This window comes from Enterobacter cloacae complex sp. GYL001 (genome assembly GCF_049237125.1).
Taxonomy (GTDB): Bacteria; Pseudomonadota; Gammaproteobacteria; order Enterobacterales; family Enterobacteriaceae; genus Enterobacter; species Enterobacter hormaechei_C.
Genome location: NZ_JBMKGW010000009.1, coordinates 113339 through 168456, shown reverse-complemented (window position 1 = coordinate 168456; position 55118 = coordinate 113339). Strand labels below are relative to the sequence as shown.

The following is a 55118-nucleotide window of genomic DNA, read 5'->3' as shown; positions in this document are numbered from 1 at the left end:
TGAAAACCTGTTTTTTCCAGCAGTCGCCTTGAGGCGATATTTCCCGCCGTCACGGTGGCGGTGAGCCGACGGATATTACCCTGAGTCAGCGCGAAATCACACACAGCCCGCAGAGATTCAAAGCCGTAACCTTTCCCCTGCGCAGAGGGCGCAAAGAGAAAACCGACTTCAGCACAATCTGCTTCCCGGTGCACATAGCCGGTTACGCCCAGCGGCGTCTGGCTGGCCGTCTCACGCACCACAAGGCAGAGCCAGTGCGAGCTGCCCGGCGTCCACGGCAACAGACGAGACTCAAAGGCTTCCCGAATGTCCGCCTCGCTACGCGCAGGGGCGACAAAACGCATCACCTCAGGATTTTGCTGTAGCGACAGAAAAAAGGGCCAGTCTTGCTCTTGCAGCGGCGAGCAGGTGAGACGCGCGGTGGTTAAGGCGGGCATGACGATCCTCCGGAGGCATTGCAAATGATTATAAGGTTGTCACTTTATTTCAACAGAAAGTCAGGTATGTTTAACCTCATATAAATAAAAAGAAAAACGACTTTTAATGCCGCTTTAGCGGTACTCATTGTCTCTCAAGGAAAACAATGATGATTAGCTCATCGCATCATACCCGCGAACAGTTTGAACACTGTCTGGCAGCGATCCGTCAGGCGTCTGTTGAAATTTTACTTCTGTTGAATGTACATGTTTCTGAAGGAAAAGATCCACGCTGGTTTCTGGAGCAACTGGATAGCGCCCGCCTGGGGCTGGGCGGGTGGGGCGCCGTAGCCAGGAAGCTGAATCTGAATGATGCGGAAATGACGGCCTTTACGCTGCAATTACGCTTGCTTCAGCAGCGTGTTCCCCAGTATGAAAGCGGGCAGGATGTCAGCGAAAATCAGCTGATTGCGGCGATGCGCTTCGTCACCTCCCTTGAATATCTGCGTCTGCAACAGCCCCTCCTGACCTACGAAACCGGGAGGGTGCCAGAGAAGGAGAGCCAGCTTCAGGCGCAGAAACAGGTGCGTGCCATTGAGCTGATGATTAAAGGGCTGATACAGCAGGCGTGGCCCGATCCGGTACGGCTGAATAATCATCTTAAGACCTTGTTTAACGCTGAACGCGTGCGTCGCTGGCTGAAAAACGGTGAGATTAATGATGTTCTGAGCGGCATGTTGTTCAGCGAACTGGCCCAGCTGCTGGTGGATAAAAAAGAATTTAGCCGCTACTACGCGCCGCTGTTTAACGCTCCGGACATGCTGACGCTGCTGGTAGAGCCCCGCAAAACCCTGCAAACCTTCCTCGAAGATATTCGACAAATCCGCAACAGCATCACCGTGCAGCAGCCGTTAAGCGGGGCGCAAATCCAGCTGCTCGACTGCTATTACACGCAGATCACCCGCTCCGTTCAGCGCGCGTTTGAGGAAGGGCGGACACGCGTTAACCCGGCGGCGCTGATGGCGGTGGACGAAAGCGAGCTGCACGCGTTCTGGGAAAAGGCGCAAAAAATGGACCGCACCACAGGCGGCGATCTTTTTGAAGTGCGCGACAGTATAGAAAAACCGACTCAGCGCGCCGCGCGTACGCCAGAGCAGCGCGAACAGCTGATTTCCGGCGTGCTGTGGGGAGCGGTTGGCGTGATGGTTATCGCGATTGTCGTGGGGGGATTCTGGCTGGTGACCAGCAGTAAACCGCAGCCGGCTGTGGCCAGTACGGCATCTCCCGCGCAGGTGCAGGAGATGCGCGAAACGCCTTCCTCACGCGAGACGTTAACCCGCATGGGTGTTACCTGGGATGAGAATAATTTCCGCTCGGCCATCAATCGCAATGACACCCGCGTGGCGCTCCTGTTTTTGCAGGGCGGGATGGACTGGAAAATGTCATGGACGGAGGAGGCGTTGTCGGCAGGCTACGACGATGTACTGGAAGTAATGTTGCGCTACCGCCTGCAAATGACAGAGCAAAAGCCCTGCCGACGCTTTATTAATACGCTTAGCCATGCGATGGCGAACGGCGAATCGCTGACGCCTATGCGTAAGCAGTACCTGAAAGCATTCTGTACCGTCCCCGCGGTGGTGAAACGCCAGCAGCACGACGCCGATATGGCAACGCGCCGCGCGAAGACGCAGCCCGATGCCAGCACAAAAAAATGGCAGTCCATCCAGACTGCCATTTATGAGGTGATCCGCTGATTATTTTTCCCCCTCACCCTGCCACTCAGGGGAGAGGGGCAGGGTGAGGGGTGAGGCTCAGGGCTCCCCATACAGCCCAATCAACCGCCGCACCACGCCATTCGTCCAGCCGAAGCCATCCTGCAACGGATACTCACCCCCGCCACCTTCGCGTGGCGTGCTGCTGGCGATGTGGTACTTCTCAATCAGCTTATGATGGGTTTTGTAGTAATGGTTCACCGTGTGCAGCCAGCTCCAGGCGATCTCATCTCCCAGCGAGTCGTTGCCGTACTGCTTGAACCCCTGGATCGCCATCCACTGGAGCGGCGCCCAGCCGTTCGGCTTATCCCACTGCTCCCCGGTTTCATATTCGGTGGCGAGAATACCGCCCGGCGTGAGCAGACGGGCTTTAACGGCATCGGACAGCCGTTCAGCCTGCTCATGCGTCGCCATGCCCACATAGAGCGGCACAATGCTGGCCGCAGAGAACAGCGCCAGGGCTTCACGCCGCCAGTCGTAATCACGATAACAGCCGTTCTCTTCGTCCCACAGATAGCGGTTCACCGCCGCGCGCCGGTCGCTGGCTTTCTGGCGGAACAGATCAGCCGTCTCTTTATCCCCTTTCGACGCGGAGATATTGGCGATAGCGCTCTCCAGTTTGAACAGGAATGCGTTCAAATCAATGGGGATAAATTGTGTCGTGCGGATGCTGGCCAGCCGCGCAGGATCGCGCAGCCAGCGGGATGAGTAATCCCATCCTGAGGCTGCCCCGGCGCGCAGGTCGCGATACACCTCGTTCGGCGGACGACCGGAATGACGGGCGGTTTCCACGTCCTCAATCCACGATTCATCTCGCGGCGTGTCGCGATCGTCCCAGTAGCGGTTGAGCAATGAGCCATCCGGCATGCGTACCGCACTGCGATAGGCCTGATTGAGCAGCAGCGATTCCGCCCCGTCCATCCAGAAGGCGTACTCCATCTTAAGATGCTCAAGATAGCGCTTCGCCCCGCGCACGCCGTCCTCTTCAAACAGCTCCACCATCAGGGCAAAAACGGGCGGCTGTGAGCGGCTGAGATAGTAGGTACGGTTGCCGTTCGGGATATGGCCGTAGCGCTCAATCAGCCAGGCGAAGTTATCGGCCATACATTTCAGCAGATCGTTACGACCGCTTTCAGCAAGCCCCAGCATGGAGAAGTAAGAGTCCCAGTAGTAGGTCTCACTGAATCGCCCGCCGGGCACAATATAGGCCTGCGGCAGCGCCAGCAGCGACGACCACGGGATGTGATCCTGCGGTTCGCGCGTCAGCACCGGCCACAGATTATCAATATGTTCTTTCAGGGACAGGCCGGGGTCAGAGACGTACTCTTTGCTGTAGTCCTCCGGCAGCCAGAAGTGATTCTCCACAAAGCGCGCCAGGTCAAAATCACGGTGACGACGCACCTTGCGATAGCGGATCAAAATATCCAGCGGATCCATCTTCGGCGCGCAGTCGGGAAAGGTTTTGCTGTCCGCAAACAGCCGCGACGACTGGACGTGTTCAAACAGTTCAAGGTAGCGGTCTGCGGGCGTAAGGGCATCGGACGCCGGCAGCCCTTCAATCATTTCCGGTTCCGGCTCTGCCTCGATCATCTCATCCAGTTTTAACTCACAGGGATCGGTTTCGTAGCGCAGCTCTTCTGCAATCTCGAACTCGATATCCTCGGCAGTCTGTAGTTTCTGGTTGAACATGGTGTTCAGGACCTCCGGTTTTTGTCGTAACCAATACGGGTTTTTCCCGGCTATCTTTAAAGCGTAGACATTCGCTTCGGTTAATGCGGTGCGAAGTGTGCGGTAGATCACGCTTTCAAAATGGATTTAAACACGCTGAAAATCAAATATCCCTTTGATTATGAAATTATTAAATCAGAATCTTTGGAAACAGAGCAGGAATAAAATTCAGAGCATTCGGTATTCTGCATATAAGCCCGGATTAATGTGCCTGACGCGCATCGCCCTGAAGGCTGTTGGCGGTTTGATTGGCTTTCTGGCTGGCGCCTTCGCTTTTATCCATCGCTTTGCTGGCCGCTTTTTCCGCATGGGCGGCGCTGTACGCAGCCAGATGGGAAATCACGATGGCGTAAATGCTCATTAACGACACCCACAGAATGCTGTTTTTCCACCACAGCAGGGTAGGAATCGTCAGTATCGCCCATACCAGCGCGAGAACAAGGTGCATTTTGGCCATCAGTTTTGCGGTGATCTTTACGTGCATTTTCATATCTCTAATCTTTTTCCGTAGTAACAGGCGAACGCGTAGCGCTTTCTAAGATTAGTTAATTCCACCGCGGGTAGCGGGTTATTTTGTTACCGTTTGTACAGCCGTTGGGTTTACCTGCCCAGAGCATAAAAAAACCGGCCAGCTGGCCGGTTTTGTTGCGGATCAGACCGATCAGCGCATGGTCACAAACTCTTCCGCCGCAGTCGGGTGGATCGCCACGGTGTTATCGAAGTCTTTCTTCGTTGCGCCCATCTTCAGCGCCACCGCGAAGCCTTGCAGGATCTCGTCCATGCCGAAGCCAATGCCGTGGATGCCGACGATCTTCTCTTCCGGGCCCACGCAGACCAGCTTCATGCGGCATGGCTGACGGTGCGAGGTGACCGCGGTATACATCGCGGTAAACGCCGATTTATACACTTTCACCTGGTCATCGCCGTACTGCTCACGCGCCTGCGGCTCGGTTAAGCCGACGGTACCGATTGGCGGGTGGCTGAAGACCACGGTCGGGATGTTGCTGTAGTCCAGATGTTCGTCCGGCTTGTTATTAAACAGACGCTCGGAAAGACGACGCCCCGCCGCCACGGCAACCGGCGTCAGCTCTACGGCGCCGGTGTTATCACCGACGGCATAAATGCCCGGTACGCTGGTGTTCTGGAACTTATCAACGACAATGTAGCCTTTTTCATTGGTTTCCACCCCGGTTGCGGCCAGGTTGAAGTTGTCGGTGGCCGGTTCACGACCAATCGCCCAGATCAGGCAATCAACGGTCTGGCTGCGACCATCTTCCAGCTCCAAAGTCAGGCTACCGTCCGCATTTTTCACCACCGCTTTTGGCACGGCGTTGGTGTGCAGGGTTGGGCCTTCGGCGTTCATCACCTCGACCAGCGTGTCGACGATCAGCGGGTCAAAGCTGCGCAGCGGCGCGTGTTTGCGCACGAACAGGTGCGCTTCCGCTCCCAGGCCGTTAATCACGCCGGCCAGCTCAACCGCGATGTAACCTGCGCCCACAATGGCAACGCGTTCTGGCAGAGCAGGCAGCTCGAAGAAACCGTCGGAGTCGATACCGTATTCCGCGCCCGGAATGTTCGGGTGGCTCGGACGGCCGCCGGTGGCGATCAGGATGTGATCGGCGGTGATCGTCTCGCCATTCACTTCGATCGTCTTCGCATCCACGAAACGGGCGAAGCCGCGGATCACGTCGACGTTATTCTTGCCCAGTACGTTATCGTACGAGGTGTGAATACGGTCGATGTAGGCGGTACGGCTGGCGATCAGTTTATCCCAGTCGAAGTGGTTGATGGTGGTGTCAAAGCCGTAGTCCGGGCCATACATATGGATAGCTTCACGGATTTGCGCGGCATGCCACATCACTTTCTTCGGTACACAACCCACGTTCACGCAGGTGCCGCCGAGTTCTTTGGCTTCAATCAGCGCACACTTCTGGCCGTACATGGCTGCACGGTTGATGGAGGCGATGCCGCCGCTGCCGCCGCCGATTGCGATGTAGTCATAATGCTTAGTCATAGCGTTGTCCTTAATCGTGAATTGCCGCGATTGTATACCTGAAATCAATAGTTTCCACCGATGGCTGCGATTACTCCGGTACGATCCAGCTCACGGTGGCGTGACCCGTACCGGCTGGCACCAGCGTTTTGTGCAGCCACGGCAGCACGTTGTTCATCTGCGCTTCGAGCTTCCACGGCGGGTTAATGACGATCATGCCGGACGCGGTCATGCCGCGCTGGTCGCTGTCAGGGCGCACCGCCAGCTCAATTTGCAGGATTTTACGAATGCCGGTCGCTTCGAGGTCTTTGATCATGCGTTTAATTTGCGCGCGCAGCACTACCGGATACCACAGGGCATAGGTGCCGGTCGCAAAGCGTTTGTAACCTTCGTTAATGCCGGTCACCACCGCCTGATAGTCGGTTTTGATTTCGTACGGCGGGTCGATCAGCACCAGGCCGCGACGGGAAACCGGCGGCAGTTTGGCTTTCAGCTGCTGGTAGCCATCGGCTTTGTCCACGCGGGCGCGGTTATCTTTCTGAAACTCAGAACGCAGCAGCGGGAAGTCGCTCGGGTGCAGCTCGGTCAGCTGAAGGCTGTCCTGCTCACGCAGCAGCTGGCGGGCAATCAGTGGTGAACCCGGGTAGTAACGCAGTTGGCCGTTGCGGTTGAAGTGATTCACCACGCCAATGTACGGCTCCAGCTCGGCAGGCAGATCGTCCTGCTGCCAGATACGCGCAATCCCTTCCAGATATTCACCGGTACGCTCGGCATGCTCGCCGCTCAGCTGATAACGGCCCGCGCCCGCGTGGGTGTCCAGATAAAGGAACGGTTTATCCTTTTCTTTAAGCGATTCGATGATCAGGCTCTGAACGGTATGTTTGAGGACGTCGGCGTGGTTGCCTGCGTGGAAGCTGTGGCGATAACTGAGCATGGGTAATGATATTCCGCTGAATTGACGATTTGCCACAGTTTACAGCAGAACGGCACAGATTACCCGCAGGCCCGGTAAGCGCGGCTATTGAAATCCTCTACACTTAACCCCATTACTGAACAATATGCACAGCGCCGGATGCGCGCTTCATTCATCTCTTTCAACAGGACAGCGTTTATGACCAATCCATTACTGACGCCTTTTTCGTTGCCACCGTTTTCTAAAATCCTCCCTGAGCATGTGGTTCCGGCCGTTACCCAGTCGCTGAACAACTGCCGTGCGGCGGTAGAAAACGTGGTCGCGCAGGGCGCGCCGTACACCTGGGAAAATCTGTGTCAGCCGCTGGCCGAAGTGGACGACGTGCTGGGGCGTATCTTCTCCCCGGTGAGTCACCTGAACTCGGTGAAAAACAGCCCGGAGCTGCGTGAGGCCTACGAACAGACCCTGCCGCTGCTCTCTGAGTACAGCACCTGGGTCGGTCAGCATGAGGGGCTCTACAAAGCCTACCGCGACCTGCGCGACGGCGACCACTATGCCGAACTGAACACGGCGCAGAAAAAATCGGTCGATAACGCCCTGCGTGATTTCGAACTGTCCGGGATTGGCCTGCCAAAAGAAAAACAGGTTCGCTACGGCGAAATCGCCGCGCGCCTGTCCGAGCTGGGCAACCAGTACAGCAACAACGTCCTCGACGCCACCATGGGCTGGACGAAGCTGATTACCGATGAATCTGAACTGGCGGGTATGCCGGAAAGCGCGCTGGCGGCGGCAAAAGCCCAGGCCGAAGCGAAAGAGCAGGAAGGCTTCCTGTTAACGCTGGATATCCCAAGCTATCTGCCGGTGATGACCTACTGCGACAACCAGGCCCTGCGCGAAGAGATGTACCGCGCCTACAGCACCCGCGCCTCCGATCAGGGGCCGAATGCCGGTAAGTGGGACAACAGCCCGGTGATGGCGGAGATCCTCGCTCTGCGCCACGAGCTGGCACAGCTGCTGGGCTTCGGCAGCTACGCGGATAAATCCCTCGCCACCAAAATGGCTGAGAACCCACAGCAGGTGCTCGACTTCCTGACCGATCTGGCGAAACGCGCCCGTCCTCAGGGTGAAAAAGAACTGGCTCAGCTGCGCGCCTTTGCGAAAGCGGAGTTCGGCGTGGACGAGCTTCAGCCGTGGGATATCGCGTACTACAGCGAAAAACAGAAACAGCATCTCTACAGCATCAGCGACGAACAGCTGCGTCCGTACTTCCCGGAAAACAAAGCCGTTAACGGCCTGTTCGAGGTGGTGAAACGCATCTACGGCATTACCGCGAAAGAGCGTACCGACATCGACGTCTGGCATCCGGACGTGCGCTTCTTCGAGCTGTATGACGAGAAAAACGAGCTGCGCGGCAGCTTCTATCTGGATCTTTACGCGCGAGAAAACAAACGTGGCGGGGCGTGGATGGACGACTGCGTGGGCCAGATGCGTAAAGCGGATGGTTCCCTGCAAAAACCGGTCGCCTACCTGACCTGTAACTTCAACCGCCCGGTGAGCGGCAAACCTGCGCTGTTTACCCACGATGAAGTGATCACCCTGTTCCACGAGTTCGGTCACGGCCTGCACCACATGCTGACCCGCATCGAAACCGCTGGCGTCGCCGGTATCAGCGGTGTGCCATGGGATGCGGTCGAGCTGCCAAGCCAGTTTATGGAAAACTGGTGCTGGGAGCCGGACGCGCTGGCATTTATCTCCGGCCATTACGAAACGGGCGAACCGCTGCCGAAAGAACTGCTGGATAAAATGCTGGCGGCGAAAAACTACCAGGCGGCGATGTTCATCCTGCGTCAGCTGGAGTTCGGCCTGTTCGACTTCCGCCTGCACGCCGAGTTCAGCCCGGAGCAGGGGGCGAAAATCCTCGAAACCCTGGCTGAGATTAAAAAGCAGGTCGCGGTTATTCCAGGCCCGACCTGGGGACGCTTCCCGCACGCGTTCAGCCATATCTTCGCAGGCGGGTACGCCGCAGGCTACTACAGCTACCTGTGGGCCGACGTGCTGGCGGCAGATGCCTTCTCGCGCTTCGAAGAAGAGGGGATTTTCAACCGCGAAACCGGTCAGTCGTTCCTTGATAACATCCTGACGCGCGGCGGTTCAGAAGAGCCTATGGAGCTGTTCAAACGCTTCCGTGGCCGCGAGCCGCAGCTGGATGCGATGCTGGAGCATTACGGAATCAAAGGCTGATTGCTACGTGAAGATCTGCTTAGTAGATGAAACAGGCGCCGGGGACGGCGCCTTATCTGTTCTGGCGGCCCGCTGGGGGCTGGAACATGATGAAGACAACCTGATGGCGCTGGTGATGACGCCGGAACATCTGGAGCTGCGCAAGCTCGATGAGCCAAAGCTTGGCGGGATTTTTGTCGATTTTGTCGGCGGCGCGATGGCGCACCGGCGTAAGTTTGGCGGCGGTCGCGGTGAAGCGGTGGCCAAAGCGGTCGGCATTAAAGGCAGCTATCTGCCGGACGTGGTGGATGCCACGGCGGGGCTGGGGCGCGATGCCTTTGTGCTGGCGTCTGTCGGCTGTCGGGTGCGGATGCTGGAGCGTAATCCGGTTGTCGCCGCGCTGCTCGACGACGGGCTGACGCGGGGCTACACGGACCCGGAAATCGGCCCGTGGTTGCAGGAACGTTTGCAACTTATTCATGCCTCCAGCCTGACGGCGCTGACCGATATCACCCCGCGCCCGCAGGTAGTCTATCTCGACCCCATGTTCCCGCATAAGCAGAAAAGCGCGCTGGTTAAGAAAGAGATGCGGGTGTTTCAGTCTCTGGTGGGGCCAGATTTAGATGCCGATGGCCTGCTGGAGCCGGCTCGTCAGCTGGCGACGAAGCGGGTGGTGGTGAAGCGGCCGGACTATGCGCCGCCGCTGGCGGACGTTGCGACCACTAACGCGGTGACCACGAAAGGGCATCGGTTTGATATTTATTCGGGAACGCCAGAATAAAAAAGCCGGGTGGCGGCTTCGCCTTACCCGGCCTACATTCAGTGCCGCTTGTAGGCCCGGTAAGCGTTAGCGCCACCGGGCTTTTTTGCACTTACTCGTCTTCTTCGTCACGCAGTGGAACAATCAGCATATCCACGTGTACGGTGTTAATCAGCTGGCGCGCGGAAGACATCAGCTTGCTCCAGAAGTCCTGGTGATGACCGCATACCACCAGGTCCATATCGTATTTCTTAATCGCATCAACCAGCACCTGGCCCAGATCGCCACTACCGCTTAAGGTTTCAGTGATTGGATAGCCCGCGTTGGTAGAAAGCTCGCTCAGCGCGTGGTGAGTCTCTTCGGAGATGCGTTTCTGCATATCGCCGAGATTCACGTCGATCAGACCGGTGTAGAGGTCGGAGTAATTCACATCAACGTGAATCAGCGAAACTTTCGCGTTGTAGGGACGTGCCATGGATACTGCTTTATCAACCAGCACTTTACTCTCCGGGGAGAGGTCTACCGCGATGAGAATGTGTTTGTAAGCCATAGTGTTACTCCTTCCTTAAGTTATCGATGACTAAATGGGAAAGCCGTCGTCTGATGCTTTCATTACGGCCCAGTTAAACATATTTTTCAAGCTTTGGTGTTGATAACGATTAACCTTGTGGCAAAAAAATTAACGGATCTCCTACACTATTTAATGAGCCGTTCGGATATTAAAACGCGAACCGGATCGACTTTTGGTCATTCTTTCACTGAACTGTCTGTCAGGGCATTGGGGTGCGGTAGCTCAGGAGCCTTGCTTCGTGGGCGGACGCCGGGGAGGATGTATGATTAGCACCGTCGCATTGTTTTGGGCGTTATGCGTGGTTTGCATAGTGAATATGGCGCGCTACTTCTCATCGTTACGTGCGCTGTTAGTGGTACTTCGTGGTTGCGATCCGTTGCTTTATCAGTATGTGGACGGTGGAGGGTTCTTCACCTCGCACGGACAGCCCAGCAAGCAGATGCGTCTGGTGGGGTATATCTACTACCAACGCTACCGCGATCACCACGATGAAGAGTTTATCCGTCGCTGCGAGCGCCTGCGTCGTCAGTTCATTTTGACCAGCGCCCTGTGTGGCCTGGTTGTGGTGAGTATGATTGCGCTGATGATTTGGCACTGAGCATAAAAAAAGCGGGCCAGTTTCCTGACCCGCTTTTTTGTCGCCTTCAGCCAATTAAATCAGCTTCAGCGAAATCCAGTACAGACCGCCAGACAGCAGGATGGACGCCGGGAGGGTGAACACCCAGGCCATCAGGATGTTGGTCACGGTTTTACGCTGCAAACCGCCGCCGTCAACAATCATGGTACCTGCCACGGACGAAGAGAGTACGTGGGTGGTTGAGACTGGCATACCGGTGTAGCTCGCCAGACCGATAGATACCGCTGCCGTCATCTGCGCGGACATACCCTGCGCATAGGTCATGCCTTTCTTACCGATCTTCTCACCGATGGTGGTCGCCACACGACGCCAGCCAATCATCGTACCGATACCCAGCGCCAGTGCGACCGCCATGATGATCCAGATTGGCGCGTACTCAATGGTGTTGAGCATATCGCCTTTCAGTTTCTTCAGCAGACGTTGGTCGTCAGCATTAACCTCTGGCAGCTTCGCGACTTTATCGGTCACGTCGGAGATACAGAGCATGATGCGACGCAGTTGACCACGCTGTTCAACAGCCAGTTTGTCATAGCTTTCGATATCGGCCAGCATGCCTTTCGCACGTTCCAGCGCGTTAATCGCGTTTGCCGGATGGCAATGGAACTCGCCCGGTGCCGTCGTTGCGCCTGACTCCGGAGAAGGAATCAGCTGGTCCACGCCGGTCGCTTTCTTCAGCAAATCAGGATGCTGCTGGAAGTAAGTCTCAACGTTGTTTACCGCATCACGGGTACGGGTGATTTCGTAACCGGAGGCGTTCATGTTAACCACGAAGCCCGCCGGTGCGACGCCAATTAGAACCAGCATCACCAGGCCGATACCTTTCTGACCATCGTTCGCGCCATGAGAGAAGGCGACGCCAATAGCGGAAATGATCAGCGCGATACGCGTCCAGAACGGCGGCTTTTTCTTGCCGTCTTTCTTCTCACGCTCTGCTGGCGTCAGATGGATACGCGCACGTTTTTTCGTGTTGCTCCAGTAGCGACGCAGGATGAAAATCAAGCCACCCGCCACCACCAGACCGACGATAGGGGAGATGATCAGAGAGCCGAAAATACCGAGAACTTTCGGGATATTCAGCGCATCAACGACGGAGGTCCCGGTCATCAGGGCATTGGTTAACCCGATACCGATAATCGCGCCGATGAGGGTGTGAGAGCTGGATGCCGGCAGGCCGAAATACCAGGTACCGAGGTTCCAGATAATCGCAGCAAGCAGCATTGAGAACACCATGGCCAGGCCATGACCGGAACTCACGTTAAGCAGCAGATCCGTTGGCAGCATATGCACAATGGCATACGCAACGCTCAGTCCGCCCAGGAGGACACCAAAAAAGTTAAATACCGCCGCCATCACGACCGCAAGCTGCGATCGCATTGCGCGAGTGTAGATAACCGTTGCTACTGCGTTTGCAGTGTCGTGGAAGCCGTTGATCGCTTCGTAAAACAGCACAAAAACCAGAGCAAGCAATAATAAAAGCCCGGTATGTAAATCCAGGCCGGCAAACAAATGTAGCATAGGACGTTACGCCATTTTGAGGACATGAACGCGGCGCATTATCCAGGACAAATGCGCAACGGGCAAAGTGAAATATAGACTTTTTTTGACATACCACCTGATTTGAGAAATGTGCCTGAAAGGATAATCTTTAAATATCAATGAAATGGCTTTGTAATATCTTTTTACGCTGGTGCGACCACTGAGGAAACTTTACAATCCGCGGCAGTTAACGAAGAGGATTTTGACGTGGAAAGGTTTGATGCCGTAGTAATTGGCGCCGGTGCGGCGGGTATGTTTTGTGCGGCGATGGCCGGACAAGCGGGTCGTCGCGTGCTGCTGCTGGATAACGGAAAAAAGCCTGGCCGCAAGATCCTGATGTCTGGCGGCGGGCGATGCAACTTTACTAATCTTTATGTCGAGCCTGCGGCCTATTTGAGCCAGAACCGTCATTTTTGCAAATCTGCGCTGGCGCGCTACACCCAGTGGGATTTTATCGAGCTGGTGGGTAAACACGGTATCGCGTGGCATGAGAAGACGCTGGGGCAGCTGTTCTGCGACGACTCCGCGCAGCAAATTGTCGATATGCTGGTGGCCGAGTGCGAAAAAGGCGGCGTAGTTATGCGCCTGCGCACCGAAGTGCTGGACGTCGCCCGTGACGAGGAGGGCTACACGCTGCAACTCAACGGTGAAACCGTCAGCGCCGATAACCTGGTGATCGCCAGCGGCGGCCTCTCGATGCCGGGTCTGGGCGCCTCACCGTTCGGCTATAAAATCGCCGAGCAGTTTGGCCTGAAGGTACTGCCCACCCGCGCCGGGCTGGTACCGTTCACGCTGCATAAGCCCCTGCTGGAACAGCTTCAGACGCTCTCCGGCGTGTCTGTGCCGTCGGTCATTACGGCCGAAGACGGCACGGTGTTCCGCGAAAATCTGCTCTTTACCCATCGCGGACTCTCGGGCCCGGCGGTATTGCAGATCTCCAGCTACTGGCAGCCGGGGGAGTTTGTCTCCGTAAATCTGGTGCCGGACTGCGATCTGGACGCCTTCCTTAACGAGCAACGCGCTGCGCACCCGAATCAAAGCCTGAAAAATACCCTGGCGATGCAGCTGCCGAAGCGTCTCGTGGAGTGCTTGCAGGTGTTAGGGCAAATTCCGGATGTTGCGCTCAAGCAGCTCAACAGCCGCGAGCAGGAAACGCTGGTGGAGACGCTGACGAACTGGCGCGTACAGCCAAACGGCACCGAAGGCTACCGCACGGCGGAAGTGACGCTGGGCGGCGTGGATACAAACGAACTCTCATCCCGCACGATGGAAGCCCGCAACGTGCCGGGTCTTTATTTCATTGGTGAAGTGATGGACGTGACCGGCTGGCTCGGCGGGTATAACTTCCAGTGGGCGTGGGCCAGTGCCTGGGCATGCGCGCAGGCACTCGCTGAAAAGAACGGTTAATATTTATTTTTTTAGCGTGCTGCGTCCTTATCGGGTCCACGCTTTTTATTGTGTGCATGGTGTTTTGTCTTCTTAAAAGGGTTGTCTATGTCTGCTGCTCATCTCGGTTTCCCGACGGAAACCGTTGTTGTCTTCGTGGTGATGGCCGTTGGGGCGATGTTTATCGACCTCTTCATGCACCGTCACGATAAACCGATCTCGCTGAAAAGCGCGGTCATGTGGTCCATCTTCTGGGTCATGATGGCGATGGCCTTCGCCGGATTCTTATACGTGCACCACGGCGCGGAGATGGCCAGTCTGTTCCTGACCGGCTATGCGCTGGAAGAGGTGCTCTCCGTCGACAACCTGTTTGTGATGATGGCGATCTTCGCCTGGTTTGGCGTGCCGGATAGATATCGTCACCGCGTGCTCTACTGGGGCGTGCTCGGGGCGATTGTGTTCCGTGGTATTTTTGTTGCCATTGGCACCAGCCTGCTGAGCCTGGGGCCGTATGTTGAGGTCATTTTTGCGCTGGTCGTCGGCTGGACGGCGGTGATGATGCTGAAACGCAATGAAGAGAGCGATGAAGTAGAAGATTACTCCAACCATCTGGCGTACCGCCTGGTGAAACGCTTCTACCCGGTGTGGCCAAAAATCAGCAGCCATGCGTTTATCCTGACCCAGAAAGAGGTGGATGCCGAACTGGAGAAACCTGAAAACAAGGATGTGATGGTAGGCCGCGTGAAGAAGGCGAAGCGCTACGCGACGCCGCTGCTGCTCTGCGTCGCGGTGGTGGAGCTGTCCGACGTGATGTTCGCCTTCGATTCCGTACCCGCAATCATCGCCGTCAGCCGTGAGCCGCTGATTATCTACAGCGCAATGATGTTCGCGATCCTCGGCCTGCGTACCCTCTACTTCGTGCTGGAAGCGCTGAAGCAGTATCTGGTGCATCTGGAGAAAGCGGTGGTGTTACTGCTGTTCTTCGTGGCGTTCAAGCTGGGGCTGAATGCGACCGACCACTTCTGGCATCACGGTTATAACATCGGCGCCACGGCAAGCCTGTTTGTGGTGCTGGGGGTACTGGCGCTGGGGATTATTGCGAGCGTGATGTTCCCGGGAAAACGTGAGGCCTGATGTACCGCTTTTCTCCCTCTCCCTGTGGGAGAGGGCCGGGGTGAGGGCACCGGGCCGCACCTAACCCTTAATTGGTGAATTTCGGCGCTTGCTCGGATGATGAAAATGCCGCCAGTGCGGATCCTGCGCCGCCGCCAGCAACTCGTGGTCGCCACGCGTGTCGCCCCAGGCGCGCAGGTGATACGCGTTCAAATCCCCATACACCTTCTCCAGCCTCGCCACCTTCTGGGCACAACGGCAGTTGTGGCCGGTGATCCGCCCGGTCAGCTTGCCGTCTTTCACTTCCAGCTGCGTGCCAATCAGCTTAATGCCGAGCTTATCGGCCCACGGCTGCAATACCAGCGCCGGGGAAGCAGAGCAAATCGTCACTTCCGCACCGGAATTGACCTCGTTGGCGACGGCCAGCACACCTTCCGGGCGCATCAGCTTGTTCCAGTATTTTTCACAGAAGGCTTCCGCCTGCTGACGTAACCAGTGCTCATCCACCCCCGTCAGGAAGGTTTTGATCAACACCTCTTTCAGCTCATCTCGCGTCAGCTTGCGGCGCACACAGTGCAGCGTAGGCAGGGCCATGCGCACCAGTCGGCCAGCAAAGTAGCGCTTGCCAAAGGCAAAGCGCAGGAACGGGATAAAACTGTCGTGGTGCGTCAACGTACCATCAAAGTCAAAGACAGAGAGCACGCTGGACTTCGCCACGGCTTCGTCGGCAATCATATTGGTCATAAATACGTCTTAGCTGAAATACACATTCTGTTCACTAGTTTACCTGCTTTACCTTCACAGTCCTTATATCAGGTCGCATTTTTTCCTGAACCTGTGGCCTGACGGGTCAAACAATGTCATCCACCACGCCGCCGTCAACGCGCAGCGCCGCGCCGGAAGTCGCGGAGGCCTGCATGGAACAGACATATACCACCATATTTGCCACTTCTTCCACCGTGGCGGCGCGCTGGATCACCGAGCTGGGGCGATTCGCCATCACGAACTCTTTCGCCAGCTGTTCCAGCGATTTACCGGTTCTTTCGATCTCGTCTTTCATCATCGCGGCAAAACCGTCCGACATTGTCGGGCCCGGCAGCACGCTGTTCACCGTCACGCCACTGCCTGCCACGAACTTCGCCAGACCGCGCGCCAGCGAGAGCTGGGCGGTTTTTGTCACGCCATAGTGGATCATATCCGCAGGAATATTGCAGGCCGATTCTGACGAGATAAACACTACCCGACCCCAGCCCTTTTGTACCATGCCGGGCAGCAGGGCACGAGAGAGGCGCACGCCGGACATCACGTTGGTCTGCCAGTAGCGTTCCCAGGTCTCGTCGTCGGTGGAATAAAAATCCTGCTGGCCATAGATCCCGGCGTTATTCACCAGAATATCGACGTGCGTGGCGACCCTGAGCAGTTCGTCAACGCCCTCCTGCGAGCTCAGATCGGCGATGGCGGCACGGACCTGTACGCCCGGCACCACCTGCTGTAGCGCCTGAATGCCTTTGTTCACCGAGTCGACGCTGCGCCCGTTCACGATCACTTCCGCACCGCTCTCCGCCAGCCCGCGGGCGATGGCAAACCCAATACCGCCGGTGGACGCGGTCACCAGCGCCACTTTCCCCGTTAAATCAATTTTCATCATTCGCTCCTTGTCATCTTATGGTTCAAAACTTAAAGCGTAGCAGTTGACGATGACGGCTCCTGTTTAAAAAGGCGCAACAGCGTCTCAACCTGCTCGTCCAGCGGGCTGAGGGAGCGTTTGACGATGAGGTGCAGCGGCGTGGCGCGACGTACGCCGTGGCTGAGCGGCAGCGTTTTAAGGATGCCCTGCTGGAGCGGGGTCTGAATGCGTTCTTCCGGTAACCAGCCGTATCCAACCTGATACATCACCGCTTCGATCGCGGCATCGATGGTGGAGAAGGTCCACGACTCCCCGGTGGGGTGAGCGGTGGGCTGGCTGTCTGCGATCTGAATGCGCGGCCACGGTCGTAGCATCTCGTCGTTAAGCGGTGTATCCAGCGCAAACAGCGGGTGAGCGTGATGCGCGACGGCAACAAAATCGATATTCATCAGCCATTCGCCCAGGCCGGTAATGTCCTGGCGGCGGGTTAAGACCATCACGTCGGCTTCATCATTGAGCGCATCCGCGCGGCTGTTTTCCAGCACCTCGGTAAGCCGCACCTGCGTTTGCGGGTACAGCTGCTGAAACTGGCGCAAAATCGCGAACAGCCGGCTGCGCGGAAAAATACTGTCTACCATCAGGTCGATACGGGTTCGCATCCCGCTGCGCAGGGTCGCAGCGCGCGTTTCAACATAGGCGAAGGCTTTCAGCAGCGGTTTAACCTGATTCAGCAACAGCTCACCCGCCGGTGTCAGCACGGCACGCCGTCCCTCTGTCATCAGGAGCGCCACGCCCAGCCGCTCCTGCAACAGCGACAGGTTATAGCTGACCGAGGACTGGCTGCGGTGGGTCTCTTCCGCCGCCTTAGCGAAGCTGCCAGCCTCGATGACTCTCTCCAGCAAGGCCCACTGTTCGAGCGTCGTCTTGTGCATAATTAATCTAAATTTTGGATGAATTTGATTCAAACATAGCGTTATTTATTCATTTTTTGAAGGGGTACGATCGTCTCATCAAAACAAAGGAGACATCGTATGAGCACCTTCGATAAACATGATTTAAGCGGCTTCGTCGGCAAACATCTGGTATATACCTACGATAATGGCTGGAATTACGAAATTTACGTTAAAAACGAAAACACCCTGGACTACCGTATTCACAGCGGTCTGGTGGGCAACCGTTGGGTGAAAGATCAGCAGGCCTACATTGTTCGCGTTGGGGAGAGCATCTATAAAATTTCCTGGACGGAGCCAACCGGTACCGACGTGAGCCTGATCGTGAACCTGGGCGACAGCCTGTTCCACGGCACCATCTTCTTCCCGCGCTGGGTCATGAATAATCCGGAAAAAACCGTCTGCTTCCAGAACGATCACATTCCACTGATGAATAGCTACCGTGATGCCGGGCCAGCGTATCCAACCGAAGTGATTGATGAATTTGCCACCATCACCTTCGTGCGCGACTGCGGTGCGAATGACGATAGCGTTATTGCGTGCGCGGCCAGCGAGTTGCCAAAAAACTTTCCTGATAATTTAAAATAAGCGCGACAATTAACTAAAAAGAAAAGTTCCCGACTCATTTCATATTTATTGGAAATGGTCGGGGATTTTTTTATTTGTTGATGTTTGGTTTAGATAATTGACTTTAATACGGTGAGCGGAATCACATAATAAATAATCCATAATTACTTAACCTATTGTTTAATAATGAATTTATATCAATTCATTCCTCCTTTTTATCACCATCTTAATTTTTTCCTAAGAAATGAACGTTACCTTGAGATGAGTTTATGGTTCGTTGAAATAAACGCATCGGCATTTGGTTAATATCAAAAAGTTGCCATGCATAACTCAAGGAAATTAATAATGCGTGATTTTTTGCCTTTTTCCCGGCCCTCAATGGGCGCGGAGGAAATCGCCGCGGTACAGGAGGTAGTAACCTCCGGCTGGATCACCACCGGGCCGAAAAATCAGATGCTTGAAGAGGCGTTCTGTACGCTTACGGGAAACCGTCATGCGATTGCCGTCTCCTCTGCCACGGCGGGGATGCACGTCACCCTGATGGCGATGGGGATTGGTCCCGGCGATGAGGTGATTACGCCCTCCCTGACCTGGGTATCGACGCTGAATATGATCGTGCTGCTGGGTGCCATACCGGTGATGATCGACGTCGACAGAGACACGCTGATGGTGACGCCTGAAGCGGTCGACGCCGCCGTTACGCCTCGCACCAAAGCCATTGTGCCGGTTCATTATGCGGGTGCGCCGTGCGATATTGACGCCATCCGCGCCGTCGGTGAACGTCACGGTATTCCTGTCATTGAAGACGCGGCCCATGCCGCCGGAACGTACTACCACAGCCGTCATGTAGGCTGGCGGGGCACCGCAATATTCTCCTTCCACGCCATCAAAAACATGACCTGCGCCGAAGGTGGGCTGGTGGTGACGGATGACGAGCAGCTGGCGCAAAACATCCGTAGCCTGAAGTTCCACGGTCTGGGCGTTGATGCCTATGACCGCCAGACCCATGGCCGCGCGCCGCAGGCCGAGGTCATCACCCCGGGTTTTAAATACAACCTCGCGGATATCAACGCCGCGCTGGCGCTGGTGCAGCTCGGCAAGCTGGGCGAAGCCAACAGGCGCCGTCGCGACATTGCCGACCGCTACCTGCTTGAACTCTCGGATACCCCTTTCCAGCCGCTGCGCATTCCGTCCTGGCCGCATCTGCACGCCTGGCACCTGTTTATCATTCGCGTGGATGAGGCCCGGTGCGGCCTCTCGCGTGATGCCCTGATGGCCGCGCTGAAGGAGCAGGGCATCGGTACGGGCCTGCATTTCCGTGCGGCACATACGCAAAAATACTACCGCGAGCGTTTCCCTGATGTGTCGCTTCCGAACTCTGAATGGAACAGCGCGCGTATTTGTTCTCTCCCTCTTTTCCCGGACATGACCCATGACGACACAACCCGCGTCATTACCGCGCTCCATCAGCTTGCAGGACATTGATATGTTCAGTGCGCCGCCTGTACAAAAAGTTTCCGTGGTGATCCCGGTCTATAACGAGCAGGAGAGCCTGCCGGAACTCATCCGCCGCACGACTGCCGCCTGCGAGACGCTCGGCAAAGCTTATGAAATTCTGCTGGTTGACGACGGCAGCAGCGACGACTCCGCGCGGATGCTGACCGACGCCGCGCAAGCGGAGGGCAGCCACATTGTTGCCGTACTGCTCAACCGTAACTACGGCCAGCACTCGGCAATCATGGCCGGGTTCAGCCACGTTACGGGCGATCTGGTGATTACCCTGGATGCTGATCTGCAAAACCCGCCGGAAGAGATCCCGCGTCTGGTCGCCAAAGCCGACGAAGGCTACGACGTGGTCGGCACCGTGCGGCAAAACCGCCAGGACAGCCTGTTCCGTAAGCTGGCGTCTCGCACCATCAACCGTCTGATCCAGCGCACCACCGGTAAAGCGATGGGCGACTACGGCTGCATGCTGCGCGCCTATCGCCGCCACATCGTCGACGCCATGCTGCACTGCCACGAGCGCAGCACCTTCATTCCGATTCTGGCGAACACCTTTGCCCGTAAAGCGACGGAGATCCCGGTGCTGCACGCCGAGCGCGAGCACGGGGAGTCAAAATACAGCTTCATGCGTCTCATCAACCTGATGTACGACCTGATCACCTGCCTGACCACCACGCCACTGCGCCTGTTGAGCGTGTTCGGCAGCGTTATCGCGCTGGCCGGGTTTGCGCTTTCCGTTCTGCTGGTCGTTCTGCGGCTGGTCTTTGGTCCCCAGTGGGCGGCGGAAGGGGTCTTTATGCTGTTTGCCGTGCTGTTCACGTTCATTGGCGCCCAGTTCATCGGTATGGGTCTGCTGGGTGAGTACATTGGCCGTATTTACAACGATGTTCGCGCGCGTCCGCGCTATTTTATTCAACGTGTTGTCCGTCAGGAGCACCTGGCATCTCAAGAGGAAAACCACCCATGAAAACCGTCGTCTTTGCCTATCACGATATGGGTTGCACGGGCACGCAAGCCTTGCTGGACGCAGGCTTCGACATTACCGCCATCTTCACCCATCCGGATGTTGCCGGGGAAAACCACTTCTTCGGCTCGGTGGCGCGTATTGCGGCTGAACACGGTATTCCGGTTTACGCCCCGGACGATGTGAACCATCCGCTGTGGGTGGATCGTATTCAGAAGCTTGCGCCGGACGTGATTTTCTCTTTCTACTACCGCAATCTGCTTTGCGACGACATCCTGAGCGTGGCGACAAAAGGCGCATTTAACCTGCACGGCTCGCTGCTGCCTGCCTACCGTGGCCGTGCGCCGCTGAACTGGGCGCTGGTTAACGGTGAAATGGAAACCGGCGTAACGCTGCACAAAATGGTACGCCGTGCCGATGCGGGCGGTATCGTGGCACAGCTGAAAGTGGGCATTGGCGCTGATGAAACGGCGCTGGAGCTGCACCACAAGCTCTGCATCGCCGCGCAAAGCCTGCTTCGCGACGCGCTGCCGACGATCCGTCAGGGGACTTTTACCGAAACCGCGCAGGACGAAAGCAAGGCAAGCAGTTTTGGTCGCCGCACGCCGGAGGACGGGCGACTGGACTGGGCGAAACCGGCGCGTCAGCTGCATAACCTGGTGCGCGCCGTGACCGACCCGTGGCCGGGCGCGTACAGCTTCGCCGGGGTCAGTAAATTTATCGTCTGGAAATCCCGCATGCGTGAGGACATTCCGGCGGCAAAACCGGGCACCGTCATCTCCGTCTCTCCGCTGATTGTGAGCTGCGGCGAGCAGGCGCTGGAGATCGTCACCGGACAAACGGATAACGGGCTGTACGTGCAGGGGGCGCAGCTGGCGCAGTCTCTTGGGCTGGTGGCGGGGGCGCTGATCACCAGCGCGCCGGTGGTGGCGATCAAACGCCGCACGCGCGTCTTAATCCTCGGCGTGAACGGGTTTATCGGTAACCATCTGACCGAACGGCTGCTGGAAGACGACAATTACGAGATCTACGGTCTCGATATCGGATCCGATGCGATCGGTCGATTCCTCACTAATCCCCGTTTCCACTTCGTTGAAGGGGACATCAGCATCCATTCCGAATGGATCGAGTACCACATCAAAAAATGTGACGTGGTGCTGCCGCTGGTGGCGATTGCCACCCCGATTGAATACACCCGTAACCCGCTGCGCGTGTTCGAACTCGATTTCGAAGAGAACCTGAAGATTATCCGCGACTGCGTGAAATACGATAAGCGCATCATCTTCCCGTCGACGTCGGAAGTGTACGGCATGTGTACCGACAATAACTTCGATGAAGACACCTCCAGTCTGGTGGTCGGGCCGATTAACAAGCAGCGCTGGATCTACTCCGTCTCCAAACAGCTGCTGGACCGCGTGATCTGGGCATACGGTGAGAAAGAGGGGCTACGCTTTACCCTGTTCCGCCCGTTTAACTGGATGGGGCCGCGCCTGGACAACCTGAACGCCGCGCGTATCGGCAGCTCCCGCGCTATCACCCAGCTGATCCTCAACCTGGTGGAAGGTTCGCCCATTAAGCTGATTGAAGGTGGCAAACAGAAACGTTGCTTCACCGATATCAGCGACGGTATTGAAGCGCTGTTCCGCATCATCGAAAACAAAGACGGCCGCTGTAACGGAGAGATCATCAACATCGGTAACCCGGACAACGAAGCGAGCATCCGCGAGCTGGCGGAAATGCTGCTGGCAAGCTTTGAACGTCACCCGCTGCGCAGCCAGTTCCCGCCGTTTGCCGGTTTCCGCGAAGTGGAGAGCAGCAGCTACTACGGCAAGGGTTATCAGGACGTTGAGCACCGCAAGCCGAGCATCCGCAATGCGAAGCGCTGCCTGAACTGGACGCCGACGGTGAAGATGGAGCAGACCATTGATGAAACGCTCGACTTCTTCCTGCGCACCGTGGAGCTGTCGGAACAGGCATCATGAAAAAGGTCGGTTTACGCATTGACGTCGACACCTTTCGCGGCACGCGTGAGGGTGTGCCGCGGCTGCTGGAACTGCTGAGCAAGCACGACGTGCGCGCGACGCTTTTCTTCAGCGTCGGGCCAGACAACATGGGGCGTCATCTGTGGCGCCTGGTTAAACCGGCCTTTCTGTACAAAATGCTGCGCTCGCGCGCGGCATCGCTCTACGGCTGGGATATCCTGCTGGCCGGAACCGCATGGCCCGGCAGGCGCATCGGCGCGGAAAATGAAGCGATCATCTGCAAGGCCGCGCAGCATCATGAAGTGGGGCTGCACGCCTGGGATCACCATGCCTGGCAGGCCTGGGCGGGCGTGTGGGATATCCCCCGCCTGGCGCGTGAGGTTGAGCGCGGCGTGCTGGAGCTGGAAGCCATTACCGGCCAGCCTGTGCGCTGTTCCGCCGTGGCGGGATGGCGGGCCGACCAGCGCGTGGTGAAGGCCAAAGAACACTTTGCCTTTCGCTACAACAGCGATTGCCGGGGCACCGGACCGTTTTTACCGCTGCTGGGGGAAAACCGAACCGGCACGGTGCAGATTCCGGTCACTCTTCCGACTTGGGATGAAGTGGTCGGGCGCGAGGTGAGTGCCGACAGGTTTAACCGTTACATTCTGGATGCGATGCACCGCGATGCCGGTACGCCGGTTTATACCATCCATGCCGAAGTGGAAGGCATTGCGTATCAGCAGGATTTCGACGCGTTGCTTGCGCTGGCGGCGCAGGAGGGCATTCAGTTCTGCCCGTTAAGCCAGCTGTTGCCGGAGGATCCTGGCACGCTGCCCCTGGGAAAAATCGTCCGTCGTGAAATGGCTGGCCGGGAAGGCTGGCTTGGCTATCAACAAACCGTGAGCCCGGCACTATGAAAACAGCCCGCTATGGCCTGACGCTTCTCGCCCTGTTTGTCGTTTACTACCTCCTTCCGGTCAACCTTCGCCTGTTATGGCAGCCAGATGAGACGCGCTATGCGGAAATCAGCCGCGAAATGCTGGCCTCCGGCGATTGGGTGGTCCCGCATTTCCTCGGGCTGCGTTACTTTGAAAAACCCATTGCCGGTTACTGGGTGAACAGCATCGGGCAATGGCTATTTGGACACACCAATTTTGCCGTTCGCGCGGGGGCGATATTCTGCACCGGGCTGACGGCGCTGCTGGTGATCTGGCTGGCCTGGCGTCTCTGGCAGGATAAGCGGGTGGCGATCTTCTCCGGCCTGATCTTCTTAACCCTGTTCCTGGTCTATGGCATCGGCACCTACGCCGTGCTGGATCCCATTATCACCCTCTGGCTGGTGGCGGCTATGTGCAGCTTCTGGCTGGCTTCGCAGGCGAAAATGATAGCCGGAAAAGCGGGGGGCTACATTCTGCTGGGGCTGGCCTGCGGCATGGGCGTCATGACCAAAGGCTTCCTGGCGCTGGCGGTACCGGTGATTGGCGTGCTGCCGTGGGTGATTGCGCAACGACGCTGGAAGGAGGTGCTGGTTTTCGGCTGGCTGGCGATCCTCAGCTGCGTACTTATCGTCCTGCCCTGGGGGCTGGCAATCGCTCAGCGTGAACCCGATTTCTGGCGTTACTTCTTCTGGGTGGAGCATATCCAGCGCTTTGCCCGGAGCGATGCCCAGCATAAAGCGCCGTTCTGGTACTATCTGCCGTTCCTCATCGCGGGAAGTCTGCCGTGGCTGGCGATGCTGCCGGGCTCGCTGCGCCTGGGATGGCGAGACAGAGAAAACGAGAGGGCGGGGCTTTATCTGCTGGGCTGGATCGTGATGCCGCTGCTGTTCTTCAGCATCGCCAAAGGCAAGCTGCCGACCTATATCCTGCCGTGCTTTGCGCCGCTGGCGATCCTGATGGCGCGCTACGCCTGCACCGTCGCTGAAAAAGCGTTACGTATCAACGGTGGGATCAACATCGTGTTTGGTGTGCTTGGTGTGGTGGCAGCGCTGGTGGTATCGCCATGGGGGCTTGCCAAACATCCGGTCTGGACACCGGTCGAATTGTACAAAGTCTTCTGTGCCGTGGTGGCGTTTCTGGTCTGGGCCTCGGTGGGCTGGTTTACCCTTAAAAATCCGCAGCGCTGGTGGCTGGCGGCGCTTTGCCCTGCCGGGCTGGCCCTGCTGGTGGGTTTTGCGATCCCGGACCGGGTAGTGGATTCCAAACAGCCGCAGTCGCTGGTGGATTCCGTTCGCGAGCCATTACAGATGAGTAAATTCGTCCTGGCGAACAACGTTGGTATAGCCTCCGGGCTGGCGTGGGAGCTTCAGCGTAATGACATCATTTTGTATGGGCAGAGCGGTGAGCTGAAATACGGCCTGGATTATCCGGACGCTAAGGGGCGTTTTGTGAGCAAAGATGATATCGCGCACTGGCTTGAAGCGCATCGTCAGCAGGGACCGGTGTCGCTGGTGATCCTGCTGTCGAAAAACGACGACCTGGCCCGCGCCGGGCTGCCAAAACCGGACAACCTGACGATTCAGGGGCGTCTGGCTTACCTGCAATATCTGCCGCAGTGATGGCCTGGATCTGGCTGGTGCTGGCAAGCCTGTTGAGCTGCGCAGGTCAACTGTGCCAGAAACAGGCGACCCGGGCAGGCGGCGGTCAGCAGGTCGCCCTGTGGCTTGGGCTGGCCCTGCTGATGCTGGGTGGCGGGATGGTTGCCTGGCTGGTGGTATTGCAGCATCTGCCCGTCGGGGTGGCGTACCCCATGCTGAGCCTTAACTTTGTCTGGGTAACGCTGGCGGCAAAAATCGTCTGGCATGAGCCTGTCCCGCTACGTCACTGGCTGGGCGTCGGGTTGATTATCGTCGGGGTTATTTTGCTGGGAGGAAGCCTGTGAACGGTGCGTGTTGGGCGTTATGCAGCGTAGTGTTAGTCAGCGTGGCGCAGCTGCTGCTGCGTCATGCGATGGTGACGCTGCCCCCGATGAGCGACGCTTTCTGGGCAGCCCTCTGGCATATAGCCCCCGGTACGGGCGCGCTGATGCTGGGGCTGACAGGCTATTGCGCCTCAATGGGCTGCTGGTATCTGGCATTGCATCGTATGGCGCTCAGCAAAGCGTATGCCTTGCTGAGCCTCAGTTACATCCTGGTGTGGAGTGCTGCAATTTTACTGCCCGGCTGGGGAGAATACTTTTCCTGGCGCGGGCTGGCGGGCGTCGGCTTGATTATTCTCGGCGTGCTGGTCATTTTTATGCCGCAGAAATACCGGAGTAAGTAACCGCTTCCGCCGTTAAGGTGAAAGGCGTAGGGGTACAGACCGCCAGGCTCAGCGAGCCGAAGCGTAGCTGACTGACCGGGAGGGGCTGGGCGGTGCTGTCAATACTGACAATCTGCCACGCGCTGCCGCCACGCTGTTTGACGATCGCCTCTTTGCGCGTCCAGATGCGCCAGAATGCGGAAAGCTGCTCTTCCGGCGCTTCACGTTCCAGCTCGTCATGTTCGGTGAGGCTGAAAACGGCATTCGCCAGCGCCTGCCAGTTTTCCCGCGGGCGGATCACTTCGATATCGCAGCCCACTTCACCTTCATCGCTCATCAGCAGGGCAATGTCGTCCCCGCTGTGGCTCAGGTTAAACCACAGAGGATGGCCGTTAGCGAAGGCCGGTTTTCCCTGCTCGCCGTAAATTATCTCGGGAAGCGGTGAGGGGGATAAGGTTCTGGCGAGCAGCGTCCGGCCTGCAAGCCAGGAAGCGTGTCGTGCACCCTGAGGTGCCATGTCTGCGAGCGTTGACGCCAGCGGGTCCGCGCTAAGGGTGGAGATCTTTCCCAGTACAAACTGGTACATAGTTACGCCCAGCGTTTAATGATTATCGAGGTATTGATGCCGCCAAAGGCAAAGTTATTGCTCTGAATAAATTCGCAATCAATCGGGCGGGTTTCCCCCATAATATAATCTAAAGCGCCGCATTGCTCATCCGGTTGTCTTAAATTGAGCGTTGGCGTGAACCAGCCCTCCCGCATCATGTGCAGACTCAGCAAGGCTTCCAGCGCGCCGCAGGCGCCCAGGGTATGGCCGAAATAACTCTTTAAGGATGAAATGGGCACGCTGTCGCCGAAAATGGCGGCGGTCGCCTGACTCTCGGCGATGTCCCCGCGATCGGTTGCCGTGCCGTGGGCAGAAATATAACCAATCTCCTGAGGGCCAAGGCCCGCCATCGCCAGCGACTGCGCCATACACACCTGCATGGTTTCACGCTGGGGCTGGGTGATGTGCGCCGCATCGCAGTTAGTGGCAAAGCCCACGATCTCGCCATAGATTGTCGCCCCGCGCGCTCTGGCGTGATCCAGCGCTTCCAGCACCAGCGTGCCCGCCCCTTCGCCAATCACCAGGCCATCGCGCTGAACGTCAAACGGCGACGGCGTGGTTTTTGGCGCGTCGTTACGCTGGCTGGTGGCAAACAGGGTATCGAAAACCGCCGCTTCCGACGGGCACAGCTCTTCCGCGCCGCCTGCCACCATCACCGTCTGGTAGCCGTGACGAATCGCTTCCCAGGCGTAGCCAATCGCCTGGCTGCCAGAGGTACAGGCGCTCGAGGTGGGGATCACCCGTCCGCGCAGGCCAAAGAACAGCCCGGTATTCACCGCCGTGGTGTGCGGCATCATCTGCACGTAGGTGGTGCCGGTGATGTTGTGGGTGTGCTTTTCGGTGAGCATAGAGGCAAACTCGCTGACCGGCCCGGTGCTGCCGGTCGACGAGCCGTAGGCGATGCCGGTCTGACCGTTGGTCAGCACCGCGTCGTCGATCAGTCCCGCCTGCTCCAGCGCCAGCTCGGTGGCGCGGGTAGAGAGCAGCGACACCCGGCCCATGGCGCGAATGCGCTTACGGGTATAGTGAGCGGGGAGAGTGAAATCTTCAATCGGCGCGGCGAGCAGGGTTTGCAGGCCGTCATACGCCTGCCACTCCGTCATGGTACGCACCGCATTTTCATACTCGCGCAGACGGCGCGAGATGGTCGGCCAGTCCTCGCCGAACGCGGTGACGCCGCCCATGCCCGTAATCACTACCCGGCGGGTCATAGCATGCCTCCGTTAATCGAAATCACCTGACGCGTCACATAGCCTGCTTTATCCGACATCAGGTAACTCGCCAGCCCGGCGACCTCCTCGGCCTGGCCCATACGCTGCATCGGGATCATCGACATCGCCGCGTGCAGTGCGGCTTCGTCCATCTCGATCATGCCGGTATCGATCAGCCCCGGCGCGATGCAGTTGACGGTGATTTTGCGTTTTGCCAGCTCGGTGGCGAGCGCTTTGGTGGCGCCGATGATCCCGGCTTTCGCCGCGCTGTAGTTCACCTGCCCACGGTTGCCCATAATGCCTGACACCGACGACAGGGTGATGATCCGCCCGCCCTTGCGGGTGCCGATCATCGGCATAATGCAGGGATGAATGACGTTATAAAAACTGTCGAGATTGGTGTGGATCACGCTGTCCCAGTCATCGTCGCTGAGCGCCGGAAAAGCACCGTCGCGGGTAATACCGGCGTTACTGACCACGCCATACCACGCGCCGTGGTCAGCGATCTCCTGTTCCAGCACCGTGCGGCACTGCTCGCGGTTGCTCACGTCGAAGGTGAGTAAACGGCCCGCGCCGCCTGCCTGGACAATCGCTTCCAGCGTCTCCTGCGCGCCCGCTTCATCACGATGGTAATGCACGCCGACGGTGAAACCGTCCGCCGCAAGCTGAAGGGCGATAGCGCGGCCAATGCCTTTGCTGGCGCCGGTGACCAGTACGGATCTCATGATGGTGTTCCCTGGTTGAAAAGTGTGGTTAATTCTTCCTCGCTCGGCTGGAAGGTGTTCACGCGGCCCGTGGCGAGGGAGACACTATCCGCATGAATGGTGCACTCGAAGCTGCCAAAGCGTTCATCCTGCATCAGACGTTCGATGGTGATGATCAGCGTGCTGCCTGCGGCAAAATGCCCTGCGTCGCACACCAGCTCGCGCGCGCCCAGCACCATGCCCAGCGCACAGTGCGGCAGCCCTTTTTGCATCCGGTGCCATTCAGACCAGACGCCCACGGTCTGGGCCATCAGCTCCAGTGCAAACCAGCCAGGCAGGTTGCCGTCCGCGTCCAGGAACGGAGCCAGAACGCCCCGATCGTTCACCGTCACGCTGCAAACGGCGCGGTCATCGGTGAGGTTTTCCACGCTCTCAAGCAGCAGCATCGGCGTGTCGTGAGGAAGATAATCCCCGGGAGGTAAGTAGCGCATCATACCCTCCCCAGCAGAAGGCTGGCGTTGTTGCCGCCAAACGCGAAGGAGTTTGACAGGATCGCCGGTTTATTCAGCGGTGCGCTCTGGTGCAGCAGGCCGAAGGCGGGCAGGGTGTCGTCTGGCGCGTAGCGGGAAAAATCCTGCGGCGGCAGCGGCAGGTCTCGGGTCAGGATCAGCCAGCTCAGGGCGGCCTCGGTGATCCCCGCTGCGCCCAGCGTGTGGCCGGTAAGATGTTTCGTGGAGCTGCACGGCACGCGGTCGCCAAAGAGATCGTGGATCACCTGCGCCTCAATGCGATCGTTCAGCGGCGTGGCGGTGCCGTGCAGGTTGATATAACCGACGTCCGCCGCCGTCATACCCGCCTCGTTCAGCGCCTGGTTGATGGCGCGGATCGCCCCTTCGCCCTGCGGATGCGGGGCGGAAATATGGTACGCATCGCTGGATTCCCCCGCGCCCAGGAGCGCAACCTCGCCCGGCTCGCGGGTCAGCACCATCAGTGCCGCCGCTTCGCCAATGGTGATCCCCCGACGGTGGCGGCCAAACGGTTCGCACAGGGTTGGGGAGAAGGACTCCAGGCTGTTGAAGCCGTTGACCGGCATGCGGCTCAGGCTGTCGGCCCCGCCGACGATGGCGACGTCCACCAGCCCGGCGTCAATCAGGCGACGACCGCTGACGATCGCCCGCGCGCTGGAGGAGCAGGCGGTTGAGATGGTATACGCCGGGCCGTCCAGCGCAAGCCAGCGGGCGAGAAAGCGCGACGGATCGCCCAGCTCCTGCTGCGGATATTGCCACTGCGGGCTGCTCTCGCCGTTCTGCGCGCGGCGCACGTACTCATCACCCTCGTCCAGCCCGGAGGTGCTGGTGCCCAGCACAACCGCCACGCGGTCGCGCCCCACGCGCGCAATGGCCGCATCGACGGCGGGCCGGATTTGCGCCAGCGCCGCCAGCAGCAGCTGGTTGTTGCGGCTGCGATGCGCAGAAAAAGACTCGGGGACAGGGGGAAGTTCACCCTCCACGCCCCCCAGCACGGCCTCGGGTAAGCCCTGTAGCCAGCCTGCACGCTGGCGCATCCCGGGGGCCACACCAGCGATCAGGTTCGCCGCTATTTCATCAGCCGAGTTGCCGAGTGCGTTGACCATGCCAACGGCAGAAAGGTAAATCATCTCAGTCACCCAGATATTGAATGGTGATGTGGTAGTGAAAAGCGTGCTGCACAATGCTAATCGGTTCGCGCCTGCCGTTACGGTTCAGGTAGACAATTTCCGTGACCAGTTTGCCATCGGGGTTGCGCAGTTCGCGTCTGGTGTCAGTATCGTTCAGCGTCCAGCCTTTCGGCAACTGCGGCTGCCAGGCGCTGAGCGGCCAGTGGCTCAGCATCACGTCGGCCAGCACCTGGCTGGCGGGCGGCAGCTGCGGCATCACAACCGACTGCTCGGTGTGGATCCCGGTGTCGTCGTAGGTGGCGAGGAACAGGCGGATCCCGACGGAGGAGAGGCCGGCAAGCGTCACTTTATTTTCATCGGCGTTCAGCATCACCAGCAGCGACTGGGTCTGGCCTTTAAAACTGCCGGTAAGCAACTGCTGCGCGCGGATGGCAGGCGTGATGCCCGGCGGGGGCAGCGTGACGCGGGTGCCGGGCTGGAGCCAGGCCTGAGGGCGTGCATCATCGCGGTTCGTCGTATGGCTACACCCCGCCAGCAGCAGGGCCAGCATCACTGCCGCCAGGCGAATGAAACGGGTCATGGTAAGTTCTCTTTGTTAGACGGCATCGCCAGCGGGGCGAGCAGGAACGCGGTGAAGATACCGCTCACCAGCACAATGCCAAAGCTGCTGATGGCCTGAGTGGTGCTGAACACCAGCATCCCCAGCGTCAGCAGGGTAGTCATCATGGCGAGGGTAATCGCCAGCATGGAGGTCAGCGGCGTGCCGCGCGGGTTGCTGAAAAACAGCGTGTAGTTAATGCCAATGCCGAGGACCAGCACCAGCGCCAGCAGGGAAAACAGGTTCACCGGATGGCCCGTCACGGCCAGCGCCGCCAGCCCGCCGCCCAGCGACAGCACGGACGGTACCAGCGCCACCAGCCCTTTTCGCCAGCCGAGGCGTAGCATCGCGCCGCAGGCAATCACCGCCAGCGCCACGCCCAGCAGCCCCGTCAGCAGCGAGCGGTAAAGCGCAAACAGGTTGTCGAAGCTGGCCTTACGGTCAACCCAGACGACCCCGGGATGGCGGGCGGCCAGCTCGCCGAGCGCGGCGCTGTTCCTGACGCCATCGACCGGGACCAGCACACCGCTTTTGCCGTCCGGCAGCGTCAGCCACAGCAAACGCCAGCCCTCGCTGGCCGGGCTGGCGAGCCACGCCTCCACGCTGACAGGCATGGCGTTCAGGTTCGGTTCACTGGTCTTCAGCCCCGTGCTTTGCAGCATTTTCATCACCGTCGGCGCGGCGTTACGCAGAAGATGCAGATCGCTGTTCTGCCGCGCCAGCGAGTTCAGCGGCAGGGTGCGCCAGCGGGTTAATTCACCGGTTTTTTGCGCCTGCGCCAGCGCCGGGGTAAACGCCTCCAGCCGCTCCAGCGTTTCCTGAGCCGACGCGCCGTACACCACGAACCACTTCTGATCGACATTTTGCCCGGTCAGGGCGGTGATGGTTTTTTCCTGCGCCAGAATGTCCTGCGGCAGCGCCTGAAGCCGGGCGATATCGTCATCCACCCGCAGGCTGGCGATCCCGATGGCGGAGAGCAGCGCCAGCGCTACCGGCAGCCCGACAGAGAGGGGTTTACTGTCGCGCCAGGCGTTCAGCCAGCGCTGCATCATCCCTCTCAGGGGGACCGGGCGGACCGGCATGCCCCGACATAACCACGGATGCCAGAACATTACCGTCAGGCACGAGGCGCTCAACCCTGCGGCGGCGAACACCGCCATCTGACGAATGCCGGGGAAGGGGGCCAGCATCATGAAGAGATACGCCACGACGGTGGTCAGCAGCGCCAGCAGCAGCGCGTTACGTACTTTCGCCAGGCTTTGCCAGGGCGAGTGTTCCGCGCCGTGCACCATCCGCTCCGTGAGGTAGTAAATCGTATAGTCCGCCGAGATGCCGATGATGCTCATGCTCATCACCAGCGTCATCAGGTGCAGTTCACCGAACAGCAGCAGCGTCACGACCGTCCCCGCCAGCGCGCCGATGGCAATGGAGAGCAGGCTCAGCAGCAGCGGACGCACGGAGCGAAACACCGACACAATCAGCAGGATCACCCCGAGCACCGTGGCGACGCCAAGCGTGGAAATATCGTTTTTAGCCTGTTGGCTGGCGTAATCGCTGTAGAACACCGTCCCGCGCGAGAGCAGCTGCGCCTGTGGATACTGGCTTTTCAGCGTCTGCTGCAACGCGTTAAGGGTGGTCACCAGCTGGTGGGTTTGCTGCATATCAAACGATGAGCCCGCCAGCTCGCCGTGCAGCAGATACCAGTAGTTCCCGGCCGTATCTTTTGTCACCAGCCAGCCGTCCATCAGCTGCATCTTTTGGCTGTTTTTCGCCAGCGCGAGCTGCGCGCCGCGCATCAGCATCAGCGGATCGTTTTGCAGCTCCTTGCCGCTCACGCCGGAAAAGGCGGAGTAGAGCTGGGACAGGATCCACTGGGCCTGTGCTTGACCGCCGTTTTGCAGGCGGGCGCGGGTGGCCGGATCGACCAGGCCATTGCGGTGTTGCCAGAAGAAATCTCCCCAGGCCTGTTGCCCGGCGGCGTCCAGCGGACCTTTTACGACACTCAGCGCCTGGCTGCGTTGCAGCAGGGTTAACCACTGCTGCGCCACGCGCGGGTCCGGCTGTTTGCCGGGGCTGACCAGCCAGATGAGCTGGCGGTCGAGGCGCTGCATAAATCCGTCGTTGAGAGCGGGAGGGATCGCGCCGAGCGTCTGTTTCGGCAGCATGGCGAGCACGCTGCTGTTCAGCCGCGCGCCGGGCAGCAGCGACAGCAGCACGCCCAGCAGGATCAGGCATACCGCGGCCCACAGCAGCGCCGGGCGCAGGGCGTTACGGTGCGGCAAAGCGCTGGCGTTCTGCATCGGTCAGGCGGGCGGGCGTCAGTTGGTGGCGGGAGAGGGCGATATCCGTCGTGTCGCCCTGCTTATCGTTCAGGCGAATGGATTCCAGATAGATCGCGCCCTTCAAATCAAGGGTGGAGAAAATCTTGTCCAGCGGCGTGGTGACGGGCGTCAGCACCAGCGACCAGCGGCCTTCGCCCAGGTCTTTGAAATCGACGCGGAAGTTCTCTTCCAGCACCTTGCGGTCGGCCTGGAACAGCGCCCGCAGCAGATGGTTGAACTGGAACATCTGCGGGTTAGTGTCGGCGGTAATGGTCTGCGGCGACTGACCGTTGACGATCTGCACCATCCGTTTGTCATCCAGCAGCAGCGTCATCGGGAACGGCGCTTTTTGATCCCACAGCAGGCCATTGTCACGGGCGATCAGCATCTCCCCCTGCGAGCGCAGGGGCTGAGGCATGTCCTTGATCGTGCGGGTCTGTTCGAAGTGTGCGCGTACCACTGGTTGCTCCGCAAACCGCTGTTGCAGTTCATCCAGCGTGATCGCGTTCACCAGCGGGCTTACCAGCAGCGCGAGTAGCGTTATCCATTTCATGGCGCGATCCCCATGCGTTCGAACAGAATGGCCGGGCTGACAAAGCACATCTCCCGGCTTGCTTCTTCCACCGCCACTTGAATCGTGTAGCCGGTGGTGGTGCGTTTCCCGGTTTGCGCGTCGAAGATTTGATAGGCGATGCGCAGACGGTTTTCAACCTCTTCAATGTGGGCGCGGACGCGAATGCGCTGCTCGAAGGTCACCGCGTCGCGGTATTTCACCCGGGTATCCACCACCGGCCAGACGTAGCCGGACGCTTTCATCTGGCGATAGCCGTAATCAAACTGGTTGAGCAGCGCTTCGCGGGCAATCTCAAAGTAGCGGAAGTAGTTGCCGTGCCACACCACGCCCATCATATCGACATCGTGGAACGGAACGGTGATTTCAACTTCAGCCGTAAAGCGGGGATCGGTCAGCACCCTTTACTCCTTCTCGTTGACCTCTGGCAGCTGCCAGAAATCGAAAAAATTAAACCAGTCGAGCGGCGACAAGAGCGCGTAATGCTCCAGCCGCTGCGCATAGCGGTCGACGGTCTGCTGTAGCGCCTGCTGGCGTTCGCCGCGCGGCAGCAGCAGCGGGTCGGCAAACGGCTCGCAGTGCAGGGTCAGCTTTCCCTGCTGACAGAGGGCAAAAATCAGCACCACCGGGCAGCGCAAAATGGACGCCAGGATAAACGGCCCCTGCGGGAACGGCGCGGGCTGGCCCATAAATTCGCTCCATATCACCCGCCAGCTACCGCCGCGCTGCGGGGTGACGGCGATGCGATCGCCCACGATCGCCACCCATTCGCCGCGATCCAGCTTCTCTTTAATGAGGATCGCAGTCTCCGGGCCAATGTCGGTGACCGGCATCAGGTGAATGCCCGCCTGCGGTGCCATCTCCTCCATCACCTGCTTAAAGCGTCTGGCGTTGTCGCTAAAGACCAGCGCGTTGATGGTTTTCGCCCCTTCGCGCTGGGCCAGCGCCCGGCAGGCTTCCACATCGCCAAGATGCGACGCGAGCAGCAGTTTGCCCTGAGGATCGTCGAGCCCCAGCGCCTCCTGCGCGCCTGGCGCAAAGACCAGATCGCGATGGAGTTTCATTTCGCCGCGCCAGCTGGCCACTTTATTCAGCATGGCATGACCGAAGCGCAGGAAGTGGGAAAAACTGTTTAGCCGCGCGAGGGGCGGCATTTGCCGCTGTGCCATCACCGTTTTAACCCGCGCCAGCCACTGCTGCGACGCCTGGCGCGCAGAACGGGCGGTCAGCCAGTATACGGCGGTGACCGGCCACAGCAGGGCGGTAAACGCCTTACGCCCCAGCAGCTGCCAGACGCGCAGCATCAGGCGCATGCCCCATAATCCTTTTACCTCCTGCTGCTGCGCCCAGTGCTGTGAGCGGCGACGCATCAGCAGGGAAGGAATGCGCGGCAGCATGCCGAGAAACAGACGGGTATGCATCAACGAGATGCGCACGTTGTCTTTCAGGGCATCAAAATGGGATACCCCGTCCGGCGGATAGGTCACGCGGGTGGGCAGAAAATAGCTGGTGTTGCCCTGCCAGTAGAGGCGCACCATCACTTCGGTATCAAAATCCATTCGCCTGCCGAGCGGCGTGGTTGCTGCAAGGCGCAGAACCGGGGCTATCGGGTAAACGCGAAACCCGCACATGCTGTCTTTCAGTTGCAGGGAGAGGGTTTCAATCCAGACCCAGACGTGCGTTATCCAGCGCCCGTACAGGCGCGAACGGGGGATTGAGTCATCGTAAACGGGCTGCCCGGAAATGAGCGCATCGGGATGACGCCCGGCCAGCGCCAGCAGTTTGGGAATGTCCTCGATAGCGTGCTGGCCGTCAGCGTCCACCTGAACGGCGTGGGTGAAGCCGCGATCGGCGCAGGCTTTCAGCCCCTGCATCACCGCCGCGCCTTTGCCGCTGTTTTCGGCCAGCCGCAGTAGCGTGACCTGCGGACGATCCGCCGCCAGCGCTTCAAGCGTGCGGCGCGTGGTCTCATCGCTGCCGTCGTCCACCACCAGACAGGGCAGATCGAAAGGCGCCAGGCGCGCCAGCACCGAAGCCATCATCGCCCCGTGGTTGTAGCAGGGGATCAGCACGCAGGGACGGAAGGTTACTGACATAAGCGAATCTTCCCGCTGCTGGCGGTGTGACGCTCGTTACCCGCATGGCGCTGGTAGCTAAAGGTCAGCAACTGGCGTTCAGGCTGCCAGGCAAGGAGCAGCGTGACTGTGTTCTCCGGCAACAGCGGGGCGGCGAACTTCACGTTCTGAATACTGTGAAAACGGTAGCCCGACGCCAGCGCGGCGGCGTAATGCATTACCCAGTCGAGCTGGGCCACGCCCGGCAGCAGCGGCTGTACGGCGAAATGTCCCTTAAACCAGAGCAGGTCAGGATCAAGATAAAAGGTTATCTCCAGAAGCTGTGGATCGGGCTGGAGGCGACCGATTTCAGGGATCTTCATGAAACAACTCCTGTAGCTGCGCAGTCACGCGCTTGTTCATGCTGTTGACCGGGATTTCATCAACGATCCGCCAGTAGCGCGGCACAGCAACCGGTTCAAGCCAGGGGCGAAGGGCGCGTCGCCAGGCGAGCTCCTGCGCTTTTTTGCTCTGTTCGTGTTGCTGACGCACCGCTTCATTCAGCACCAGCAATACGCCAATGCCCTGACGCCCGCCGCGCGTCACCGTCAGCGCGGCGGCCTCGCGGATGCCGTCCAGCGCCAGCAGGCGGCGCTCAATGTCATCGAGTGAAATGCGCTTATCTTCAATTTTGACCACCCGACCACGGCGCCCGACGAGGCTGAACTGCCCGTCAGCCGTGAAGTGCAGGATATCATCCAGCAGGACCCCCTCCGCCTCGGGGATCAGCGGCGACGTCACGCGATCGCCGTGAAACGCCACGCCGGGGAAAGGCTGCCAGCGGGTGCTTTCCTCCTGACGGTAGCGCCAGGCCATTACGCCTGTTTCCGTGCTGCCGTATATTTCATCCGGCCAGACGTTGAGCCAGGCCTGAACCGCGGCGACCTCCAGCCAGGGCAGTGCGCCACCGGCGGAGACGAGCAGGTTGACAGGGGGCGGCGTCAGCGACGCGTCCAGCCGCTTGAGAAACGCCGGACTGCTGATGAAAAGATAGCGTTTATCGTCGGGAAGGGCAGAGAGCTGCTCGGCATAGTTGAGCAGGCTGGCATGCAGCGGCAGGCCGAGCGCCATGGGTAAGACAACACGAAACGTCAGGCCATACAGGTGGTGCAGCACCACGGAAGCCACCACGTGACAGCCCACCAGACGCTCGCCAAAATGCGCCGCCAGCAGACGAGCCTCACGATCAAGGCTGACCACCGGCTTACTTACCCGCTGCGGCGTGCCGGTCGAGCCGGAGGTGTAAAGCTCGATCGTGCGCATCTCACCGATGGCAGGCAGCGGTGAAAAGGGATGGCCTGCCCGCTGCGCGGAAGCCACCCGCAGCTGTCGCCCCTGAAAATCGAGCGTGGTGTCGCTCAGGACGCCGCTGAACAGCGCCCGCTGTTCGTTAAGCTGCGCCGCCCGGCTGTGCCCGGGGAGGACCGGCGTTTTACCCGCATGCAGCGTCGCCAGCAGCGCGACAATAAACAGATAACCGTTTTCGATGCACAGCGCCCAGCGCTCGCCATCTTCACGACGCAGGGTGTCGACCAGCTGGGTGACGTCGTGGCGCAGATCGCCAAGCGTCCAGAGGCGGTCGTCCTGCCAGGCGACAGGGGTGTCGTCAGGGCGGGGTGCACTGAGCCACTGGCTAAGCGGAAGAGGGTTAAGCATCGTTTTTCATCACCCGTTGTCGCACCAGCCACTCGCCAGCCATCAGCGTGCCCATCAGGAGATAGGCAATCATCCCGTTCCACAGCGTCCACAGACGGATATCGGCGTGTAATACGGTAAACAGCGCGATCGCCCCGTTGATAATAAAAAAGCCGCACCAGACCTGGGTAACCCGGCGCGTGTAACGTACCCCGACGGGGGAGAGATCCGGTTCACGCAGGCGCGCCAGCCGTTCGACGACAGGCATTGCCGTCCACAGCGAACCGCCAAACACCACCAGCATCACCAGATTCACCACCACCGGATAAAACAGCACCCACTGGTGCGCGTGCAGGACGTAGCTCGCCGCGCAAAGCGCTATGCCAGCCAGCGCCACGCTCACGAACAGATAACGCAGGGGGCCGCCCTGCCGACGGGCCTGGCAGACGCGCATCAGCAGCACCAGCGCCATCACGGGCAGTATCCCGTGCAGGCTATTATTCGCCAGCCCGAAGCCGATCAAAAACGGCCATGCCAGCAGCGTCAGCCCCGTCAGGGCGGGAAGAACTGGAATCGAACGCACGTTACGCGTCGCGCTGAAGCTGTTCCACAACGTCCACGACGTCCTGCACCGTGCGCACCGCTTTGAAGGTTTCAGGCTTGATTTTATGGCCCGTTTTCTTTTGCAGGTGCACCACCATATCGACGGCATCAATGCTGTCGAGGTCCAGATCCTCGTAAAGACGTGCCTCAGGGGTAATATCCTCCGGGGCGATTTCAAACAGCGTAATAAGAAGCGCAGAGACTTCCTGATAAATCGTTTGTTGTTCTGTCATAGCGGTCATTCTCAGGCGCGTTGTTGATGGATAAAAGCCGCGAGCGTGGCAACGGAATAGAAGTGCTGACGCATCTCGTCACTTTCGGCAGAAAGCACTACGCCGTACTGATTTTTTACCGCCAGCCCCAGCTCAAGGGCGTCGATTGAGTCCAGACCGAGGCCGTCGCCAAAGAGCGCGGCGTCTGTATCAATATCCTCTGGGGTAAGTTCTTCCAGATTCAGCGTAGAGATAATGAGATTCTTAATTTCAAGATAGAGCGCTTGCATCTTTCGTTCCTGACAAAGATTGAAGACCGGTTGTTAACTGATGCTGCATATGCCGGTTTAACTGCCTTGCTGCCAGCGCGGGTTCGTGCTGACTCGCATCATAAAAATCATGAATGTTGATGCGTTCGCGAACATCCACGGTGAAAACAGGTTTGTTGGGGGGCACGTTATACCAGCTGCTCTGTTTATCCAGCATCCGTTCGCTACAGTGGATCACCACCACGCGCACGGCGCTGTTGCAGCGAACGGCGATATTCGCCGCCCCACGTTGCAGGGTCATGGCTTCCCCCACCCGGGTGCGGGTGCCTTCGGGGAAGATCAGCAGGGTGTCGCCCTGGGCCAGACGCTGCTGGCTTGCGGCAAGCAGCGTATCGGCTTCGCTGTTAATCAGATAGTCAGCCGCGCGGATCACGCCGCTGACGAACGGGTTACGCAGCAACGCGCTTTTCACCAGACAGTCGGTTTCGTTCATCACCGACGCCAGCAGAACGTAGTCCAGCAGCGAGGGATGATTCGCAATCACCAGACAGCCCCGCTCGGCGCGCAGAACGTCCAGGTTGTTGAAACGGTAATCCAGTACCCCTGCACCCCGTACCACCGCGAGGAACAGGCGAAAACTGGCAGAAATAGTGCGGCGTGCCAGGCGGCGACGTTGAGTGCGGTCGCACTGGAAAATCAGCAGCAGGTTAAACCACACCAGCGACAGCATCAGCCCGCCGAGGCCGAACAGGGCGAAGCACAATCCGGTCATAAGCATCCGCCATACCCGATCGAGGCGGGAACGTAACCCTCTCATTGGCGCGTCCATTGCCACAGCAGGCGCTCGCCCGGCAGGGTAAACTGGCGCTCGTCCCGCAGGTAATGGCGCAGAAACTGGAGGCTTTGCGGCAGCGCGGGCTCTTCAGGCGCGCGGTTGACGTGCGTTTCACAGCTGAGCGTATTTCCGGCCTCAATCACCAGCGCCAGCGCGTAGGGCCAGGCGGGCATCTGCGGCGGCAGCCCGGCGTGATAAAAATCAGGCAGCAGACCGTCGAAATCCACCAGCAACACGCGGGAGTAGCCCGCATGCAGCAGGCTCAGCACGTCGCACAAGCTCTGCTGGAAGGTATCCATACCGGCGGAAACCGACGAAGAGACAACAGGCTGACGCGCGGCGATAGTGAGATTGCCGACCGCCGAGTTGTGTACCGACATGGCAAAATCGGTGGGGGAAACGGGCTGTTCTGCCGCCAGGGCCTGGAGAATACGGAAATTGCGCTCCAGCTCCCCATGACGGCTGCTGTAGACGACGGCATCGATGCGGTGTTTGCGCAGCATCATCAGGCCAAGATCGACGGCCAGCCTGCTGCCTGAATTCAGGCGGCGGGCGGTCATCATCGGCAGATCGGTCAGTTTCGCCAGCGGTGCCGCGGGATCGATGGCGTCAGACCTGCGTGACCATGCCTGCCATTCGTCGGCATCGCGGAGTCCTGGCGCTCTTGCCTGCCAGTCGATAAGGGTAAGTGTAAATTTCATCTACGCGCGTCCGCGATAAACCTGTTTCTGTGACTTCTTCTTCGCCAGCGCGATTTGCTGCGCACATCGTACAATGTTGTCGTCGCGCTGGCGAATAAACGTCACTTTTGACCCTTTCCACCCGGTTATCCCGGCAAACGGCTTTTTGGCCGACCCGGACCCAGAAGAATGGCGAGTTTACTGCCTCCTTTCGTGGTTTCCATCCAGATTTTACAGACGCTGGTGAGCGGCACGGAGAGCAGCATGCCCACCGGTCCCAACAGCCATCCCCAGATCAGTAACGATAAAAACACCACCATCGTCGACATGCCCAGACGGTGGCCCATCATACGCGGCTCGAGAATGTTACCCAGCACCATATGCACGACGAGGAACAGCGCCCCTACCAGCATGCACTCATAAAAACCGTTGAACAGGAACGCCTGGATCATCGGCGGAACGGCGGAAAGCACCGCGCCGATATTGGGTACGTAGTTCAGTAAAAACGCCAGCACGCCCCACATCAGCGCGAACTGCACGTCCAGCAGTACCAGCCCCAGCCAGACGATCACGCCGGTCCACAGGCTTAACAGCGTTTTCAGCGCCAGATATTTGGATACGCCTTTCAGCGCGCGGTGCAAGCCGGCAATGTGGATCTGCGGATTGTTCAGGGCAAAACGCAGTTTATACGGCACGTGGCGCACTTCGAACAGCATAAACACCACCGTCATCACCAGCAGCAGAATGCTGGCCATTGCCCCGGAAAGCCCGGTCATCAACGTGGTGGCGTAGGTCATCACCTTCTCGGAATCCATCCGGCGCAGCATCCGTTCCGGTGAGATATGCAGATTCACGAACGGCAACATGCGCTGAAGATCGACCAGCTTGCGCGTCAGCTCTTTATTGTACTGCGGCAGCATGGTGGAAAATTCGCTCAGCGAGGCGGCGAGCACGCCGAATAGCGCCGTCAGGACAACCAGCATCACCATCACCACAATGGTAATCGCGACCGGGCGGCTGATGCCCCGGCGTAAAAACCATGTCACCAGCGGGTTGAGCACAATGGCGAAAAACAGCGCCAGCAGAAGCTGAACAATGATATCCGCCGCCGCGTGGATACCCGCAAGGATAACCACCAGGCAGGCAAGTTTTAATAAAATATGAAGTCCGGCTTTGTCGGGCGGGCTGGCAGTCATAAGAATTCCTTTTTCCGGGGGGCGTGTTAATTGTAGTGCGCCGGATGGGCTTCGTCTGGAGCGTTAGTCTGAAAGTCGTGGCAAAAAAATGGCCCCCGGCGCAAGCGACGGAGGCCACGGCATCCTGGTGAACGATTACTGGATCACGAGGGTGTTAATGATGTTTTCAGCGGCGGTCTGCGCTTTCTGCTGATTGTCTGCCGGCAGGGTGATCTGCATGGTCAGCAGTTTATTGTCCACCTTGCCGAGCACCACGGAGGAGTAGGCGGTCTGGCCTTTGGCAGAGATGATGCTGTCCAGCTGTTGCAGCGTGTGGCCTTTCAGTTCAACAGACTTGTTGGTGACCACCTGAAGCTGCGGGTCACGGCTGCGCTGCTGATCTTCCAGGCGTTTGGCCAGCACGCCCAGATCTTCGCTGGTATCGTCACCGACGATCACAATCACCGCTTTTTGGCCGGTGGCGTCGGAATAGACGTGCATATTGTTCGCCTGGGTGCCCAGCTTACCGCTCTGGTCGGTCATGTCCGCAGGCAGAGAGAAACTGAGTTTGCCATCCATCAGGCTCACCGGCTGACCGGTGGCGTTGCTTTCTGCTGACGCGCCCTGAGCAGGCGTTTTGGTGTCGCTGTTATCACAGGCTGCAAGGCCAACAACCAGCAGGCCAATCCCGACATATTTAACCAGATTGCGCATTGACTTCTTCCTTTCGATAAACGGCCATAACGGCTCATTCGTTCATCTTATCACAACTGATAAAGCGAACCCTTAACCTGCCTGCAATGCGGAGATTTCAGATTTATCTGCCAGCCTTTTCAGCAGCATATTCAACAGTACGCCGTACATCGGCAGGAAGAAGACCAGGCTGATAAGCACCTTAAAGGCGTAGTCCACCAGAGCGATTTCCATCCAGTGTTCTGCCATGAAGGCGTCAGGGCTGCGCCAGAAGGCGATGAAGAAGAAGGCCAGCGTATCGCTCACATTACCGAACAGCGTGGAGGCCGTAGGCGCCATCCACCAGCGATGGTTCTGACGCAGGCGGTTAAACACGTGGACATCGAGGATCTGCCCGAGGGCATAGGCCATAAAGCTGGCGGTGGCAATACGCGCGACAAACAGGTTGAAGTGCATCAGCGCGTCGAAGCCCTGCCAGCTGCCCATGTAAAACAGCGAGGAGATGGCGTAGGAGACAAACAGTGCCGGGATCATCACCGCAAAAATAATCCGCCGCGCCAGCGGTGCGCCAAAAATACGCACGGTTAAATCCGTCGCGAGGAAAATAAACGGGAAACTGAACGCGCCCCAGGTGGTATGGAAACCAAAAATGGAGATGGGGAGCTGTACCAGATAGTTACTGGAGATGATCACCAGCAGATGAAATAGCGAAAGCCAGAACAACGCCCTGACGCGCTGCGATTGTGTAAAGGAGTTCATATTGTACCTTTTTGATTAATATTTGGGGTGAGGGAACCCAATAAAGCCGCCGCATGATACTGCTTTGACGACACTTTGCAATGGCTAATTTTCACGCAATCGTTAACCTGGTTTGCATTGGCGATAGCGGGGCGTAAACTACAGCCGTTTTTACCTGAACGAGAAGAAAATGACCGACCTGTTTTCCAGCCCAGACCACACGCTTGATGCTCAGGGCCTCCGTTGCCCGGAGCCGGTAATGATGGTGCGTAAAACCGTCCGTAACATGCAGAGTGGCGAAACGCTGCTGATCGTCGCCGATGACCCGGCTACCACCCGCGATATCCCCGGCTTTTGTACTTTTATGGAACACGAACTGGTGGCGCAGCAAACCGAGACCTTGCCGTACCGGTATTTGATTCGTAAGGGGTAAGTGCGGCCTGACGCCCTCACCCCGACCCTCTCCCACGGGGAGAGGGAGAAAACCTTTCTAAACCATCGTTTCAAAATTTCGCGCTTTTTGTGAGGCGCTTCACCCTCCCTTTTCCAGCCGTAGTCTAATTTTTAAGCGTCAAAAACTAAAACATCGTTTTAACGCTTATCTCACTACCCTGGAGTTGACTCAATGAAAACGACCCTCAAGCCGTTACTGGCCGCGCTGTGTCTGTCTGCTTTCGCCTGCACCGTTTCTGCCCAGACCATTAAAGCCGCCGATGTACATCCCGAAGGCTACCCGAACGTGGTGGCGGTTCAGCACATGGGTGAAAAACTCAAACAACAAACCGATGGCAAGCTGGAGATTAAGGTCTTTCCCGGCGGCGTGCTGGGGGATGAAAAGCAGATGATTGAGCAGGCGCAGATGGGGGCGATCGACATGATCCGCGTCTCTATGGCGCCGGTGGCCGCCATCCTGCCGGATATTGAAGTGTTTACGCTGCCCTACGTATTCCGCGATGAAGACCACATGCACAAGGTGATCGACGGGGATATCGGCAAGCAGATTGGCGACAAACTCACCGCCAACCCGAAATCGCGTCTGGTCTTTCTTGGCTGGATGGACTCCGGCACCCGCAACCTGATCACCAAAGAGCCGATCGTCAAACCGGACGATCTGAAAGGGAAGAAAATCCGCGTGCAGGGCAGCCCGGTGGCGCTGGCCACGCTGAAAGCGATGGGGGCGAACTCGGTGGCGATGGGCGTCAGCGAGGTTTACAGCGGCATGCAGACCGGGGTGATCGACGGCGCGGAGAACAACCCGCCAACCTTTATCGCCCACAACTACATGCCGGTCGCCAAAAACTACACGCTGAGCGGCCACTTCATCACCCCGGAAATGCTGCTCTACTCCAAAGTGAAATGGGACAAACTGAGCGCTGACGAACAGCAAAAGATCCTGACGCTGGCTCGCGAAGCGCAGTTCGAGCAGCGCAAGCTGTGGAATGCGTATAACGACCAGGCGCTGGCGAAAATGAAGGCCGGCGGGGTGCAGTTCCACGACATCGATAAAACGGTGTTTATCAAGGCGACAGAGCCGGTGCGCGCGCAGTATGGCGACAAGCATCAGGATCTGATGAAAGCCATCGCTGACGTTCAGTAAGCCGGAGTACGTATGTCCGAACTCTATCTGAAGTGGATGGACCGTCTGTACCTGCTCGCCATGGTGGTGGCGGGTCTCTCGCTACTGGTGATGACGATTGTCATCCCCATTGGCATCTTCTCTCGCTATGTGCTCAATCGCGGCGAATCCTGGCCGGAGCCGATCGCCATTATCTGCATGGTGACGTTTACCTTTATCGGCGCGGCGGTGAGCTACCGCGCCGGGTCGCATATTGCGGTCAACATGCTCACCGACCGCCTGCCCGCGTCGCTGCAAAGAGTGTGCGCGCGGGTGGTGGATCTGCTGATGCTACTGATTTCAGGCCTGATGTGCTGGTACAGCTACTGGCTGTGCGTCGAGCTGTGGGAGCAGCCGGTGGCGGAGTTTCCGCTCCTGACCTCCGGCGAAAGCTATCTGCCGCTGCCTGTCGGGTCGGCCATTTTGATCCTGTTTGTGCTTGAACGCCTGCTGTTTGGCTCGCAGGAAAACCGTCCGGTCGTGCTGATCGGCAATCACAGTTAAGGGGTGAACAATGGATGCGTTTGTTTTGTTATTCACCCTCGCCATTTTGCTGGCGCTGGGGATGCCGGTGGCCTTCGCCGTCGGCTTAAGCGCCGTGGCGGGCGCGCTGTGGATTGACCTGCCGCTGGAGGCGCTGATGATCCAGATCACCAGCGGGGTGAATAAATTTACCCTGCTGGCGATCCCGTTCTTCATTCTTGCCGGGGCGATCATGGCGGAAGGGGGCATTGCCCGACGGCTGGTTAACTTCGCGTACGTTTTTGTCGGCTTTATACGCGGCGGGCTGTCGCTGGTGAACATCGTGGCATCAACGTTCTTCGGCGCGATTTCCGGCTCGTCGGTGGCGGATACGGCGTCTATCGGCAGCGTGATGATCCCGGAGATGGAGAAGAAGGGCTATCCGCGCGAATACGCGGCGGCGGTGACGGCCAGCGGGTCGGTGCAGGCGATCCTGATCCCGCCCAGCCACAACTCGGTGATTTACTCCCTGGCGGCGGGGGGAACGGTCTCCATCGCCACGCTGTTTATCGCGGGCGTGCTGCCGGGCCTGCTGCTGGGCGTGAGCCTGATGGTGCTCTGCCTGTGCTTCGCCCGCAAGCGCGGCTATCCGAAGGGGGACAAAATCCCGTTCAGGCAGGCGCTGAAAATCATGCTCGATGCTCTGTGGGGGCTGATGACGGTGGTGATTATCCTCGGCGGGATTTTGTCCGGGATATTCACGGCGACCGAATCTGCCGCCGTGGCCTGTCTTTGGGCATTCTTCGTCACCATGTTCATCTACCGCGACTACAGGTGGAGCGAACTGCCGAAGCTGATGTGCCGCACGGTGAAAACCGTCACCATCGTGATGATTTTGATTGGCTTTGCCGCGGCGTTTGGCGCGGTGATGACCTACATGCAGCTGCCGATGCGCATCACCGAATTCTTCACGTCGCTGTCCGATAACAAATACGTGATCCTCATGTACCTCAATATCATGCTGCTGCTGATTGGCACGCTGATGGACATGGCGCCGATCATCCTGATCCTGACCCCGGTACTGCTGCCGGTGACCAACTCGCTGGGGATCGATCCGGTGCATTTCGGGATGATCATGATGGTGAACCTGGGGATTGGGCTGATCACGCCGCCGGTCGGGTCGGTGCTGTTCGTGGCGAGCGCGGTGAGTAAGCAGAAGATCGAGCACGTGGTGCGGGCGATGCTGCCGTTTTACGGTATGTTGCTGGTAGTGCTGGGGATGGTGACATACATCCCAGCGATATCATTGTGGTTGCCGGGGGTGCTAGGGATGCAGTGACGCCGTTTTATGCCGGGTGGCGGCTACGCCTTACCCGGCCTACGGTTCAGAACCGTTGTAGGCCCGGTAAGGCGCAGCCGCCACCGGGCGTTTTTACCGACGGCGCAACAGCCGCAACGCGTTCGCCGTAACCAGCACCGTCGCCCCCGTATCCGCCAGTACCGCCAGCCACAGTCCGGTCATGCCGAGCAGCGTGGTGACCAGGAAAATCCCCTTCAGACCCAGCGCAATGCCGATGTTCTGCCGAATATTGGCCCGCGTCGCCCGCGCAAGATCTATCATCTGCGCCAGCCCGGTCAGGCGGTTGTGCGTCAGCGCCGCGTCGGCGGTCTCCAGCGCCACGTCGGTGCCGCTGCCCATCGCTATGCCGATGGTGGAAGCCTTCATTGCCGGGGCGTCGTTTATCCCGTCCCCGACCATCGCCAGCGGGGCATGACCGTTCAGCTCGGTTACCGCGCTGACTTTATCCGCAGGCAGTAATCCGGCCTTAAACGCCAGCCCCAGCTCGTCGGCAATTGCGGCGGCCGCGCGCGGGTTATCACCGGTCAGGATCACGCCCTGTACCCCCAGCCTGTGCAGCGCGTCGACGGCGGCTTTCGCATCGTCACGCAGGGTGTCGCGCAGCGCCAGCATGCCCATCGGCACACCGTCCTGCATCACGGCAACGACCGTCTGCCCGGCCTGCTCTAATGCCTCAACCTGTGGATTCGCGAACGCGCCTGCTGCGGCGATCAGCACTTTTTTGCCTTCGACCACAGCTTCAATCCCTGACCCGACCAGCGCTCGCTGGGCCGTTGCCGGAGGGATGTTCAGCCCGCGCGACTGCGCTTCACGCACAATCGCCTGCGCCAGAGGGTGGGTGGAACCCTGCTCCACGGCAGCGGCCAGCGTCAGCAGGGCGTCTTCACTGATGTCCTGCGGATACACGCCGGTTACCTGCGGCTTGCCGACGGTCAGCGTGCCGGTTTTATCGAAGGCGATGTGCTGAATCTGGCTCAGCTGCTCCAGCGCCGCGCCGCCCTTAATCAGCGCCCCGCGACGTGCCGCCGCCGCCAGCCCTGAGGTAATCGCCGCCGGGGTGGAGATCACCAGCGCACACGGACAGCCGATCAGCAGCAGCGTCAGCCCTTTGTAAATCCAGCCCTCCCACGGCGCGCCGAAGAACAGCGGCGGGACGACGGTGACCAGCAGCGCCACCAGCATGATGGCGGGGGTGTAAATCCGGCTGAAGCGATCGATAAAGCGTTCGACCGGCGCGCGGCGCTCCTCGGCCTCTTCAATCAGCCTGAGGATGCGGTCGATGGCGCTGTCGCCCGGTTCAGAAAGCACGGTGAGCTGCACCAGCCGGTCGACGCTGGTGGCGCCCGCAGGCACTTTTTCACCCGCCGCACGCGCTACCGGGATGGATTCCCCGGTCAGGGCGCTTTCGTCAAAGCTTGCGGTGGCGGTAACAAGGACCCCATCGGCTGGCAGACGTCCGCCTGCGGGCACTTCAATCACGTCGCCCGGGCGCAGGGTGTTGATGGCGACCGTTTCACGAGTACCGTTTATCACGCGAGTGGCGGTTTCCGGCTTCAGCGCCATCAGCGCGCTCACCCCTTTGCGCGCCCGGCTCGCCGCCCAGCCCTCAAGGCGTTCGCCGATCAGGAACAGCAGCAGCACCATCGCCGCTTCCGCCGTCGCGCCAATAAACAGCGCCCCGATAGCCGCCACGCTCATCAGCGTTTCAATGGCAAACCAGCTGCCGCTTCTCATCAGACGCAGCGCCTGACGCGCAATAGGGAACAGGCCAACCAGCGTGGTGGCGATAAACGCCAGGTTGCCGAGCGGGTGGTTAATCTGCTCCAGCCCCCAGCTCAGGGCCATCATGATGATGAGGGTGATAAGGGGCAGATTTTCTTTTATCGGGGACGTTTTTTCTGCGGGTGCCGTTTCGCTGCGCAGGGTATAACCCGCTTTGCTGACGGCGGCTTCAACCTGTCTGCTGACGTCGTTTTCGGCGCTGACCAGCAGCTTTTCGGTAGCGAACAGCACCTGAACGTGGTTCACGCCCGGCACCTGCTTCACCGCGTTTTCCACTTTGCGGGCGCAGGCCGCGCAGTCCATACCGTTGACCACCCAGCTGTAGTGATTGCCGTTTTCAGGCAGCGCTTCGGTCCGGGTTTCGCACGCGCCCTCGCAGCAGCAGTCCTCTTTTGGCGGAACCGGGCTGAGCTTAAGTGCCGAGAATTGGGGAACTTTTTTAGGTGTTTCTGGAGTCGACATGGCAGTCTCCGGTAATGATAATTTTCTCATTAACCGCAGCATACACTCTGGAGTCGACTCCAGAGTCAAGCGTTATTTAGATATACAGCGAACGCACAATCAGGAAGTGCCCGGCAAAGTAACAGGCGGCGGAAATCGCATTATCCGCACGGAAGCGGCGGCGATAGTGGCTGCCCAGCCAGACGATATTACCCAACAGCAACAGTGCGGCACCGAAGAACGCAGACATCGCAGGCGCCGTCGGACGGAAGAACCACAGCTCGCCCGCCAGCCACACCATCACCAGCGTCATGGCGATAAACGTACAGACCGGCAGACGCATCTCTTCCAGACGCGACCAGATCACCGCGATCAGCAGGGCGCCAATCACCAGCAGCACCAGCGGCAGCGGCCAGAAGAAGGAGAGTGTCATCTGGCTGGCAAAGTAGATGGTATAGAGCAGATGCGACAGGAAGAATGCCCCCACGGCGTACAGCAGGCGCTGGCGCGGCAGCAGAGTTAAGGCATCGCCAATCAGGGAAGCACACAGCCCCGCGAGGACAAGATAGCTAACGGCGTTAAACATCGGGGCCTGCCAGGCAAGCAACAGCAGGAGTAATAGCGTGACGGGTTTAAACAACCAGCGCTGCCAGGCTGGGCCACGGTAAGACGCATCGACGTAAAGCCATGCGGAAAAACAGACAGCGATAAATGACCAAAGCATATTAACTCCCTGTAACTGTTGAGGCTGAATGATCAGTTCCTGATCCAGTGTAGTGACGCGAGCGGGCGTTTGGCAATGCCGGGGCAGGCGAGGTATCCTGAATTCCGCATAATCTGATGGGATTTTTCAATGAGCAAGATGCCGCTGTTTTTCATTATCGTGGTGGCGATTATCGTCATTGCCGCCTCGTTTCGCTTCGTGCAGCAGCGCCGTGAGAAGGCCGACAATGACGCCGCGCCGCTGATGCAAAAGCGCGTGGTGGTGACGAACAAGCGTGAGAAGCCGCTTAACGACCGCCGCTCCCGCCAGCAGCAGGTAACGCCTGCGGGCACAACGATGCGCTATGAAGCGAGCTTTAAGCCGGAAACCGGCGGGCTGGAGATGACCTTCCGCCTGGAGGCGCAGCAGTACCACCAATTGACGGTGGGGGAGAAAGGCACGCTGAGCTACAAAGGGTCGCGGTTTGAAGGTTTTGAACCGGAGCTGTAATTTTCCCCTCACCCCGGCCCTCTCCCTAGGGGAGAGGGTGTAATCGTCCCCTCTCCCCTAGGGAGAGGGTTAGGGTTAGGGGCCTACTTCTTCACCTGCGCCTTAAACTTCTTCATCCACACCAGCAGCTCAAACACGCCGAAAATAAACACCCGCAGCTGCTGCCAGCCGGTCATCGGTGGGCCATCTTTCGGCAGACCGTTTTTCAGCATCACCATCTGCAAGGCATGCATGAACGCGGTAAAAATCAGCGCCACGTTAATAAAGATATTCAGCGGACGCGGGAACGGGTGCACCAGATTCAAAATCAAAAATGCCCAGACGCCCAGCATCAGTACGCGCCCTACGTTAATCAGTACTGGCATCGGATCCTCCTTGTGCCTGACGGTGATACAGACGATAAGCCACCTGGCCGGCGACCTTCTCGCGGTGCAGATCCCAGTGAACGGGAACGGGCGGCAGGCCATTTTCCACTTCGCTTTCAACGTAAATCAGCGCGTCGTCTGCCAGCCAGCCATTTTTTTCCAGCAACGATAATGTCTCTTCCAGCAGCCCTTTACGGAACGGCGGGTCAACAAACACCACGTTGAACGGCGTCCCCTGTTGCGCGAGGAAGCTCAGCGTGTTGGTATTCACCACTTTCGCGTTGGTGGCCTTCAGCGTAGCCAGATTTTGCTGCAACGTCTGCGCGACGCCGCGCTCCATCTCCAGCAGCGTGGCGCTGGCGGCATAACGCGACAGCGCTTCCAGCCCCAATGCACCGCTTCCGGCGAAGCAGTCCAGGCAGTTGGCGTCTACCATAGACGGGGCGAGCCAGTTAAACAGCGTCTCGCGAACGCGGTCCGTGGTGGGGCGTAAACCGGGGCTGTCCGGCACCGGTAATTTCCGGCCTCGCCACTGGCCGCCGATAATGCGAATTTGACCGGCCGGGGCGCGGGTGGGTTTCTTCATCTCAGGAAAGCTCTGTTAACAATGCCCTGCGATTGCGGGCGGTGATGTCAATTAAGTAAAGTGTTAGACTATTTCATCATTTTTTTAGCTTCCCTGTATATAGCGCCGCGAGGAGTGTAGTCGCAGATGGCAAAACAAAAAAAACGTGGCTTCTTTTCCTGGTTGGGTTTCGGTGAAAAAGAGCAAGAAACAGAACAGAAAACCGAAGAACAACAGGTTGTAGAAGAGTCGTCACAGCCTGAAACGCCTGTCGAAACCGCTGCGGTTGTCGAAGCGGAAGAGCCAGCCCACAGCAAAGAAGAGATTGAATCCTTTGCCGAAGAGGTGGTTGAGGTTACTGAACAGGTTCAGGAGAGCGAAAAACCAGAGCCGGTTATCGTAGAAACCCTTACCGAAGCGCCACAGGCCGCTATCGAACACGAAGAACTGCCGCTGCCGGAAGAGGTGAAAGCCGAAGAGGTTTCTGCCGAAGAGTGGCAGGCCGAAGCGGAAACCGTTGAAATTGTTGAGGCGGTGGAAGAAGAAGCGGCCCTTGAGCCAGAGCTGACCGACGAAGAGCTGGAAGCCCAGGCGCTGGCGGCGGAAGCGGCTGAAGAAGCGGTCATCGTCGTGCCGGTGGAAGCGCAGGCCGAAGAAGAGATCGTTCAGGAGCAAGAAAAACCGACTAAAGAAGGTTTCTTCGCGCGCCTGAAGCGCAGCCTGCTCAAAACCAAAGAAAATTTAGGTTCCGGATTTATCAGTCTGTTCCGCGGCAAAAAGATCGACGACGATCTGTTTGAGGAGCTGGAAGAGCAGCTGCTGATTGCGGACGTGGGCGTGGAAACCACCCGGAAGATCATCGCCAACCTGACCGAAGGGGCGAGCCGCAAACAGCTGCGTGACGCCGAGGCGCTGTACGGCCTGCTGAAAGACGAGATGGGTGAAATTCTCGCAAAAGTTGACGAACCGCTTAATATTGAAGGCAAAATACCGTTTGTTATCCTGATGGTTGGCGTCAACGGCGTGGGCAAAACCACCACCATCGGCAAGCTGGCGCGCCAGTTTGAGCAGCAGGGCAAATCGGTGATGCTGGCGGCGGGCGATACCTTCCGTGCGGCAGCGGTGGAACAACTTCAGGTGTGGGGCCAGCGCAACAATATTCCGGTCATTGCTCAGCACACCGGCGCGGATTCCGCCTCCGTGATTTTCGATGCCATCCAGGCGGCGAAGTCGCGTAACGTGGACGTGCTGATTGCGGATACCGCAGGGCGTTTGCAGAACAAATCGCACCTGATGGAAGAGCTGAAGAAAATCGTTCGCGTCATGAAGAAGCTGGACGAAGATGCACCGCATGAAATTATGCTGACTATCGACGCCAGCACCGGACAGAACGCCATCAGCCAGGCGAAGCTGTTCCATGAAGCGGTAGGACTGACCGGGATCACGCTGACCAAGCTGGACGGCACCGCGAAAGGCGGGGTGATCTTCTCCGTGGCCGACCAGTTCGGCATTCCTATCCGTTACATCGGTGTGGGCGAGCGTATTGAGGATTTACGTCCGTTTAAAGCGGACGACTTTATTGAGGCACTATTTGCCCGAGAGGACTAACAATGATTCGCTTTGAACACGTCAGCAAGGCCTATCTCGGCGGGAGACAAGCGCTACAGGGGGTGACATTCCACCTCCAGCCAGGCGAGATGGCATTCCTGACCGGCCATTCCGGCGCGGGGAAAAGTACCCTGCTCAAGCTGATCTGTGGGATCGAGCGGCCAAGCGCCGGGAAAATCTGGTTCAGCGGCCATGAAATTAGCCGTCTTAAGAACCGTGAAGTGCCGTTCCTGCGTCGTCAGATTGGCATGATTTTCCAGGATCACCACCTGCTGATGGATCGCACGGTTTTCGATAACGTCGCGATCCCGCTGATTATTGCTGGCGCCAGTTACGATGATATCCGCCGTCGCGTTTCGGCGGCGCTGGATAAGGTCGGGCTGCTGGACAAAGCGAAGAACTTCCCGATTCAGCTCTCCGGCGGTGAGCAGCAGCGCGTGGGTATCGCCCGCGCGGTAGTGAACAAGCCTGCCGTTTTGCTGGCGGATGAACCGACCGGTAACCTGGACGATGCTCTCTCTGAAGGGATCCTGCGTCTGTTTGAGGAATTTAACCGCGTGGGGGTCACGGTACTGATGGCGACGCACGACATGGGGCTGATCTCCCGCCGTTCGTACCGCATGCTGACCCTGAGCGACGGGCATTTGCACGGAGGCCACGGTGAATAAGCGTGATGCAATGAACCAGATTCGGCAGTTCAGCAACCGGTTTGACCGTTTCCGTAAGCCTCAGGGCGGCGGGGACGGCAATCGCAATGCGCCTAAGCGTGCCAAAGCGGCACCGAAACCGAACTCCCGCAAAACCAACGTCTTTAACGAGCAGGTGCGGTACGCCTTCCAGGGCGCGTTGCAGGATCTGAAAAGCAAACCGCTGGCGACGTTCCTGACGGTGATGGTGATTGCCATCTCCCTGACGCTGCCCAGCGTCTGCTACATGGTTTACAAAAACGTAAACCAGGCGGCGTCCCAGTACTATCCGTCGCCGCAGATCACCGTTTATCTGGATAAAGCCCTCGACGATAACGCGGCGGCTCAGGTGGTGGGGCAGATTCAGGCCGAACAGGGCGTGGAGAAGGTGAACTACCTTTCCCGCGATGAAGCGCTGGGCGAGTTCCGCAACTGGTCCGGATTCGGCGGCGCGCTGGATATGCTTGAAGAGAACCCGCTGCCCGCGGTGGCGGTGGTGATCCCGAAACTCGATTTCCAGGGCACGGATTCGCTCAACACCCTGCGCGACCGCATTACCCGCATTAACGGGATTGATGAAGTGCGCATGGACGACAGCTGGTTTGCCCGTCTTGCTGCCCTGACCGGGCTGGTAGGACGCGTGTCGGCGATGATCGGCGTGCTGATGGTGGCGGCGGTGTTCCTCGTCATCGGTAACAGCGTGCGTCTGAGCATCTTCGCCCGTCGCGATACCATCAACGTGCAGAAACTGATTGGCGCAACGGATGGTTTCATCCTCCGCCCGTTCCTTTACGGCGGCGCGTTATTAGGTTTTTCTGGTGCATTTCTTTCATTGATATTGTCAGAAATTTTGGTGATGCGGCTGTCGTCTGCCGTGACTGAAGTGGCGCAGGTTTTCGGAACTAAGTTTGATATCAGTGGCTTAGGGTTCGATGAGTGCCTGCTGTTGCTGCTGGTGTGCTCCATGATCGGCTGGGTGGCGGCATGGCTGGCAACGGTTCAACATTTACGCCACTTTACTCCCGACTAATAAAAGCGTGATATAATCTTTCCCTGCACCGAGATGTTCGCTTGCAGGGAAAGCGTCCCTGTTGTCTCTTCCCCTGTAATCATCTTCATGTCACATTTTGTGCGTAATTTATTCACTGTTGCACCTGGAACTTGTGGATAAAATCACTGTCTGATAAAAGAGTGAATGCTAATCTCGTTGCTCAAACGCTTTGGCATGGTTGTTGCCTGACGGGGACAACCTGGACCAGAAGAAACATTGAGAGGAATGAATGACCAAAGAAATGCAAACTTTAGCTTTAGCCCCTGTTGGTAACCTGGAATCTTACATCCGGGCTGCGAACACCTGGCCGATGTTAACGGCTGAGGAAGAAAAGGAGCTTGCTGAAAAGCTGCATTACCAGGGCGATCTGGAAGCAGCTAAAACGCTGATCCTGTCTCACCTGCGCTTTGTTGTTCACGTTGCTCGTAATTATGCGGGCTACGGCCTGCCGCAGGCGGACCTGATTCAGGAAGGTAACATTGGCCTGATGAAGGCGGTACGTCGCTTTAACCCGGAAGTGGGTGTGCGACTCGTCTCCTTCGCCGTGCACTGGATCAAAGCGGAAATTCACGAATACGTCCTGCGTAACTGGCGTATTGTGAAAGTCGCCACGACGAAAGCGCAGCGCAAACTGTTCTTCAACCTGCGTAAAACCAAGCAGCGTCTGGGCTGGTTCAATCAGGATGAAGTGGAAATGGTGGCGCGCGAGCTGGGCGTTTCCAGCAAAGACGTCCGCGAGATGGAATCCCGTATGGCCGCCCAGGACATGACGTTTGATATGTCTGCCGACGATGACGCGTCCGACAGCCAGCCGATGGCCCCGGTTCTGTATCTACAGGATAAAACCTCTAACTTTGCTGACGGCATTGAAGAGGATAACTGGGAAGACCAGGCGGCGAACAAGCTGACCTTCGCGATGGAAGGCCTCGACGAGCGTAGCCAGGATATTATTCGTGCCCGCTGGCTGGACGAAGATAACAAGTCCACGTTGCAGGAACTGGCCGACCGCTACGGCGTCTCCGCTGAACGTGTGCGTCAGCTTGAGAAAAACGCCATGAAAAAACTTCGCGCCGCTATCGAAGCGTAATTTCCGCGAAGTACACCTTTAGCCGAAATAGTTCAGGCTGCGGGAAGGCGGCAAACGAGTGAATCCCGATGAGCTTACATCAGTAAGTGATTCGGGTGAACGAGAGCAGCCAACGCACCTGCGGCTTGAAATATGAAGGATAAAAACCCTCGAATGCAAATTCGGGGGTTCTGTTTTTTTAGCGCCCGCTCTGGCGAATTTCTTCCCCCTGGCAAACACTTACTGATGCGCTAAGCAGGCGACTTTCAGAGGGTGACAGGGTGAAAAATAACGAACTGAACGACCGGCGTTTACAGGCGACGCCGCGCGGTATCGGCGTCATGTGTAACTTCTATGCCGATAAAGCCGAAAACGCCACGGTGTGGGACGTGGAAGGTAACGAGTATATTGATTTTGCCGCC

General features: G+C 58.5%; 58 protein-coding genes (2 of these 58 running past the window's edge). 24 read left to right on the top strand and 34 right to left on the bottom strand.

From position 1 onward, the window contains the following. A protein-coding gene (locus tag ACOTWU_RS16655; protein ID WP_017693814.1) for a GNAT family N-acetyltransferase crosses the window boundary here: on the bottom strand, positions 1-437 show its 5' portion. 97 nt of this gene lie to the left of the window's left edge; 437 of the gene's 534 nt are visible here — the first part of the coding sequence; the start codon lies at positions 435-437; its stop codon lies off the left edge, out of view. 146 nt (positions 438-583) lie between these two features. Here ACOTWU_RS16655 and ACOTWU_RS16650 point away from each other — a divergent pair, with 146 nt between their 5' ends. Next, positions 584-2170: an STY4199 family HEPN domain-containing protein gene (locus ACOTWU_RS16650; RefSeq protein WP_017693815.1), complete on the top strand. Its 1587-nt coding sequence runs from the start codon at positions 584-586 to the stop codon at positions 2168-2170. A 57-nt stretch (positions 2171-2227) separates the two neighbouring features. Here ACOTWU_RS16650 and ACOTWU_RS16645 read toward each other — a convergent pair whose 3' ends face one another. The 4 genes from ACOTWU_RS16645 to ACOTWU_RS16630 form a co-directional block, all read right to left on the bottom strand. Then, entirely contained in the window at positions 2228-3877 is a 1650-nt protein-coding gene (locus ACOTWU_RS16645) for an alpha,alpha-trehalase (protein ID WP_015571511.1), read from the bottom strand. A gap of 241 nt (positions 3878-4118) precedes the next feature. Further along, complete coding sequence (locus ACOTWU_RS16640) at positions 4119-4406, bottom strand: hypothetical protein (protein ID WP_015571509.1); 288 nt, start codon at positions 4404-4406, stop codon at positions 4119-4121. 171 nt (positions 4407-4577) lie between these two features. Beyond that, a complete protein-coding gene (gene gorA, locus ACOTWU_RS16635; protein ID WP_039269542.1) occupies positions 4578-5930 on the bottom strand; it encodes a glutathione-disulfide reductase in 1353 nt (450 codons plus the stop codon). A gap of 70 nt (positions 5931-6000) precedes the next feature. After that, positions 6001-6843 (bottom strand): 23S rRNA (adenine(2030)-N(6))-methyltransferase RlmJ, encoded by an 843-nt coding sequence (locus ACOTWU_RS16630; RefSeq protein WP_006808562.1) that lies wholly within the window; start codon positions 6841-6843, stop codon positions 6001-6003. A gap of 177 nt (positions 6844-7020) precedes the next feature. Between ACOTWU_RS16630 and prlC the strand changes: the two genes are divergently transcribed. After that, positions 7021-9063: an oligopeptidase A gene (gene prlC / locus ACOTWU_RS16625; protein WP_126291718.1), complete on the top strand. Its 2043-nt coding sequence runs from the start codon at positions 7021-7023 to the stop codon at positions 9061-9063. A 7-nt stretch (positions 9064-9070) separates the two neighbouring features. Then, positions 9071-9823 (top strand): 16S rRNA (guanine(1516)-N(2))-methyltransferase RsmJ, encoded by a 753-nt coding sequence (rsmJ, locus tag ACOTWU_RS16620; RefSeq protein ID WP_169809164.1) that lies wholly within the window; start codon positions 9071-9073, stop codon positions 9821-9823. Between the two features lie 91 nt (positions 9824-9914). Here the strand turns inward: rsmJ and uspA are convergent, their stop codons facing one another. Further along, positions 9915-10352 carry a universal stress protein UspA gene (gene uspA, locus ACOTWU_RS16615; protein WP_003861223.1) on the bottom strand — a complete coding sequence of 146 codons (438 nt, stop codon included), beginning with the start codon at positions 10350-10352 and terminating at the stop codon, positions 9915-9917. 283 nt (positions 10353-10635) lie between these two features. Between uspA and uspB the strand changes: the two genes are divergently transcribed. After that, positions 10636-10971 carry a universal stress protein UspB gene (gene uspB / locus ACOTWU_RS16610; RefSeq protein WP_003861224.1) on the top strand — a complete coding sequence of 112 codons (336 nt, stop codon included), beginning with the start codon at positions 10636-10638 and terminating at the stop codon, positions 10969-10971. 54 nt (positions 10972-11025) lie between these two features. Here the strand turns inward: uspB and pitA are convergent, their stop codons facing one another. After that, positions 11026-12525 (bottom strand): inorganic phosphate transporter PitA, encoded by a 1500-nt coding sequence (gene pitA, locus ACOTWU_RS16605; RefSeq protein WP_003861225.1) that lies wholly within the window; start codon positions 12523-12525, stop codon positions 11026-11028. A 228-nt stretch (positions 12526-12753) separates the two neighbouring features. Between pitA and ACOTWU_RS16600 the strand changes: the two genes are divergently transcribed. After that, positions 12754-13953 (top strand): NAD(P)/FAD-dependent oxidoreductase, encoded by a 1200-nt coding sequence (locus tag ACOTWU_RS16600; RefSeq protein ID WP_017693820.1) that lies wholly within the window; start codon positions 12754-12756, stop codon positions 13951-13953. Positions 13954-14040: 87 nt separating this feature from the next. Beyond that, entirely contained in the window at positions 14041-15066 is a 1026-nt protein-coding gene (locus tag ACOTWU_RS16595) for a TerC/Alx family metal homeostasis membrane protein (RefSeq protein ID WP_015571505.1), read from the top strand. 60 nt (positions 15067-15126) lie between these two features. On the opposite strand, the gene ACOTWU_RS16590 is transcribed toward ACOTWU_RS16595, so the two are convergent. The 3 genes from ACOTWU_RS16590 to ACOTWU_RS16580 form a co-directional block, all read right to left on the bottom strand. After that, on the bottom strand, positions 15127-15789 hold the full coding sequence (locus ACOTWU_RS16590; RefSeq protein WP_003861228.1) for an HAD family hydrolase: 663 nt from the start codon (positions 15787-15789) through the stop codon (positions 15127-15129). Positions 15790-15895: 106 nt separating this feature from the next. Continuing rightward, positions 15896-16690 carry an SDR family NAD(P)-dependent oxidoreductase gene (locus ACOTWU_RS16585; protein WP_032649780.1) on the bottom strand — a complete coding sequence of 265 codons (795 nt, stop codon included), beginning with the start codon at positions 16688-16690 and terminating at the stop codon, positions 15896-15898. Between the two features lie 32 nt (positions 16691-16722). Then, positions 16723-17604 (bottom strand): LysR family transcriptional regulator, encoded by an 882-nt coding sequence (locus ACOTWU_RS16580; protein WP_032649778.1) that lies wholly within the window; start codon positions 17602-17604, stop codon positions 16723-16725. Positions 17605-17703: 99 nt separating this feature from the next. Here ACOTWU_RS16580 and ACOTWU_RS16575 point away from each other — a divergent pair, with 99 nt between their 5' ends. The 8 genes from ACOTWU_RS16575 to arnF all read left to right on the top strand — a co-directional run bounded on the left by ACOTWU_RS16575 (position 17704) and on the right by arnF (position 25880). Continuing rightward, positions 17704-18210 (top strand): phenolic acid decarboxylase, encoded by a 507-nt coding sequence (locus tag ACOTWU_RS16575; RefSeq protein ID WP_017384099.1) that lies wholly within the window; start codon positions 17704-17706, stop codon positions 18208-18210. A 324-nt stretch (positions 18211-18534) separates the two neighbouring features. Beyond that, positions 18535-19674, top strand: coding sequence for a UDP-4-amino-4-deoxy-L-arabinose aminotransferase (gene arnB / locus ACOTWU_RS16570; protein ID WP_039269554.1), 1140 nt, complete (start codon positions 18535-18537; stop codon positions 19672-19674). Position 19675: 1 nt separating this feature from the next. Further along, on the top strand, positions 19676-20659 hold the full coding sequence (gene arnC, locus ACOTWU_RS16565) for an undecaprenyl-phosphate 4-deoxy-4-formamido-L-arabinose transferase (protein ID WP_017693824.1): 984 nt from the start codon (positions 19676-19678) through the stop codon (positions 20657-20659). After that, positions 20656-22638, top strand: a complete 1983-nt coding sequence (gene arnA, locus ACOTWU_RS16560; RefSeq protein ID WP_040118199.1) for a bifunctional UDP-4-amino-4-deoxy-L-arabinose formyltransferase/UDP-glucuronic acid oxidase ArnA — start codon at positions 20656-20658, stop codon at positions 22636-22638. Before arnC ends, arnA begins: the two co-directional genes overlap by 4 nt. Next, positions 22635-23537 carry a 4-deoxy-4-formamido-L-arabinose-phosphoundecaprenol deformylase gene (arnD, locus tag ACOTWU_RS16555; protein ID WP_126499060.1) on the top strand — a complete coding sequence of 301 codons (903 nt, stop codon included), beginning with the start codon at positions 22635-22637 and terminating at the stop codon, positions 23535-23537. Before arnA ends, arnD begins: the two co-directional genes overlap by 4 nt. Continuing rightward, positions 23534-25177 (top strand): lipid IV(A) 4-amino-4-deoxy-L-arabinosyltransferase, encoded by a 1644-nt coding sequence (gene arnT, locus ACOTWU_RS16550; RefSeq protein ID WP_126499061.1) that lies wholly within the window; start codon positions 23534-23536, stop codon positions 25175-25177. Before arnD ends, arnT begins: the two co-directional genes overlap by 4 nt. Beyond that, a complete protein-coding gene (arnE, locus tag ACOTWU_RS16545) occupies positions 25177-25500 on the top strand; it encodes a 4-amino-4-deoxy-L-arabinose-phosphoundecaprenol flippase subunit ArnE (protein WP_015571497.1) in 324 nt (107 codons plus the stop codon). Before arnT ends, arnE begins: the two co-directional genes overlap by 1 nt. Beyond that, positions 25497-25880, top strand: coding sequence for a 4-amino-4-deoxy-L-arabinose-phosphoundecaprenol flippase subunit ArnF (gene arnF / locus ACOTWU_RS16540; protein ID WP_017693827.1), 384 nt, complete (start codon positions 25497-25499; stop codon positions 25878-25880). The genes arnE and arnF overlap by 4 nt, the downstream gene beginning before the upstream one ends. On the opposite strand, the gene acpT is transcribed toward arnF, so the two are convergent. The 20 genes from acpT to ACOTWU_RS16440 form a co-directional block, all read right to left on the bottom strand. Next, positions 25852-26445, bottom strand: coding sequence for a 4'-phosphopantetheinyl transferase AcpT (gene acpT / locus ACOTWU_RS16535; RefSeq protein WP_017384106.1), 594 nt, complete (start codon positions 26443-26445; stop codon positions 25852-25854). The genes arnF and acpT overlap by 29 nt on opposite strands. 2 nt (positions 26446-26447) lie before the next feature. Continuing rightward, positions 26448-27677, bottom strand: a complete 1230-nt coding sequence (locus tag ACOTWU_RS16530; protein WP_017384107.1) for a beta-ketoacyl-ACP synthase — start codon at positions 27675-27677, stop codon at positions 26448-26450. Next, positions 27674-28405: a 3-ketoacyl-ACP reductase FabG2 gene (locus ACOTWU_RS16525; protein WP_026080665.1), complete on the bottom strand. Its 732-nt coding sequence runs from the start codon at positions 28403-28405 to the stop codon at positions 27674-27676. The genes ACOTWU_RS16530 and ACOTWU_RS16525 overlap by 4 nt, the downstream gene beginning before the upstream one ends. Beyond that, positions 28399-28875 carry a 3-hydroxy-fatty acyl-ACP dehydratase gene (locus ACOTWU_RS16520; protein ID WP_252049366.1) on the bottom strand — a complete coding sequence of 159 codons (477 nt, stop codon included), beginning with the start codon at positions 28873-28875 and terminating at the stop codon, positions 28399-28401. The genes ACOTWU_RS16525 and ACOTWU_RS16520 overlap by 7 nt, the downstream gene beginning before the upstream one ends. Further along, complete coding sequence (locus ACOTWU_RS16515) at positions 28872-30038, bottom strand: beta-ketoacyl-[acyl-carrier-protein] synthase family protein (RefSeq protein WP_017384110.1); 1167 nt, start codon at positions 30036-30038, stop codon at positions 28872-28874. Before ACOTWU_RS16515 ends, ACOTWU_RS16520 begins: the two co-directional genes overlap by 4 nt. A 1-nt stretch (position 30039) precedes the next feature. Next, entirely contained in the window at positions 30040-30618 is a 579-nt protein-coding gene (locus ACOTWU_RS16510; RefSeq protein ID WP_045142173.1) for a DUF3261 domain-containing protein, read from the bottom strand. Beyond that, positions 30615-32936, bottom strand: coding sequence for an MMPL family transporter (locus ACOTWU_RS16505; RefSeq protein ID WP_126499062.1), 2322 nt, complete (start codon positions 32934-32936; stop codon positions 30615-30617). Before ACOTWU_RS16505 ends, ACOTWU_RS16510 begins: the two co-directional genes overlap by 4 nt. Further along, positions 32905-33510, bottom strand: coding sequence for an outer membrane lipoprotein carrier protein LolA (locus ACOTWU_RS16500; protein WP_015571489.1), 606 nt, complete (start codon positions 33508-33510; stop codon positions 32905-32907). The genes ACOTWU_RS16505 and ACOTWU_RS16500 overlap by 32 nt, the downstream gene beginning before the upstream one ends. Next, positions 33507-33929, bottom strand: a complete 423-nt coding sequence (locus ACOTWU_RS16495) for an acyl-CoA thioesterase (protein ID WP_006812302.1) — start codon at positions 33927-33929, stop codon at positions 33507-33509. The genes ACOTWU_RS16500 and ACOTWU_RS16495 overlap by 4 nt, the downstream gene beginning before the upstream one ends. A gap of 3 nt (positions 33930-33932) precedes the next feature. After that, positions 33933-35624: a glycosyltransferase family 2 protein gene (locus tag ACOTWU_RS16490; RefSeq protein WP_032655414.1), complete on the bottom strand. Its 1692-nt coding sequence runs from the start codon at positions 35622-35624 to the stop codon at positions 33933-33935. Continuing rightward, positions 35615-35965, bottom strand: a complete 351-nt coding sequence (locus tag ACOTWU_RS16485) for a hydroxymyristoyl-ACP dehydratase (RefSeq protein ID WP_126499063.1) — start codon at positions 35963-35965, stop codon at positions 35615-35617. The genes ACOTWU_RS16490 and ACOTWU_RS16485 overlap by 10 nt, the downstream gene beginning before the upstream one ends. Beyond that, positions 35952-37298, bottom strand: a complete 1347-nt coding sequence (locus ACOTWU_RS16480; protein ID WP_126499064.1) for an AMP-binding protein — start codon at positions 37296-37298, stop codon at positions 35952-35954. Before ACOTWU_RS16480 ends, ACOTWU_RS16485 begins: the two co-directional genes overlap by 14 nt. Continuing rightward, complete coding sequence (locus ACOTWU_RS16475) at positions 37291-37890, bottom strand: hypothetical protein (protein WP_126499065.1); 600 nt, start codon at positions 37888-37890, stop codon at positions 37291-37293. The genes ACOTWU_RS16480 and ACOTWU_RS16475 overlap by 8 nt, the downstream gene beginning before the upstream one ends. Then, the gene (locus tag ACOTWU_RS16470) at positions 37862-38113 is read right to left on the bottom strand and encodes an acyl carrier protein (RefSeq protein WP_003861262.1); all 252 of its coding nucleotides are present in this window, start codon (positions 38111-38113) and stop codon (positions 37862-37864) included. The genes ACOTWU_RS16475 and ACOTWU_RS16470 overlap by 29 nt, the downstream gene beginning before the upstream one ends. Before the next feature lie 11 nt (positions 38114-38124). Next, positions 38125-38382 carry a phosphopantetheine-binding protein gene (locus ACOTWU_RS16465; RefSeq protein ID WP_003861263.1) on the bottom strand — a complete coding sequence of 86 codons (258 nt, stop codon included), beginning with the start codon at positions 38380-38382 and terminating at the stop codon, positions 38125-38127. Then, positions 38363-39178 (bottom strand): 1-acyl-sn-glycerol-3-phosphate acyltransferase, encoded by an 816-nt coding sequence (locus ACOTWU_RS16460; protein ID WP_252049365.1) that lies wholly within the window; start codon positions 39176-39178, stop codon positions 38363-38365. Before ACOTWU_RS16460 ends, ACOTWU_RS16465 begins: the two co-directional genes overlap by 20 nt. Beyond that, entirely contained in the window at positions 39175-39897 is a 723-nt protein-coding gene (locus ACOTWU_RS16455) for a beta-ketoacyl synthase chain length factor (protein WP_126499066.1), read from the bottom strand. The genes ACOTWU_RS16460 and ACOTWU_RS16455 overlap by 4 nt, the downstream gene beginning before the upstream one ends. Before the next feature lie 125 nt (positions 39898-40022). Then, entirely contained in the window at positions 40023-41072 is a 1050-nt protein-coding gene (locus ACOTWU_RS16450; protein WP_003861270.1) for an AI-2E family transporter, read from the bottom strand. Positions 41073-41207: 135 nt separating this feature from the next. Further along, positions 41208-41765, bottom strand: a complete 558-nt coding sequence (locus tag ACOTWU_RS16445) for a DcrB family lipoprotein (RefSeq protein WP_003861272.1) — start codon at positions 41763-41765, stop codon at positions 41208-41210. A gap of 72 nt (positions 41766-41837) precedes the next feature. After that, complete coding sequence (locus ACOTWU_RS16440) at positions 41838-42503, bottom strand: 7-cyano-7-deazaguanine/7-aminomethyl-7-deazaguanine transporter (protein ID WP_126499067.1); 666 nt, start codon at positions 42501-42503, stop codon at positions 41838-41840. A gap of 169 nt (positions 42504-42672) precedes the next feature. Between ACOTWU_RS16440 and tusA the strand changes: the two genes are divergently transcribed. The 4 genes from tusA to ACOTWU_RS16420 all read left to right on the top strand — a co-directional run bounded on the left by tusA (position 42673) and on the right by ACOTWU_RS16420 (position 45898). Then, positions 42673-42915 (top strand): sulfurtransferase TusA, encoded by a 243-nt coding sequence (gene tusA / locus ACOTWU_RS16435; protein WP_000130627.1) that lies wholly within the window; start codon positions 42673-42675, stop codon positions 42913-42915. A 192-nt stretch (positions 42916-43107) separates the two neighbouring features. Then, positions 43108-44079, top strand: a complete 972-nt coding sequence (locus ACOTWU_RS16430) for a TRAP transporter substrate-binding protein (RefSeq protein WP_032103649.1) — start codon at positions 43108-43110, stop codon at positions 44077-44079. 12 nt (positions 44080-44091) lie between these two features. Beyond that, complete coding sequence (locus ACOTWU_RS16425; protein WP_003861278.1) at positions 44092-44601, top strand: TRAP transporter small permease; 510 nt, start codon at positions 44092-44094, stop codon at positions 44599-44601. 10 nt (positions 44602-44611) lie between these two features. Further along, positions 44612-45898: a TRAP transporter large permease gene (locus tag ACOTWU_RS16420; protein ID WP_033488077.1), complete on the top strand. Its 1287-nt coding sequence runs from the start codon at positions 44612-44614 to the stop codon at positions 45896-45898. Positions 45899-45991: 93 nt separating this feature from the next. On the opposite strand, the gene zntA is transcribed toward ACOTWU_RS16420, so the two are convergent. After that, a complete protein-coding gene (zntA, locus tag ACOTWU_RS16415) occupies positions 45992-48163 on the bottom strand; it encodes a Zn(II)/Cd(II)/Pb(II) translocating P-type ATPase ZntA (protein WP_126499068.1) in 2172 nt (723 codons plus the stop codon). Between the two features lie 76 nt (positions 48164-48239). Beyond that, entirely contained in the window at positions 48240-48866 is a 627-nt protein-coding gene (locus ACOTWU_RS16410; RefSeq protein WP_003861515.1) for a lysoplasmalogenase, read from the bottom strand. A 129-nt stretch (positions 48867-48995) separates the two neighbouring features. On the opposite strand from ACOTWU_RS16410, the gene ACOTWU_RS16405 reads away from it, so the two are divergent. Next, on the top strand, positions 48996-49355 hold the full coding sequence (locus tag ACOTWU_RS16405) for a DUF2500 domain-containing protein (RefSeq protein ID WP_017384123.1): 360 nt from the start codon (positions 48996-48998) through the stop codon (positions 49353-49355). Between the two features lie 83 nt (positions 49356-49438). Here ACOTWU_RS16405 and ACOTWU_RS16400 read toward each other — a convergent pair whose 3' ends face one another. Both ACOTWU_RS16400 and rsmD read right to left on the bottom strand, forming a co-directional pair. Next, positions 49439-49720 carry a DUF1145 family protein gene (locus ACOTWU_RS16400; protein WP_015571478.1) on the bottom strand — a complete coding sequence of 94 codons (282 nt, stop codon included), beginning with the start codon at positions 49718-49720 and terminating at the stop codon, positions 49439-49441. Then, positions 49704-50306, bottom strand: coding sequence for a 16S rRNA (guanine(966)-N(2))-methyltransferase (gene rsmD, locus ACOTWU_RS16395; RefSeq protein WP_015571477.1), 603 nt, complete (start codon positions 50304-50306; stop codon positions 49704-49706). Before rsmD ends, ACOTWU_RS16400 begins: the two co-directional genes overlap by 17 nt. Before the next feature lie 126 nt (positions 50307-50432). On the opposite strand from rsmD, the gene ftsY reads away from it, so the two are divergent. From ftsY to ACOTWU_RS16370, 5 genes are all read left to right on the top strand, one after another. Beyond that, entirely contained in the window at positions 50433-51893 is a 1461-nt protein-coding gene (ftsY, locus tag ACOTWU_RS16390) for a signal recognition particle-docking protein FtsY (RefSeq protein ID WP_126499069.1), read from the top strand. Between the two features lie 2 nt (positions 51894-51895). Continuing rightward, on the top strand, positions 51896-52561 hold the full coding sequence (ftsE, locus tag ACOTWU_RS16385; protein ID WP_006812284.1) for a cell division ATP-binding protein FtsE: 666 nt from the start codon (positions 51896-51898) through the stop codon (positions 52559-52561). Then, positions 52554-53609: a permease-like cell division protein FtsX gene (gene ftsX / locus ACOTWU_RS16380; RefSeq protein ID WP_017384126.1), complete on the top strand. Its 1056-nt coding sequence runs from the start codon at positions 52554-52556 to the stop codon at positions 53607-53609. The genes ftsE and ftsX overlap by 8 nt, the downstream gene beginning before the upstream one ends. Positions 53610-53859: 250 nt before the next feature. Further along, entirely contained in the window at positions 53860-54717 is an 858-nt protein-coding gene (rpoH, locus tag ACOTWU_RS16375; RefSeq protein ID WP_000159624.1) for an RNA polymerase sigma factor RpoH, read from the top strand. A 260-nt stretch (positions 54718-54977) separates the two neighbouring features. After that, on the top strand, positions 54978-55118 hold the start of the coding sequence (locus ACOTWU_RS16370; RefSeq protein ID WP_126499070.1) for a 4-aminobutyrate--2-oxoglutarate transaminase. 1125 nt of this gene lie beyond the right edge of the window; the window shows 141 of its 1266 coding nt (coding positions 1-141); it begins with the start codon at positions 54978-54980; its stop codon lies off the right edge, out of view.

Bases quoted from the DNA above. Each gene is read 5' to 3' on its own strand.
- ACOTWU_RS16465 (WP_003861263.1), bottom strand. From the start codon at position 38,382: ATGCAAGCGCTCTATCTTGAAATTAAGAATCTCATTATCTCTACGCTG.
- ACOTWU_RS16440 (WP_126499067.1), bottom strand. From the start codon at position 42,503: ATGAACTCCTTTACACAATCGCAGCGCGTCAGGGCGTTGTTCTGGCTT.
- ACOTWU_RS16490 (WP_032655414.1), bottom strand. From the start codon at position 35,624: ATGTCAGTAACCTTCCGTCCCTGCGTGCTGATCCCCTGCTACAACCAC.
- ACOTWU_RS16430 (WP_032103649.1), top strand. From the start codon at position 43,108: ATGAAAACGACCCTCAAGCCGTTACTGGCCGCGCTGTGTCTGTCTGCT.
- ACOTWU_RS16400 (WP_015571478.1), bottom strand. From the start codon at position 49,720: ATGCCAGTACTGATTAACGTAGGGCGCGTACTGATGCTGGGCGTCTGG.
- arnT (WP_126499061.1), top strand. From the start codon at position 23,534: ATGAAAACAGCCCGCTATGGCCTGACGCTTCTCGCCCTGTTTGTCGTT.
- ftsY (WP_126499069.1), top strand. From the start codon at position 50,433: ATGGCAAAACAAAAAAAACGTGGCTTCTTTTCCTGGTTGGGTTTCGGT.
- rpoH (WP_000159624.1), top strand. From the start codon at position 53,860: ATGACCAAAGAAATGCAAACTTTAGCTTTAGCCCCTGTTGGTAACCTG.
- prlC (WP_126291718.1), top strand. From the start codon at position 7,021: ATGACCAATCCATTACTGACGCCTTTTTCGTTGCCACCGTTTTCTAAA.
- zntA (WP_126499068.1), bottom strand. From the start codon at position 48,163: ATGTCGACTCCAGAAACACCTAAAAAAGTTCCCCAATTCTCGGCACTT.
- ACOTWU_RS16425 (WP_003861278.1), top strand. From the start codon at position 44,092: ATGTCCGAACTCTATCTGAAGTGGATGGACCGTCTGTACCTGCTCGCC.
- ACOTWU_RS16480 (WP_126499064.1), bottom strand. From the start codon at position 37,298: ATGCTTAACCCTCTTCCGCTTAGCCAGTGGCTCAGTGCACCCCGCCCT.
- ftsE (WP_006812284.1), top strand. From the start codon at position 51,896: ATGATTCGCTTTGAACACGTCAGCAAGGCCTATCTCGGCGGGAGACAA.
- ACOTWU_RS16580 (WP_032649778.1), bottom strand. From the start codon at position 17,604: ATGCACAAGACGACGCTCGAACAGTGGGCCTTGCTGGAGAGAGTCATC.
- arnA (WP_040118199.1), top strand. From the start codon at position 20,656: ATGAAAACCGTCGTCTTTGCCTATCACGATATGGGTTGCACGGGCACG.
- rsmD (WP_015571477.1), bottom strand. From the start codon at position 50,306: ATGAAGAAACCCACCCGCGCCCCGGCCGGTCAAATTCGCATTATCGGC.
- ACOTWU_RS16455 (WP_126499066.1), bottom strand. From the start codon at position 39,897: ATGAAATTTACACTTACCCTTATCGACTGGCAGGCAAGAGCGCCAGGA.
- ACOTWU_RS16460 (WP_252049365.1), bottom strand. From the start codon at position 39,178: ATGAGAGGGTTACGTTCCCGCCTCGATCGGGTATGGCGGATGCTTATG.
- uspA (WP_003861223.1), bottom strand. From the start codon at position 10,352: ATGGCTTACAAACACATTCTCATCGCGGTAGACCTCTCCCCGGAGAGT.
- gorA (WP_039269542.1), bottom strand. From the start codon at position 5,930: ATGACTAAGCATTATGACTACATCGCAATCGGCGGCGGCAGCGGCGGC.
- acpT (WP_017384106.1), bottom strand. From the start codon at position 26,445: ATGTACCAGTTTGTACTGGGAAAGATCTCCACCCTTAGCGCGGACCCG.
- ACOTWU_RS16650 (WP_017693815.1), top strand. From the start codon at position 584: ATGATGATTAGCTCATCGCATCATACCCGCGAACAGTTTGAACACTGT.
- pitA (WP_003861225.1), bottom strand. From the start codon at position 12,525: ATGCTACATTTGTTTGCCGGCCTGGATTTACATACCGGGCTTTTATTA.
- uspB (WP_003861224.1), top strand. From the start codon at position 10,636: ATGATTAGCACCGTCGCATTGTTTTGGGCGTTATGCGTGGTTTGCATA.
- arnE (WP_015571497.1), top strand. From the start codon at position 25,177: ATGGCCTGGATCTGGCTGGTGCTGGCAAGCCTGTTGAGCTGCGCAGGT.
- ACOTWU_RS16510 (WP_045142173.1), bottom strand. From the start codon at position 30,618: ATGACCCGTTTCATTCGCCTGGCGGCAGTGATGCTGGCCCTGCTGCTG.
- ACOTWU_RS16640 (WP_015571509.1), bottom strand. From the start codon at position 4,406: ATGAAAATGCACGTAAAGATCACCGCAAAACTGATGGCCAAAATGCAC.
- ACOTWU_RS16485 (WP_126499063.1), bottom strand. From the start codon at position 35,965: ATGAAGATCCCTGAAATCGGTCGCCTCCAGCCCGATCCACAGCTTCTG.
- arnC (WP_017693824.1), top strand. From the start codon at position 19,676: ATGTTCAGTGCGCCGCCTGTACAAAAAGTTTCCGTGGTGATCCCGGTC.
- tusA (WP_000130627.1), top strand. From the start codon at position 42,673: ATGACCGACCTGTTTTCCAGCCCAGACCACACGCTTGATGCTCAGGGC.
- ACOTWU_RS16405 (WP_017384123.1), top strand. From the start codon at position 48,996: ATGAGCAAGATGCCGCTGTTTTTCATTATCGTGGTGGCGATTATCGTC.
- ACOTWU_RS16530 (WP_017384107.1), bottom strand. From the start codon at position 27,677: ATGACCCGCCGGGTAGTGATTACGGGCATGGGCGGCGTCACCGCGTTC.
- ACOTWU_RS16445 (WP_003861272.1), bottom strand. From the start codon at position 41,765: ATGCGCAATCTGGTTAAATATGTCGGGATTGGCCTGCTGGTTGTTGGC.
- ACOTWU_RS16515 (WP_017384110.1), bottom strand. From the start codon at position 30,038: ATGATTTACCTTTCTGCCGTTGGCATGGTCAACGCACTCGGCAACTCG.
- ACOTWU_RS16585 (WP_032649780.1), bottom strand. From the start codon at position 16,690: ATGAAAATTGATTTAACGGGGAAAGTGGCGCTGGTGACCGCGTCCACC.
- ACOTWU_RS16505 (WP_126499062.1), bottom strand. From the start codon at position 32,936: ATGCAGAACGCCAGCGCTTTGCCGCACCGTAACGCCCTGCGCCCGGCG.
- ACOTWU_RS16630 (WP_006808562.1), bottom strand. From the start codon at position 6,843: ATGCTCAGTTATCGCCACAGCTTCCACGCAGGCAACCACGCCGACGTC.
- ACOTWU_RS16470 (WP_003861262.1), bottom strand. From the start codon at position 38,113: ATGACAGAACAACAAACGATTTATCAGGAAGTCTCTGCGCTTCTTATT.
- arnB (WP_039269554.1), top strand. From the start codon at position 18,535: ATGCGTGATTTTTTGCCTTTTTCCCGGCCCTCAATGGGCGCGGAGGAA.
- ACOTWU_RS16450 (WP_003861270.1), bottom strand. From the start codon at position 41,072: ATGACTGCCAGCCCGCCCGACAAAGCCGGACTTCATATTTTATTAAAA.
- arnD (WP_126499060.1), top strand. From the start codon at position 22,635: ATGAAAAAGGTCGGTTTACGCATTGACGTCGACACCTTTCGCGGCACG.
- ACOTWU_RS16590 (WP_003861228.1), bottom strand. From the start codon at position 15,789: ATGACCAATATGATTGCCGACGAAGCCGTGGCGAAGTCCAGCGTGCTC.
- ACOTWU_RS16645 (WP_015571511.1), bottom strand. From the start codon at position 3,877: ATGTTCAACCAGAAACTACAGACTGCCGAGGATATCGAGTTCGAGATT.
- ACOTWU_RS16500 (WP_015571489.1), bottom strand. From the start codon at position 33,510: ATGAAATGGATAACGCTACTCGCGCTGCTGGTAAGCCCGCTGGTGAAC.
- ACOTWU_RS16575 (WP_017384099.1), top strand. From the start codon at position 17,704: ATGAGCACCTTCGATAAACATGATTTAAGCGGCTTCGTCGGCAAACAT.
- ACOTWU_RS16420 (WP_033488077.1), top strand. From the start codon at position 44,612: ATGGATGCGTTTGTTTTGTTATTCACCCTCGCCATTTTGCTGGCGCTG.
- ACOTWU_RS16520 (WP_252049366.1), bottom strand. From the start codon at position 28,875: ATGATGCGCTACTTACCTCCCGGGGATTATCTTCCTCACGACACGCCG.
- ACOTWU_RS16410 (WP_003861515.1), bottom strand. From the start codon at position 48,866: ATGCTTTGGTCATTTATCGCTGTCTGTTTTTCCGCATGGCTTTACGTC.
- ACOTWU_RS16595 (WP_015571505.1), top strand. From the start codon at position 14,041: ATGTCTGCTGCTCATCTCGGTTTCCCGACGGAAACCGTTGTTGTCTTC.